Raw genomic sequence first — 57,671 nt, forward strand, 5'->3', positions numbered from 1 at the left:
CGTCGCGTGCATATACATAAGCTCATTGTCTTTCTTATCGTCGAAATAGAGCTCATTCGCTAATCCACTTAGCTTAGTGCTGATCCCTGTTTTAGTTGAGTTGGCTTCTTTGTAAGGGGGCGCGTTTTTACTGTTATAGACACTGCCTGTGATAATCGGTTGGTCTGGGTCGCCATCAATAAAGCTAACCAGTACTTCTTGTCCCACTCTCGGAATGAATTGAGCACCATAGCCACTACCTGCCATCATTTGAGCGACTCGCACAAAGCAACTTGTCTTGTCTCCGGATGCTTCGGTATCCCAATGGAACTGAATACGAACTCGACCTTGGTCATCTTGATTGATTTCACCGGCCGTACTACCCGCGACAATTGCGCTTTGTAGACCCTGTATTCTGGCTTTATCTCGCGGTGTCGGATAATTAGGAATTGAGGTATCAAGTAGGGTGAGGCGAGTATCACAGTGGTTCTCGGTGTTGTATCGAATATGAAGCTCAGTGACGAGGTAGTCGCCTAGTTGAGCTTTGTCTAAATGGGAGGCTAATGAAAACCACGTGCCTAATTCGAATGAGTCGTGCTGAGCTTCTGCGTCTACGGTTTGATAGTTTTGCTCGAGTTGCTCAATACGTCGCTTAACTAGATTGCTGGCGAGATCTTCCATCCCACCTGTGATGCCAAGGTTTGGGTAAAAATGTTTGGTTAACTTGGTGTTGTTAGCAATCGTATGACTGGATTTCTTCTCTTTACTGCTCACTAATTTGGTTTGTGAGTAGTCATAACTGGTTAGTTCGATGCTGGCACCATGAAACTGACCTTGAGGCATCCATTTATCGATCAATGGATTACTGCCGGAGGGGACTTCAATCATGTCGAATTTACTGGCATCTGATTTTTGGAAAGGGCTCTGTGCATCTTGAAGCATCATCAGATGGTCTGAATCGCTGTGTTGGAAAAAATAATGCACGCCTTCTTCAGCAAGCAAGCGTGTTACAAAATCAAAGTCGCTTTCATTGTATTGAACGCAATATTCGCGTTTCGATGAAGGCATGGTTCCTGCTTTGAAGGAGCCACTGAAACCAGCTTGAGTTAGTACGTCTGAAACAATGTCTTTGGTCGATTGGCTTTGATAAACACGGAACGAGTGAGTGTGCTTTAATAACCAAAACCAGGGTCTTAGAGTGACGCGGTAACTAGAGTACTGCAGATTGCTGTCCATACCCAGTAATTGAACTTGTGTGACTATACCGTTGAATACTCGCGTCGCGGTCAAATTGTCAGTGTCGTTAACAAAGCGGGTAATAGAGAGTTTTTGACCCAGTTGGTCATCGATAACAAAGTTCTTAGAGATAAGAGTGAGTTCGATTTTAAAAGGCTTCGATAAGTACTCAGAAATAGCAAAATCGCTGACTGCATGCTCGTTGCTTTTAGAATCTTTTGCCACAATCGTGCTGGCAGAAGGGGAGAAATTATCCGTCATAGGCTCGCCTGATAATGCTCGAAGATGTTCAGACATACGATTATGTCGATACTAACGAACTGACTTGATGTTAAAAATTTATATCTAAATTTATAGCATAAAGTAAATAATATAATAAGTCTCATAACAAAGGCGTGAGGTGTTTCCATTTTACGAAAACAAATATCATTAATTTAATTAAGGAAATTGCTCATCAATTTATATTGTTAAATATCATTAAAATATAAGGTTATTGCGACGTAGAAGGGAGATATAGGGATAACTTAAACAATATATAGAATAATGTGTTGCTAGAGGCAGTATGCCGTAGTAATAATAGAAATATTGCTAGCATGTTACATTTCTTCGCTAGTGGTTATTCAAGGACAGAATAATGAAAAACACAAAAATCTCATTACGGGTGACCGTTGGAGGGATGTTTTTGCTTGCGACGGTACTGACGGCGATCGTAGCGGTTTCACTTCAATACTATTTCAGCAAAAAAATGGCGACTGAGCACACTTTGTCGAAACTGACGATGGTATCTCAAGATCTCAGTGACTATATCGGTAACATCGATTCTGATGCGATAAACACTGCACGATTGCTCTCCTCTGTACATCGTTCTATCAGCCACCAAATCTCTCGTGAAGAGTCGCGTGGGATCCTTTCTGAAGCAATAAAAGACAACCCTCTGTTTTACAGCATCTACATTGGTTCATCTAACGAACGCTTCTTCCAAATTATCAATTTAGAGTCTTCTCCTTTTGTTCGAGATAAAATCGGTGCTGATAGCACAGACCGATGGGTTGTAATAGAGATCAGTGATAGGGAAGCAGGCCGTATCCGAACGACAAAATACTATGACCTTGAATTTAATCTTCGGGATTCAAAAACAGAGCCGAGTAATTACTTTCCCACGACAAGGCCTTGGTACGTAACAGCGAATACAGAGACTGTTGAAAAGACGCAGCCTTATCTTTTTCAACATCTTCAAATCACCGGTCAAACCTACTCTTTAGCTTTTGAATCAAAAGCCGTAAGCAACACACAACACGTGATAGGCATTGATATCGTTCTCTCTTCGTTAGCAAGTAAGTTATCCGCCAGTGCATTGGACTTGGATGAAGAAAGCCAGGTTGAGTCCTTTTTGTATTCTAAATCAGGAAACATTATTGCTTCAAACCGCGACGTCGATACGACACACGAGCTTCCACAATCCGATCAAATCAATTGGTCGCCTAAGCAGCAAGCCATAATAGAAGCTACGCCGCCTTTGTTGTTCTCGAATCAAACGGATTGGGGTCCAATGGATTTCTCTGTTTCGGGACAACCTAATGGCTACGCGATTGATCTTCTAAATATGGTCGGGGAGACGAGTGGAATACAGTTTGAATTTGTAAACGGATTTTCTTGGAAAGAGCTGACAGACAAGTTTCATGAAGGAAGCATCGATGGCCTTCATTCCATTCAGAATTATGAGAGTAATGGTGTCAAAGGTTTATATACCGATGCTATTTACGATTTACCGTTCTCGGTAGTGACTCGCAGTGATGTTCAAACTGTATCAAGCTATGGCGAGCTGAGTGGTAAAAAGGTCGCAATTCTGTCTGGATGGTCTATTACACCTCAGTTAATACAGGATTTTCCAAACATTGATCTTGTTGAAGTTCCTAATATTGAGTCTGCGCTTGATGCCGTAGACAACGGTGAATACTTTGCGGTACTGGATGCCAAGCCAGTCCTCGCTTTTTCTCTGGATAAGTTCTTTCATGCAAACTTGAAGGTGAATGACGCGTTGTCTGACCTAAAAGCAAACTATCCAAATCAGTTCCATATTGTGTTGCAGAATAAACATCAGCAGCTCTTGCCGATCATCAACCAAGCGATCGGCGCACTGACTGTCGAACAGAAAGAAGCGCTAGCGCAAAAGTGGTTTCATCATCAGGCGCTAAATACTGGAACCACCATTCCTTACACTGAACTCTACGAGAAAACCGCGACAGCGACGACTGAAGGCGAAATGGTCGAGATGGTGCTCAATGGAGAGACTAAGCACCTTTATCTGAAAAAAATTGAGACGGGTGAGCATTATTCAGAATACTTTGCTGTGGCGATACCTGAAGCGGAAATTTACAGCGCGGTAAACAAGCGTGTGGCGACTTCGATTGGCGTGACTGTGCTGCTTATGAGCCTAACATTGCCTGTGGCTTGGATCTTTGGTGCGCCGATTGTTCGACCTATACGTCAGCTTAAAGCTGAAACAAATAAGATTAAACAACGTGATTACGACAGTGTGAATGTGCTTGATACTCGTATTAAAGAAGTATGGGAGTTGTCTGTCGCCGTTAAAGATATGTCTGCTGAGATTAAGCAACATGAGCAAACTCAAGAGGCGTTTGTTGAGTCGTTTATTAAGCTTATTGCTCAAGCGATCGATGATAAGTCTGCCTATACAGCAGGGCACTGTAATCGTGTTCCGGAACTTGGCTTGATGCTGGCAGAGGCGGCGGAAAAATCACAATCTGACCATTTCAAAGACTTTAAATTTGAGAACGACGATGAGCGTCGTGAATTTAGAATTGCAGCTTGGCTTCATGATTGTGGCAAGATCACGACGCCTGAACACATCGTTGATAAAGGCTCGAAGCTAGAAGCCAACTACAACCGAATTCACGAAGTAAGAACACGATTTGAGGTGCTTTGGCGTGATGCAGAGATCGCAGCTTTGAGAAAACAATTGGAAGGCACACTACCAACGCAACAAATCGCCGACGAACTTGCAGCGACCAAGCAACAGCTACAAGATGACTTTGCGTTCATCGCCACATCAAACGTTGGTGGTGAGTTCATGAGCGGTGATAAAGTCGCACGTATTCGTTCTATCGCTGAAACGACCTGGACACGGAATTTTGATGATCAACTTGGCCTATCACCAATTGAAGCGTTGAATAGGACACCAAGCTCAACCTTACCTGCGACAGAACCACTTCTGAGTGATAAGCCAGAGCACATAGTGAAAAGGGACCGACCGCTAGAGTTTGACCCAAAACACAAGATCAAAATGGACGTTCCTGAGCACTTATACAACTTAGGTGAAGTTTATAACTTGAGTATCGCTCGCGGCACCTTGACCGAAGAAGATCGATTCAAGATAAATGAGCATATGCTTGGCACCATTAAGATGCTGGAGAACTTACCATTCCCTAAAGAGTTAAGTCGTGTACCTCGTTATGCCTCGACCCACCATGAAACGCTCAAAGGTACCGGTTATCCAAGGAAGCTGACTGCTGAAGAACTTTCTATTCCAGAGCGTATTCTGGTGATATCCGATATTTTTGAGGCGTTAACCGCTGCCGATAGACCGTACAAGAAAGCGAAGCCAATCAGTGTCGCCGTCGACATCATGCACAAGATGGCGTTGGACGAACATATCGATATCGAGCTGTTCAGGCTGTTCTTAACCAGCGGGACGCATGTTCGTTATGCAGATGAGTATTTGAAACCAGAACAAATCGACTTTGTGGATATCAATAAATACCTCGAAGTCACTCGTCAGATTGCTTAACCACCGGATGTTTCGTTAAGGCGAATACGGCCCCATCCTAAATTACGTTTAACACAAGGCGCACATGAGTGCGCCTTTTTTGTGCCTATTGTCGTTGAACTTACTGACAAATATAGGTGAAGCGGTGTTTGGCAACTTAACTTAGCTAGTTGTCGACACATTATTTTGATCGGCTTTAAGGTAAGTAAGGGTTTAGTGAGGTGTGAATTTATTAGATTGATTAATTAACAAATACTTAGTTTGATTTTATGCTTGATTTGACCATGTTCAAACTGGTTAAGGAAAATACTACCTTAGTCTAAATTGTCGACAATTGTCTTGATTGTCGACAATTTAATCGTGTATTTTGTATTCATGTTATGGAATTGTTGACAATTGACGTTCAGCAATCAGAAGTGAGCAGCGTGAATATGAATACTGCGATAAAAGATCTCACCTTAAGTACAAATACGAAAACTCGTGTGAGCGATAAAGAAAACACCAAGTCAGAAAACCTGACCGAATACCTCGTTGAGGCGATTGTTAACGGTGAATTACCTCCGGGCAGTAAGATATCGGAGCCCGAGCTGGCTAAACGCTTTGAGGTCAGTCGTGGTCCTTTGCGTGAAGCGATTATGCGTGTCGAAGGGTTAGGGCTTATTGAGCGAATTCCTCATGTTGGCGCTCGAGTGATTACCTTTTCTGCTGACAAGCTACTTGAGCTTTACGCGGTGCGAGAAGCATTAGAAGGTATGGCTGCGCGACTCGCAGCAAGACATATCACACAAGAAGAGCTTATCGGGCTTGAAGCATTATTGTCGACACACTCTCAGCATATCGATGAAGTAGAAGGTTCTTCCTATTTCCACCAACACGGCGATTTCGATTTCCACTATCGAATCATTAAAGCCAGCCGCAACAGCAAACTCATTTCTCTGTTGTGTGATGAGCTTTATCACTTATTACGCATGTATCGCTACCAATCGCCTAGAGCGCAGTCTCGACCAAAAGAGGCGCTTGATGAACACAAATATATCCTACAAGCAATCCGCAATCGTGATGAAGAGCTAGCAGAAATGCTGATGCGACGACATATCTCCGGTAGTCGACTGCTTATCGAACAACAAATTCAATCCAAAGATATGGATTAACAGGCTTACAAATAAACAATTAACAGGGAGCGTCATTATGAAGTTATCAGCGGGAGCAAAGTTCCGACAAGCTGTGCAAGACAACGATCCACTGCAGATCGTCGGCACGGTGAATCCGTACTGCGCGATGATGGCAAAAAACTTGGGTCATCAAGCTATCTATTTGTCTGGTGGAGGTATCGCCAATGCGTCTTACGGTCTACCTGATCTGGGTATCACTACATTGAACGATGTGCTGGTGGATGTGGAACGCATTACCAACGCGTGTGATTTACCTTTGCTGGTGGATATCGATACAGGATTTGGCGGCGCATTTAATATTGCACGAACCATTCGAGCAATGGAAAAAGCGGGCGCTGCTGCCATTCATATGGAAGACCAAGTGGCTCAGAAGCGATGTGGTCATCGACCAAACAAAGCGATTGTTAGTCAGCAGGAAATGGTCGATCGAGTCAAAGCGGCAACCGATGCAAGAACTGATGAGAGTTTTGTGATTATGGCTCGTACCGACGCACTGGCCGTAGAAGGCATAGACAGTGCGATTGAACGCGCGATTGCGTGTGTTGAAGCCGGTGCGGACATGATTTTCCCAGAGGCGATGAATCAACTCGATCAGTACGTGAAGTTCTCGGCGGCGCTGAAATCAGCAACCGGTAAGCATGTGCCAATCTTGGCTAATATCACCGAATTTGGACAAACCCCACTCTACAACTGCAAAGAGCTGGCGCAATCTAATGTCGACATGGTGCTTTATCCACTCAGTGCATTCCGCGCAATGAACAAAGCGGCAGAGAATGTTTACAAACACTTGTTAGTTGAAGGTAATCAAGAAGCGCTGTTGGATTCAATGCAAACTCGTAAAGAGCTTTATGAACACCTGAATTACCACGACTACGAGAACAAGCTTGATCAATTGTTTTCGAGTGAAGAATAAAACCAGTTTCAAATATTAAAACATTAACTTAATCCAATAACGTGAATGGTTAGTCAGCCACATCGGGTCCGTGAAATCGAGTGAGATAGTCGTGGTCATCGAATACAAATAGTCAGCACCAAAGAGTGCAGGGCGGCTAACCCAGAGAAGGAGTTCATCATGTCTGTATCTTTGAGTGATAAAGCAACTGTCGATAATGCTTCAACAGTAAACCAACAAGAGAGTGCCAAATCGTCTAGCGCACCAGCGATTGGCGGTGCTGGTCTGCGAGGACAAAGTGCTGGGTCTACTGCGCTGTGTACGGTAGGGAAATCAGGAACGGGTTTAACTTACCGTGGTTATGACATAACTGACCTTGCGAATCATGCTCAATTTGAAGAAGTGGCTCACCTGCTATTGAGAGGCCATTTACCAAGCGAAAAAGAACTAGATGATTACAAAACATTGTTGGTTGGCTTACGTGGCTTGCCTGAGCCGTTGAAAACAGCATTAGAGCTTATTCCTGCTGAAGCTCACCCTATGGATGTGATGAGAACGGGCTGCTCAATGTTGGGTAACTTAGAGCAAGAATCTGACTTCTCTGAACAACTATCGGCAACAGAACGTATGCTTGCGCTTTTCCCTGCCATTATCTGCTATTGGTACCGCTTCAGTCACGATGGTGTGCGAATTGATACACAAGACCAAAGCGAAGCATGTCTGGGTGGCTACTTCTTGAAGATGCTAACGGACAAAGCTCCGAGTGAACTGCATAAGAAGGTAATGCATTGTTCGCTAACGCTTTACGCAGAGCATGAGTTCAATGCCTCTACCTTTGCGGCTCGTGTTTGCGCATCAACACTGTCGGATATCCATTCGTGTGTGACAGCAGCAATTGGCACACTAAGAGGCCCTCTACATGGCGGCGCGAATGAAGCGGCAATGGAAATGATCCAAGACTGGAAAACCGCCGATGAAGCTGAAGCGAACATCATGAAGATGCTTGCTAATAAAGATAAAATCATGGGATTTGGTCATGCTATTTATCGTGAGAGCGACCCACGCAACGCCCTAATTAAACGCTGGTCAAAAGAGTTGGCTCAAGAAGTTGACGATGAGCAGCTTTACGCGGTATCTGAACGTGTTGAAGCGGTAATGAAGCGTGAGAAAGGCCTGTTCTGTAATGCGGACTTCTTCCATGCTTCTGCCTATCACTTCATGGATATCCCTACCAAACTGTTCACGCCTATCTTTGTGATGAGTCGCCTTACCGGTTGGACAGCGCATGTGTTCGAGCAAAGAGAAAACAATCGCATCATTCGACCAAGTGCAGACTACACCGGGCCAGAGCATCAAGACTGGCTACCTATTCATTTACGTTAATCCTTCTGTCTCAAGGCGACTCATATATCGAGTTGTCCTTGAGAGCCAATGAATAGAATTTTAGATAATGGTGGATGTATGTCTGATGTGAAAATTGAGAAAAACTCGAGCCTTGATCAAAATATAGGCGTAGAAAATAGCCAATACAGAAAGGCTCTATCGGGAACGGGCTTAGAATATTTCGATGCTCGTGAAGCGGTAGACGCGATATCCCCGGGCAGCTATAAAACCTTGCCTTATACGTCGAGAGTATTGGCGGAGCAATTGGTAAGGCGCTGTGATCCTGCTGCTCTAGAAGATAGCTTAAAACAGATCATTGAGCGTAAGAGCGACTTAGATTTTCCTTGGTATCCCGCGCGTGTCGTGTGCCATGACATTCTAGGTCAAACCGCTTTGGTTGATTTGGCGGGTTTACGAGATGCGATTGCTGATCAAGGCGGAGACCCTTCTAAGGTTAATCCAGTGGTCGAAACCCAACTGATTGTTGATCACTCTTTAGCTGTGGAGCATGCAGGGTTTGATAGCCAAGCGTTTGATAAAAACCGTGCGATTGAAGAGCGCCGAAACGAAGATCGTTTTCATTTTATTGAATGGTGTAAAACGGCGTTTCAAAACGTTAGTGTGATTCCTGCAGGGAACGGGATTATGCACCAGATTAACTTGGAGAAAATGTCTCCGGTCATTCAATCTAAACAAGGTATTGCGTTCCCAGATACCTGTGTTGGTACCGACAGTCACACCCCTCACGTTGATGCGTTGGGCGTTATTGCCATTGGTGTCGGTGGTTTGGAAGCCGAGACGGTAATGCTAGGTCGTCCGTCGATGATGCGTTTGCCAGATATCGTGGGCGTTAAACTAACCGGTCAGCGACAGGAAGGGATAACCGCAACGGATATTGTGCTCGCGATTACAGAGTTCCTTCGCAGTGAAAGGGTTGTTTCAAGCTACTTAGAATTCTTCGGTGAAGGCGCACGTGCACTGACTATTGGTGATCGTGCGACTATCTCAAACATGACACCAGAATATGGTGCGACGGCGGGTATGTTCTATATTGATGAGCAGACCATTCAATACCTCAAGCTGACAGGTCGAGCTCCTGAGCAGGTTGAGTTAGTCGAACTTTACGCTAAGCAAACAGGACTATGGGCGGATGATCTCGATTCGGCTCACTATGAGCGTGTACTCGAGTTTGATTTATCAAAAGTTGAGCGAAACCTTGCAGGGCCTTCTAATCCTCATCGCCGCTTGCCAACCAGTGAACTTGCCGAGCAAGGCATCAGCCAAGCTTCTTGGAAAGCTCAACACGCGGAACAATATAGCGAAGAACAAATGCCAGATGGCGCGGTAATTATCGCTGCCATTACCTCATGTACCAATACCAGTAACCCAAGAAACGTGGTAGCAGCGGGACTAGTGGCGAAAAAAGCCAATCAACTTGGTTTGGTTCGCAAGCCATGGGTGAAAACGTCATTTGCTCCGGGTTCTAAGGTAGCCAAACTTTATCTTGAATCAGCAGGTTTGCTTCCTGAACTTGAACAGTTGGGTTTCGGCATTGTTGGCTATGCATGTACGACTTGTAACGGTATGAGCGGGGCATTGGATCCTCAAATTCAGCAAGAGATCATTGACCGCGACCTCTATTCCACAGCGGTGTTATCGGGCAACCGAAACTTTGATGGTCGAATCCATCCCTATGCAAAACAAGCCTTTCTAGCCTCACCGCCATTGGTGGTTGCTTATGCCTTAGCGGGTACGATTCGCTTTGATATTGAGAAAGACAGCTTAGGTACAGACAACAACGGTAAGCGAATCTACCTAAGTGACTTATGGCCAAGCGATGCAGAAATCGATGCGGTGGTTGGCGAGCATGTTAAACCACAACAGTTCCAACAAATTTACGTGAAAATGTTCCAGCCAGATGAAGAGCAGCTAAGCAGTGAGCCGCTGTACGATTGGCGACCTAAGAGTACTTATATTCGTAGACCACCTTATTGGGAAGGTGCGTTGGCGGGTGAGCGAAGCCTTTCTGGTATGAGACCTTTAGCGATCTTAGGTGACAACATAACCACCGATCATCTCTCACCATCAAATGCGATTCTAGCCTCAAGTGCGGCAGGTGAATACCTCACCAAAATGGATGTACCAGAAGAGGACTTTAACTCTTACGCGACTCACCGAGGGGATCACTTAACGGCACAAAGAGCTACCTTCGCCAATCCTAAACTGTTCAATGAAATGGTCAAGGAATCAGGAAGCGTGGTACAGGGTTCATTGGCACGAGTTGAGCCAGAGGGACAAGTAACTCGCATGTGGGAAGCGATAGAAACCTACATGAACCGTAAACAGCCTTTGATTGTTGTTGCAGGCGCAGACTATGGACAAGGTTCATCACGCGACTGGGCGGCTAAAGGAGTGCGTTTAGCGGGTGTTGAAGTGATTGTTGCTGAAGGCTTTGAGCGAATCCACCGAACCAACTTAGTGGGGATGGGCGTTTTGCCTTTGCAATTCAAAGAGGGGACGGATCGAAATACTTTAGAACTGGACGGTACCGAGCTTTACGATGTGTATGGTGACATCCAGGCGGGAGCGGATTTAGCGTTAGTCATTACTCGTAAAGATGGTCAAAAGCTTGATGTGCCAGTGACCTGTAGATTGGATACGGCAGACGAAGTGAATGTGTATAGCGCTGGTGGCGTATTACAACGCTTCGCCAAAGACTTTCTCGCGCAATAGGAGCTTGTGATGAACATTAAACAGATAAAAGTCCCAGCAACTTATATGCGTGGAGGAACCAGTAAAGGTGTTTTCTTCTGCTTGAATGACTTACCAGAAGTGGCGCAAGTTGCGGGAAAAGCGAGAGATGAGTTCCTTCTTCGTGTGATTGGCAGCCCAGATCCTTATGGTAAGCAAACCGATGGCATGGGCGGTGCGACATCCAGCACCAGCAAAACCGTCATCGTGTCGAAGAGTGGTAAAGTTGGTCACGATGTTGATTATCTCTTTGGCCAGGTAGCCATTGATAAGCCATTTGTCGATTGGAGCGGTAACTGCGGCAACTTGTCTGCGGCAATTGGTCCGTTCGCCATTCACAGTGGTTTGGTCGATTCAAGTCGTATTCCGGAAAACGGAGTCGTCGAAGTGCGAGTATGGCAAGTGAACATAGAGAAAACCATTATTGTTCATGTGCCTATCGTGGATGGTGAAGTCCAAGAGTTGGGAGATTTTGAGCTCGACGGTGTTACTTTCCCTGCAGCTGAAATCCAAGTTGATTTTCTGGACCCGGCAGACGCGAGTGGATCGATGTTTCCGACGGGAAATGTGGTCGATTTCTTAGATGTCCCGGAGTTAGGTTGCCTCAAAGCGACTTACATCAATGCTGGGATACCGACCATTTTTGTTGATGCTGAATCGGTTGGATATCAAGGCACTGAGCTTCAATCAGATATCAATAGTGATCCAAACGCCTTGGCATTGTTTGAGTCTATCCGAGCGCATGGCGCAGTTGCGATGGGGCTTATTGATTCGCTAGAACAAGCGGAATCACGCCAGCACACCCCAAAGGTCGCCTTTGTGGGCAAGCCTCAAGCGTATCAAGCTTCAAGTGGCAAGGCAGTTGCTGTCGCTGATACCAATCTGTTGGTCCGTGCTTTGTCTATGGGGCAGCTGCATCACGCCATGATGGGCACAGCTGCGGTTGCGATTGCTTCAGCGGCGAGTGTGCCGGGTACGCTAGTGAATTTAGCGGCGGGGGGAGGCTCTCGTGACTTTGTGACCTTTGGTCATCCATCAGGAACCTTGAAGGTTGGTGCTAAAGCGCATCAGGCCGAGAATGGATGGAAAATTGAGAGGGCGATTATGAGTCGTAGTGCCCGAGTGATCATGGAAGGTGCCATTCGTGTGCCTTTTCCCAAATAAAGCGATTGTCGTGAACGGTTAAATGTTCCGAAAGCAACGCTGAGAAAAGAGTGCAACCAAGCGCTACTGCTAAAGGCTAGCCGCTTGAAAATGGATAAATCATGGAGGAGGCACTATGTCTGCTACAAATCGAATGACTAGAAAAACGGATTACATCACCGAGTATCAATGGGCGAGGGAAGATCCAAATTCGTTCTGGGAAACACAATCACAAGCCATTGATTGGTATGAGTCTCCAAAAACGACATTACAAACGGACGATAACGGTATTGAACGCTGGTTCCCTGATGGGGTGATGAATACTTGTTGGTTGGCTTTGGATTATCATTGTGAACATGGCCGTGGTGATAAGGTCGCACTGATTTACGATTCGCCAGTCACGGGTATCAAGTCGTCTTACACCTACAATGAGCTTCGCGAGCAAGTGGAGAAGACCGCTGGTATGTTGGCAGAACAGGGCGTCACCAAAGGCGATCGTGTAGTCATCTACATGCCCATGATTCCTGAAGCAGCTATGGCAATGTTAGCCTGTGCTCGGTTAGGAGCGGTGCACTCTGTGGTGTTCGGCGGGTTTGCCCCGCACGAGCTTGCAGTTCGAATTGAAGATGCTGAACCTAAAGTACTGATCACCGCCTCATGCGGCATCGAAATCAACAAGGTTCTACCGTATAAACCAATGGTTGACCGCGCAATCATGGATAGCCGTTGGAAGCCAGAGAAGGTCGTGGTCTTCCAGAGAGAGCAATGCCTTGCAGAGTTAAACAACGAGCGTGACTTGCATTGGCAACAAGCTGTTGCTGGCGCTGAGCCTCATGAGTGTGTACCTGTTTTGGCAACCGACCCGTTATATATTTTGTATACCTCAGGTACGACAGGCAAACCTAAAGGCGTAGTCCGTGATAATGGCGGCCATGCGGTCGCGATGAAATACTCGATGAGTACCATCTACGATATGCCACAAGACGGTGTATTTTGGGCGGCTTCCGATGTGGGGTGGGTAGTTGGGCATTCCTATATTGTCTATGCACCACTGATTCATGGCTGCACTACGATTCTGTTTGAAGGTAAGCCAGTGCGGACACCTGATCCGGGCGCATTCTGGCGCGTGTGTGAAGAATATAAAGTCGATGTTCTATTCTCGGCGCCAACTGCATTCAGAGCGATAAAGAAGGAAGACCCAGAAGGTGAGTTGCTGACCAAGTATGACTTGTCATCACTCAAGTCGATCTTCATGGCCGGCGAGCGTTTAGACCCGCCAACATTGGATTGGGTTGAATCTCATACGAGCAAACCAGTTATCGACCATTGGTGGCAGACCGAGACGGGTTGGGCTATCTCAGCTAACCCGACAGGACTTGAGTCTCTACCTGTGAAAGCAGGCTCTTCAACCAAACCTGTACCGGGTTATCAAGTGGAGATCCTCAATGAGTTGGGCGAGCCTGCACTCGCTAACCAACAAGGTTTCGTGGCACTCAAACGACCACTTCCACCTGGCTGTTTGCCGACGGTATGGCGCAACCATGATAGGTTTGAATCGGGTTATTTAAGCCAATTTCCAGGTTATTACGTCTCGGGCGATGGTGGTTATCTCGATGAAGATGGTTACCTATTTATCATGGGACGCATTGATGACGTGATAAATGTCGCAGGGCATCGTTTGTCTACTGGTGAAATGGAAGAGATCGTTGGTGGCCACCCTGCCATCGCAGAATGTGCCGTGGTCGGTATTCACGATGATCTAAAAGGTCAGCTTCCTCTTGGGTTCGTTGTTCTGAAAGATGGTGTGAAAGTTGATGGCGAAGATCTTCAAGCTGAGCTAGTGGGTAAGGTTCGAAATGAGATCGGTGCTGTCGCATGTTTTAAGCAAGCCTTGGTAGTCGAGAGGTTGCCTAAGACGCGTTCCGGCAAAATCTTACGCAGAACTATCCGACAGATAGCCGAAGGTGAGCAATACGTGGTGCCTTCAACTATTGATGACCCAACAAGCTTAACGGAAATTGCAGAAAAGCTCGGCAAATAAAGGCTAGGTTGAATCTGAGTTGTGGCTTGGTTCTTTAAATAACACTTAGTTTGATGAAGTATAACTAGGCGTGATGCTTTATCTAAACTCTGCTTTATTCATCTCCCAATGCATCGCATTTACTATGACCTCATTATGAAATACAAATAATGAGGTCTTTTTATGCGAGCTTACTTCTTTTTGATTACTTTACTTGTTAGTGGTGCTGCGAGCGCCGGTATTTCAAAGGATGAAGCGAGTAGAGCGCTGCTGGAGCCTTTAAGCCACCCTAAGATATTTAAATGTGTCTCCAAGACGGGTGTCGACTTGTATCAAGCCGTGTTTGATATTGGTGTTGGCTACGAGGCAGATCCCATAAACTCCAAGATGATTGTGAATTCAAGAAAAGGACGCTACGAATATCAAATTTTAGGCGCAGTGAAATCACAAAGAGCAGGTGAAACCGTTGTGCTGACTCGTCATGTCGGTGACGGTGTTCAAGTTGCGGCCATGATTGATGAGGAAAATGGTAAGATACTTGGGATAGGCGATAAACATCATTATCGAGATTGTGGTGTACGCCCGCCTGCTAGCGTAGCGACTATGCAGAATTTTTGGTCGCGCGGCTAAAAGCTACATCGGAATCTGAACTGTTATAAATAAGAATTATCGAGGCGACCTGAATGGTCGCTTTTTTGTTTTTGATGTATCAAATCTTATCCAAGGTATATGTAAGATTTCAACTATGTGTTGGTTGAATGATACATAGCTGAACATTATGTATCGTCTAAACTTGGCTTTATTTATCTCGATAACGCTTCAATTTAAGATGGCTTCATTCCAAACGAAGAACTAAGCGAGACTCCTATGAAATTCACAAAACCTTTCCTTTTAGCGACACTGATTGTGACTCTTTCTGGTTGTGCATCACCGGCAATGGATAACGAAAATGAAAACGCAGCACGTAACCGTGGCGCTGTTGGTGGTGCTTTATTAGGAGCGACAGCTGGCGCTTTGACTGGAGACGCGAGTTTAGCCGTGAAGGGCGCAGCGTTAGGTGGTGTGACCGGTGGTGTTGCGGGTTCTATGAAAGATACCGACGACGCGCGAAATGCTCAACGAACTCAAGTGACAGCAGACGGCCTAGCACAAGACAATCGTACTGACGCTGAAAAGCGAGTTGCAGAAGTCGAAGCAGAAATTAAGCTTATTGAACTGGAGCAGCAGCTTGCTGACCTCAAAGAAGAGAAAGATGACAACGGTGCATAACGTCAGCTCTCTGATTCACGCTTAATCAATTCAATCTAAATCAAAAATGGTCACTTTATGTGGCCATTTCTGTATTTAAAACACTCAGTTCAAACAACGAATTAATTCAATAGCTTGTATAGATACTCACTGCAAGTAAACTAGACTCTGTTTAGATATTAATTGGGTTTAAGAAGCGTACTTGTCATGAACGTCACTTTAAGGGCTGCAAAGCATAACGATCTCGAACAACTTAACGAGTTAATGTTCGATCTTCACCACCACCATCACATTGCCTGTCCTGAGCATTTTAAAACAGCAGAAGAGATAGAGCAGGAGAAGAGTATTGCAAGATACTTAGATGACCCTGAATGCTTGGTGTATGTAGCGTTAAGAGGTGAACTGATTGTTGGTTTCATTTCGGGACATTTTTGCGAGCTGATTTCTACTGTGAGCAAACCGGTTCAAATGGGCAGTGTCGATGAGCTTTTTGTTTTGCCAGAATACCGAAAAGCAGAAGTCGCCCAGATGCTGTTTAATCGTGTAGAGTCTACTTTTGAAGACTACGGAGTGACTCAGGTTTTTGTTGAGGTTTGGGATTTTAATTCACCTGCCAAGGACTTCTATCAAAAAATGGGGTTCACACCTCACATTCAATGGATGAGGAAGGCTTTGAATAAAACATAGACAGCGATTTTATGTGGGTTTGATTACAATAGGGTCTGTTGACCTTCCGCGCTGATTTTTGCAGCACTTTGTGGGGAATTCATACAAGGCAGAGGCTTTGACATATAGCTAGCCTAGATGAAAACCGATAATGTATTAGAAATGAACCACAAATGCTGCCCGAAGGGTTCGGCTAAAACCGTTTTATTCTTTGTTGAAGACTATTTGCTTAGAATGACTAGGCTACATACTCTTCGCCGCGCCTAAAACGATTTTATCTCGAACAAAATTTCACCACAAAAGATCAGCAGACCCTAGGCTCGAGCATTAGCAGTCTTTATTTTTTTCTATTATTTTTAGGTAAATTCGTTGGTTATTCGATATTTATTAGTTCTTATTATTTCTCTTTTGAGTACTACTTCCGCTTGGGCGAGCAACACCTTGCCTGATCATATTGCGGGCGCCTTATGTGTAGTGCGTGCTGATAACCAAATTGTGTTGGTTGATGAACTGATCACGGGTCAATTATCTTTGCCGGGTGGCACGGTTGTTTCTGGTGAGCCGCCAGCGATTGCAGCGCAACGTGAAACTTGGGAAGAGGCCGGTTTGTCCGTCACCGTTGGTGATGTGTTGGGTTACACCGATAGCGCCGTTGTGTTTGACTGTGTCTCTGATTCTGAAGTGATCAGCTATCAAGCTCGAAATGAGCTAGGTGGTTTTGAACTTCCTATCTGGTTTGCTCCTCACTATGGAGTAGAGGTCAGCAGAGCGATGTTACTTCCTCCTACTGAGTTGGAAGCAAACCAATACCGCTACCCAGAACAGTGGTCTGAGATTAACGAACTGTTTCTTTCCGCGACGGATCAGCCAGTGACTTATGTGACTGAGCTGGTGGGCGCTGCGCCGAAAGTTCATCAAGTTGAATTGAGCTGGATTGTTTCACTTCAAAACACGTTCGATAATTTACCGAGTGTGTTTTCTTATACGGTACTTCTGACTGACTTACTCGCAAAGCCTTGGGTTTTCATCATTATCCTGCCGTTGATTGCTTGGCATTTTGGCCGTAATTTTGCGTTGAAGTTTGGTTTTACGTTGATATCAGTAACGCTGCTTACGCTAATTGCTCACCAAGGCTTTGGCTTTCCACGTCCGCACGCTTATCTTCCAACACTGAAATTAGTGATGAGTAGTGGCTATAGTTTTCCAAGCCAACTAGCGGCTTTATGGGTTAGTTTAACTTTGTTGGTGCTTTGGAAGCTTAAACGCCTGTTTGAGCAAAAATCCTTGTTGATTGTGCTAGCCGGTCTGCTTTGGATAATGTTGTTTAAGTCTTACTCAGGCAGTGCTTTCTTTAGCGATGTCTTGATGGGAGGCATATTAGGTGCGTTAACAACGTGGCATATCGTGAGGTTAGACACCAAGCCTGATGTTGATATCAGTGTGTTATTGAGTTCTAAAGGCGTTTGGTGGGGGCTGTGCCTACTATCAATTGTTCTAACCGTTATCTGGCCACTGCCAACCTTCTCATTCTGGGTGGCTATTTTGATGACGATTGCTTGTTTGGTGACGTTAACGGATTCAAAGCCTTTGGCCGGTCAGTTCTCATTTAAGGTCGTAGTTGGGGTTATTGCGATGTTACTTGCCGGTAACCTGTTGATCAGTTGGGCAGGGAGCTTCGTCTCTTTTAGTGGCATCGCTTCATTTATTGTCGAAACGTTACGTTTTCCAATATTGATTCTATTTGGTGTTGTCGCATTCCGTCTGCCTTGGGCTAGGAAATAGTTAAACCACTCGTGTTAAATAAAAGAAGGCTGTGCACTGCACAGCCTTCTTTGTTTCAACGATACGATTCGAATGCTTACGAGTTGAAGATAAACTTTTCAATCGCAACAGCAACACCGTGGTCGTCATTGCTTGCTGTAATGTAGTCAGCTAGCTTCTTGGTTTCTTCCATTGCGTTATCCATTGCAATACCAAGGCCCGCGTATTCGAGCATATGGTGGTCGTTTTCAGCGTCTCCCATACAGATCACTTCTTCGGCTTTAATACCTAAGTGCTTAGCAATCGCTTCAATACCGACACCCTTGTTTGAATTTGGGTTTAAGAACTCTAAGAAGAAGGGTGCACTTTGCACGATGGTAAACTGAGTCTTAAGTTCTTGTGGCAACTTGCTGATGATTTCGGTCAACTTGCTTGGCTCAGCAACAATCATGGTTTTGATGATTTCGTGATCGTCTTCTAGTTGAGAAAAGTCGAACTCGGTAATTTCTAAACCATTAATGCGTGCTTCAATGCCAGTGTATTCGTTGTTCTCTGGCGTAATTAAACCATGAACCTTGCTGAATGCATGAACGTAACCACCTAGCTGTGTAGCAAGTGCTGCGATTTCTTTCGCGGCTTTACCATTGCTGATCTCGCTGTGAATGATCTCTTTTGTCGACACATTCTGAACCATAGAGCCGTTGTAGAAGAGCACAAAGTCATCTTCGCCGTTGATTGATAGCTCATCTAGCTTACTCTGCATGCCTTCTAAAGGGCGACCAGAAGCCAGAACCACTTTCACACCTGCAGCACGAGCTTTAGCAATCGCATCTTTGTTCTCTTGAGAAATCACTTTTTCACTGTTAAGCAGTGTGCCATCCATATCAAGAGCAATCAGTTTGTACATGTTGTTCCTTACTAAAAAATTAAAAGCTAACGAAATCTAATGGGCGAAAGGATAAGGGAACTTGAAACTTCAGGCTAGGGCTTTGATCAACTGATTTATCAGTACTCATTTGTTTGACCAAAAGAGGTAAGTGCTTTAAGGTCTGCGGTTGATTAATTTCATCAAATGATTGAGCTGAGGGAAAGTTGTACAAGATTAATGAAATGTTTGAAACCATCCAAGGCGAGGGCGTGTTTACTGGCGTTCCTGCTATTTTTGTTCGTCTGCAAATTTGCCCTGTTGGCTGTTCTTGGTGCGACACCAAACAGACTTGGGAAGCATTACCAGAAGATGAAACTAGCCTTGGCGATATCATGGTTAAGACAGAGGATTCACCCACTTGGTCAGCCATTGATGCCCAAGGAATCGTCAATGAATACATCAAGCAAGGTTACACGGCTAAGCACATTGTAATTACTGGTGGTGAGCCGTGCATTTATGATCTTGTCCCTCTTACTGAAGCGTTTGAGCAACACGGTTGTCGTTGTCAGATTGAGACTAGCGGTACATCAGAAGTTAAAGCAACAAGCAATACGTGGGTTACGGTGTCACCAAAAGTAGCAATGAAAGCGAAACTGGAAATCTTAGACAGTGCCTTACGACGCGCTAACGAGATTAAACATCCAGTAGGAACCGGAAAAGACATCGAACAGCTAGATGGTTTACTAGAGCGAGCGGCTGTTTCGAGCGACACTGTGATCGCATTGCAACCGATTAGCCAAAAAGATCGCGCGACACAGCTTTGTATTGATACCTGCATTGAGCGCAATTGGCGTTTATCAATCCAAACTCACAAGTATTTGAGCATCGCGTAGTAGGTTAGATCGCATAGTCGGTTAGATTGTAGATAGCTCGTCAGTTTTAGGTAGGAATGAAAATGAAAAAAGCAGTTGTAGTATTCAGTGGTGGTCAAGACTCAACAACATGTCTTGTTCAAGCATTAAAAGAGTATGACGAGGTTCATGCAATTACATTTGATTATGGTCAGCGCCACCGACTAGAGATTGAAGTGGCTGAGTCATTGTCAAAAGAGCTTGGTGTGAAAGCACATAAAGTGATGGATGTGACTCTGTTGAATGAGCTAGCGATCAGCTCTCTAACGCGTGACGATATTCCAGTATCACACGAGCTACAAGAGAACGGATTACCGAACTCATTCGTTCCTGGTCGTAATATTCTTTTCTTAACGCTGGCAGGTATCTACGCGTACCAGATCGGCGCTGAAACTGTAATTACTGGTGTGTGTGAGACTGACTTCTCTGGCTACCCAGATTGCCGCAATGATTTCGTAAAAGCGATGAACTCTGCGTTAGTGCAAGGCATGGACAAGCAGCTTGATATCAAAACACCACTGATGTGGCTGAACAAGGCTGAGACATGGGCGTTGGCCGACCAATACTCAGCACTTGAGCTTGTTCACAACAAAACCCTGACTTGCTACAACGGCATTATCGGTGATGGTTGTGGCGATTGCCCTGCGTGTGAATTACGTAAAGTAGGCCTTAATGATTACCTCGGTGACCGTGAAAGCATCATGGCTGAGTTGGTTCGCAAACAGGCTGAGAATAAATAACATCAGGTAAGTCTATTGGGTCGTTATAGGCATCGATGATGCAGTTTCGGCCATTACTCTTCGCTTGATAAAGTGCTTGGTCAAGAACTGAGTACAAGTCATCAAAGTCACTTAATGCGTTTGAGGTTGCTAGGTAAGCAAAGCTCGCGGTCACATTAAGTGGCTTTTTGCTTTCTGATAAGAAGACAGTGCTTGATATAGCGTAGTGCAACTCCTCAACGCGCTCCCGTACTTCAGAAGGCTTTGTATCGGTCAGCATGATGACAAACTCTTCGCCGCCTAAACGGCCAAACAATTCACCGTTCATTAAGTGTTTTCTTATTTGCTGACTAACATGAACCAGCGCTTTGTCGCCAGTAGGGTGGCCATGTTGGTCATTTATCTTTTTAAACTTATCTAAGTCCAGCAAAACAAGAACGTGTTGCTTGTCCTTTTCTGGACAACGTTTTATTCGCTTAATTCTTCGTATTATTTCGGTGCGGCCATATGCTTTGGTCATTGCGTCAATGGCTGCTTTAGCTCGAACGGTTCTGTTTACCAATACCGTAAAGCTTGCAGCACACAGCAATAGAATCACAATGATGTTGTACATCCACCTTTGATGTTCCATCTTTTCAATTTGAAGGCGGTCGAGCTTCGTCTGATGTGTTAGAAAAGAGTTTTCCAACTCTTGCTCATATTGAGCGTGAGTTAGGTCTAATGCTTCGAAGGCTAATCGATTATCAATGTCTCGTGCTTCCATCTGTATGGACGAGTAGCGTTGGTAGAAGTAAAACGCTTGCTGGTAATCGGCCAGTGATTGATGAATATCAGAAAGCTGAAGAAGGGCCCCTGCGATGTATTTATGTCTAGCAACTTGCTCAGCTAACTCTAACGCTTGTTGTGCATAATTGAGCGCTTCTTCCATTAGTTTTTGCTCTTCGAACATATCGCTGATTGCCAAGTAAGCGTTGATTCGAATGACATCGTTGTTGAGCTCGCTGGAAGCTGAAAGAGAGTCGACTAAATAGCTTCTCGCTAGATCATAGTCATTGGTTTGTGTGTAAGCCTTACCCAAACCAAGATTGGTTAGAGCGATGCCGTAGCTATGAGATGATGCACTCAGTAACACTTTAGCTTGCTTAAAATGGGTAATCGCTAAATCATTTTTCCTTTGATTTAGGTAAAGGTCAGCTAAGCTATGATGCACTTGAGCTTTCATTAAGTCAGAAGCATCAGCCCTGAGTACCAGCGCTTCTTCTAAGTACTGCGCCGATTTATCGTATTGCTTGAGTTCTTTGAGTAAATTGCCCACATCATTGTATATTCCTGAAATATCATGCCCTTGTGGGAATACATTGATCAATGCGAGGTAGGTGCTTAGCGCTGCTTGATAGTCACTACGGAAATGGTGATTGTTGGCGATGACTCGATAAGTTCCAAATTTAGGCAAGACTGGATCTGCGATGTCATGTAGATCGGATTGAAGAGCGGAGCAGTAGTAGTTCGCTTGATGATATTTCGCTTGCTCGTTAAGGGAGCGGCATAGTTGGTATTTCAGTAGCGCTCTTCCCGTTAAATCGCTGCGTGATTGCATCTTCGCCAGCAAAGTCAAAAAGCCTTGTTGTGCCTCTTCATATTGACCTTTGCCGTCTTTCATCAGAGCAGAAATAAACGCTTCTTCAATTGCTTGATATTCGCTGTCATTCGAAGCTATGCCATAGAATGGTTGATCGCGATGGCTCATGTATTGATACAAAAGAGACGATAGGTAAAGCTTATCTCCGTAAACCGTTGAGCTCGTATAACGTGTCTGCAGCATGTTTAACGCACGTTCAGGAGAGTGGTTCAAAGTCGAGAGGTAAAGCGCATTCCAATCAGCGTTGGGAGTGGTGTTAGCGTCTAAATTGGAAGAATAATTGGATGACTTGTGGTCACGATCTGAAGTCGATACTTGGCTATAAGAATTAAAACTAATGAAAAGAAGAAAGGTAACGAAAGCAGAGTGAATCACAAGAAAGTATCAGTTAGATAAAGAGCGATATTCTATGATTAATTTGATATTGCTTCAATTTTTGGGTGATGTATGTAGGAGGTTGTGCGAGGAGGTTCTCGAATTTAACGAGTATTATCAGAGGTATATCGGCCGTACGTATTCGCACGGCCGATATTGGAAATTAGATGTATAATTTCGCTAGGTCAGAAGGCTCAAGCTCTTTGCCTTCTAGTGTCGCATTCCAGTTAATACCAACAAGAACGCCGTCTTCAGCAAGAGTCAGTAACCAATCTTCTACAAAGATATCTAGTGGAATTTCTAGTACTTCAAAGTCAGCCCACTCTTCAACGTTGTGAGTTTGAGCGTCTTCTTTTGAAGACCAGAAAGGCATCACTTCGCTGTTTTCGAATTCACTTGAGTCACATGCTAGCCAACCTTCTTCATTGCGAAGGCCCCATACCAGTTTGGTTTCTTGTGTTTCAGAAACGAAAAGTTCTAGATTTGCTTGAGTATCAGCTGTTAGTTTGCTCATGGATTAATTCTCTATGTTGATAACGAGGCAAGATTAACATTATAGACGGCTTAGGTATATGCTATTCAAGGAATTATCACCATACTGAAACGTTAACTTAAGAGAACGTTTCAGTATGGTAAAAGTAGTACTGAAGCTACTTTTTAATTTTAGTGAAGATATGCCACTCTTCTTTGATGTTACCTTTGAATCCAGCCACAGAAGCCACCACTTTTCGGTGAAGTGCATGGTTGATTTCGGTGTCATCACTACTGAACTCAACATCACCATGGCCAACGATGTTGACTCTCGAAGGCTGAATGCCGTTACTGATCAGTGCGCGCCTTACATTCGATGCTCGTTGTTTAGATAGCTTCAAGTTGTGTGCGGCATTACCCACCTTGCTGGCATAACCTTGTAACTCGATGGTCGTACTTTCATAGCGCTTCAAAAATGCAGCCATCTGGCGTATCTGGGTAAGGAAAGCCGGGTTAATTTCCGTAGAGTTATTGGCGAAGAGTATGTGGAGCTCTTTCTTCTCTGATGATTCGAAATATGAACCACAACCGTCGTTATCTATCTCGGCACCAATTTGCGTATCTGGGCATAAATCACGTGCATTGATTACGCCATCGTTGTCATCATCTTGCAGGTCGTAAATTTGAGTGACGGGCGGGAGAGCGCGATATTCAAATTCGTCTTCATTGTTTTCAGCTAAAGCATGGGCAGATACAACCATGAAGCAAAGCGATAATACTGTGTTTGTAAGCTTCATTAATATTCCACCTTCTCATTCCATTCTTCAGGGATTTCAACTCGCAAACCAATCAATAGGTTACCAGTTGCGTTCATTACGCGATATTTTGCGTATTGCTCGTCATACTTAGCATCCAAATAGCCTTTACGAGCTTCAAACAGCTCATTCTCAGTGTTAAGTAAATCGAGAAGGGTTCGCTTACCGATTCGGTATTGTTTCTCATACGAGATAACTGTATCTGATGCCGAGTCTACGTGGTCAGATAGGAACTCTTTCTGTTGAACGGTCAAATCCAGTGCACTCCATGAAAGGCGTAGGCTCTCTTCTACATTGCGGTAAGTGCTCTCGCGAAGGTCTTTGGCTTTGTTGAGTTGGTAAGCGGCACTTTCAGCACGGTCTTGATCAGATCCGCCATTATAAAGGTTGTACCTTAAACGAACCATGGCTGAGAATTCATCACTGCTGCCTTCCGTGCCGCCAGCATCATCACGCCAGGTTTGCGCTGCTTCAAAAGAAACAGTCGGGTAGTTGGTACTCTTCGACTGTTTGTATTGAAACTTCGCAGAGTCCACATCTGCTTGTGCAATTTTAATCACGGGGTGTTGGTTAAAGGCTTTGGCAAGTGCTCCATCGACCGTGTATGGAATAGCTCCGGCATCAGCGCGAGGGAAGGTTAGTCCTAGCGGAGATTGCCCAACAAGTCTCTTGAATTGAGTGTGGGTATCAAACAGGTTGTTTTGAGCTGCGAGTAGGTTGCCGTGTGCTTTTGCAATACGAGCCTCAACTTGAGACATATCTGCTGTTGAACCAATGCCTGATTCAACGCGTTTACGGATATCGCTGTATATCTCTTTGTGTGTCGCTAGGTTGTTCTCAGAAAGCGAAAGCACTTCGTATGCTTTGACTGCATCGAGGTAAACTTTAGTCACTTCTAATGCGATATCTTGCGCATTAGACAGTAATTGATAGCGCACAGATTCTGCATCGGCTGCGGTACGATCTATATCATTTGACGTATTAGCACCATCCCAAATGAGTTGAGTGAGCGTGATTGTTGCTTCTTTCCTAGTCAGATCGGTAGTGTCTTGGTTGGTTGCAAGATCAGTATGTTCATAACCAATCCCACCATCTAAGTCTATACTTGGTCGATAAGCACCACCAGAAGCGTCGTTAAGATAACGCTTGCTGATATATTCGTTATAAGCACTTTTGATTTCAGGATTGCTTTCTAAAGTAAACGCAACGGCTTGCTCTAGGGTTTGTGCTGCTGTTGGCAAACTTAGCGCTATAGCTAACCCTAATGTTGTCGTTTGAATGTAGTTCAATTTCCATTTCTCCAAATTGGACAGCACCTAAACCTACGCTTTTTGATGTGCGAGATACGAAATTCAGATGGACCGCCAAAAAAATAACGTTCGCTAGAAAAGCGTCCGTAAATGGTTGTAAAATTGTTAACCGATCGTCGTGCGTTTTATGTTGTTTTTGAGCACTTAAATCATTCATTAATGTTCGTATTATTTTCTGCATGCACAATAACTTATATCGATGTTTTAAGCACCTAATTTGTTACTTAGTGTGATGACAGTCATTAAGCTAAACTAGAGGTTGTTAAATTATGTATCTATAACTATGAATTATGTGACTTTAGATGTTATATTCTAACTAATATTATAAAAATGATGTCACTATTTTGACGTTAATGACAAGAGATGGGTTTTAGGGGTTTATATGGACATGACGACATTGAATTTGGGCGGAGCTTTAGCACTTGGCCAGCGCATTGTTATCTCGGTAGATGGTACGATTAAAATCTTAGAAGAAGGTGCACCGCTCCAGGCGGGTGATGTCGTTCTTGAATCCTCAAATGAACCCAATAATCCTCAGGTATCAGTGAAACGCTTTTCACCAGAAGAAGGTGGGGAAGTTGAACTTGACCAAGATATCGCAAATATTTTTGCTGCCTTAGAAGAAGGCGAAGACCCAACAGAACTCGGTGAAGAGTTCGCGACCGCTGCTGGTCAGAATGGTTCTAGCTTGAGTACCAGCGGAACCATTGAACGTGATGGCGAAGAAACTATTCCAGGTACCGAATTTGTAACCACAGGTTTTGAAGCGCTAGGTATGTCTCGCACTCAAAGCCTCAGTCTCCTCGATGCCTTCCGTTCGTTTGAACAACCTAATAATGAACCTACTTTTGCTGATAATAATAATTCACCAGTAGGTGACACTGTCTCTTTTACAACAAATGAAGACACGCCAATAAACGGAACCCTTTCAGCCTCAGACGAAGACGGTGACTCTCTATCTTTCACCAAAGCGACAGACCCATCAAATGGCTCTGTCGTCGTCGACGAGAGTGGTAACTGGACTTACACACCAAACGAAAATTACAACGGCGATGACAGTTTTACTGTTGTTGTTTCCGACGGCCAAGGCGGCACCGATACAATCACAGTTAATATTGGTGTAGCTCCTGTCAATGATGCTCCTGTTGGCAATGACGTTTCAGTAACCACCGACGAAGACACACCAATAAGCGGAACGCTAAACGCAACAGATACGGATGGTGACTCGCTAATATTCACAAAAGGCATAGATCCGTCAAACGGCTCTGTAGTCGTCGATGAAAATGGTAACTGGACTTACACGCCAGACGAAAACTACAACGGCTCTGATAGTTTTACAGTCGTTATCAGTGATGGTGAAGGTGGTACGGATATTATTGCTGTTGATGTTGGGGTTACGCCTGTCCCATATGTGAGAATCACAGAAACCGTGAGCGTTAGTGAAGGCTCCAATGCTGAGTTCACCGTGAGCCTAGATAAGGCGGCGGACACGGCAGTGACGGTGAACCTGACGAGCTCAACGGCAGGCGCTAATACAGCGGAATCGGACGACATCGGTAACATGGTAGTGACGTTGGCAGATGGTGTGACGGTCGTGACACCGAACGATGACGGCAGCTACACAATCCCAGCGGGTCAGACCGAGCTGAAAGTGAGCGTGGCGACGACAGGCGATGACGTGTATGAAGGCGACGAGACGTTCAGCGTGAGCGTTGAGGGCGACTCTGGCGCGACAGGCAAAGGCACAGGCACGGCGACCATCACCGATGGTGGTGAGAACGGTGGCAACGACGATCGTCCAACCGTGTCGATTATCAACAGCACCAAAGTGGTCGAAGGCGACGCACTGGCGTTCGACGTGACCCTAAGCAATACGGCCGACACGGCACAAACGTACGCGTTCAGCCTGACGGACGGCACGACCGATAGCAGTGACTACGGCGATGTGACGTTCAGCGACGGCGTGTACACAACGACGGCACCATCACGGTCCCAGCGAATACGGCGAGCTTCACGGTGACGGTAGCGGGAGCGGAAGATACGGTTCTGGAAAGCGATGAAACGTTCACGCTGACCGTGGGTGATCAGACCGCGACGGGCACCATCGAAAACGATGATGCGAAACCGACGATCAATGACATCGCGGATGTGAGCGAGGAAGAAGGCGACGCACTGGCGTTCGACGTGACCCTAAGCAATACGGCCGACACGGCACAAACGTACGCGTTCAGCCTGACGGACGGCACGACCGATAGCAGTGACTACGGCGATGTGACGTTCAGCGACGGCGTGTACCTGAACAACGACGGCACCATCACGGTCCCAGCGAATACGGCGAGCTTCACGGTGACGGTAGCGGGAGCGGAAGATACGGTTCTGGAAAGCGATGAAACGTTCACGCTGACCGTGGGTGATCAGACCGCGACGGGCACCATCGAAAACGATGATCACAACGACGGCACCATCACGGTCCCAGCGAATACGGCGAGCTTCACGGTGACGGTAGCGGGAGCGGAAGATACGGTTCTGGAAAGCGATGAAACGTTCACGCTGACCGTGGGTGATCAGACCGCGACGGGCACCATCGAAAACGATGATAATCCACCAACAGCCGAAGATTTTACTGTAGGTTTAGACAACAATGAAGAGGCATTCTTTACATTTGATGGTGGCCAATCGGGAAGCCAAGATAATGTTAGCGACGTTGAAGATGACGCTTCTGGCACACCTGTTGATGTGAAGATTCTTGAGGAGCCACTATTCGGGGACCTTTACGATGTAAGTGGCGGTGGCAAAGTACTAATTAATGCTGGAGATATCATCAGCAGTGATGCTCAAATCGAGTATGAGCAGGATCAGAATGCTATCGATAATTTAGACTTCGTTGCAAGTACTTTCCAAAATCAAGTTGGTAATGGTATGAATAGCGTTAGCTACTTGCGGAGTAGTGTGGTTATTAGTGCTGGTTTATACGATGGTTCGGCACCGACGGAAGATAACATTGACAATACGCCGTCGTACCTTGTCTACGATAGCAATAACCAAGAAGACGGTTTCGGTGTATCGAAGAGCGCAACAGCGACCAGTGGCGAACTTGATGTAATTAGTAGTGGTTCACAAGAGTACATCTCAATTGATTACTCTGCGACGGGTGCTTCTATTACTGAAGCTAATATCGATTTTGGTAGTGTTTACGGTAATTACAATGCCAATAACAACGCCGGTGGTCGAATTGAAGTTATCGCTCTTGATGAAGCAGGTAATGTTGTCGGGACGTTCTTCTTCGATAGCGATGAATCAGGTGAGAACGGACTGTCCATCGATAACAATGGTAATGTCACCGTTAATGTTCAAGTCGACGGTGGGTTCTCAGAGCTTAGAGTATTTACGACTCAAGACGGCTCTGACGATCCGAATAAAAATTCAAACATTACGCTGAAAGGTGTTGACGTAGTCAGTGCTGAATTATCAGAAGAAATTGACTATCAGTCGGTGGATTCTAGTGGTTTAGTTAGTGACGAAGTTGCTCAACTTACTGTTACATCAAATACGACTAGCGCTAATCCAGTTGCTCAAGATGACACGGTGTCTGTATTTGATGGCTTATCTGGTTACTATTACAGTTCTAATGACACTGTTAATGGCAACATCGACTCGGTTCAAGATGCATTGGATGTTATTGCCAGCAAAGATGCTGACCTTACATTTGAAGCAAAAGATATCAACTATACGTTAAACGGAAATAACGACGGCTTAAGTTCTCAAACTCAATTTGAAGACTTCCTAAATAATGACTCTACCTCTGTTGTGGGTACAGTAGGCGATCACACTGATGGTGTTGTTCAAATGAGTGGCTCGGTTTACCTAGAAGCTGGCGATTACGCCTTCAAAGTCACAGCTGACGATGGTTACACGATATTAGTTGATGGCGTAGCAGTTGCTACGGTTGATCAAAACCAATCCTCTACGACTACTTTGCATAGTTCATTTGCCGTTGACAGCGATGGTTACCATTCAATTGAAATCGTTTATTGGGACCAAGGTGGAGCTGCTAATCTAGATATCAACCTGGGTACAGTGGATGGCAATGGTAATTACAACAACGGGGAACATGACTTAAACGATTTCCCATTGATTGGTGATGTGTTGTCTGTTCAAGAAGGACAGTCGTTAACCGTAAATTCATCGTTACTTCTAGCTAACGATTATGACCCGAATACAGGCGACACCTTTACCCTTGTCTCTGATGGGTTTAGCTCTAGTGAAGGGGCGGTTGTGTATGATGCCAATACGGGAGAGATATCGTTCACACCAAATTCTGGTGTTACGGGCACTGCTTCCTTTAGCTACACGATCATTGATAACGATGGTTTGACTGATACAGCAACTGTAACGACAACAGTAACTCCTGTTAGCAATGGATTAACCGTTAGCGCAGATTTAGCAACGGCAAGTGGTGATATTGCAGACTCTATTGTTTCAAGCATCGAATCTAGCTTGGCGAACAAGGCAGTAGACCCAACTGCTGATGGCGACGACAACCATCTTCAGACTACAAGTGGTGCTTGGCTAGATGCCCTTGGTGGCAATGATACTGTTGTATACAGCAGTGGCGATCATATGCAGGTACTTGGTCGAGAAGGCGATGACATTATTGTCGGAAATGATGGTACATCTACGGTCTTAACTGAAAACCTACAAGGCGGTGACGGTAGTGACATTTTGGTTGGCGGTATAGATGCATCAACAAGTATTAACCTGTTGGGTGATGATACTGGAGAATCTGGCGATGATGTTCTTATTTCACGTAGCCCAACAACGAGTACAGCATACTATGGCGGTTCAGGTAATGATGTGGCATACCTAGCTGGCGAAAGTACTAACTACACCTTTAGTACAGTTGAGGCTCCAGATTTCCGCTTAACTCATACTGGAACAGGTAACGCCAATCATGATTTCTATAGTATCGAAGCGTTGTACTTCTCAGATGGTAAGTTTGAAGTTCAAAACGGTAACCTAGTCAAAGTGGCAGAAGTTTACGAGCTAAATATCGATGTCGACCTAAACGACAATGATGGTAGTGAAGAAGTGAGCTCTCTGGTGGTTAGTGATGTTCCATCAGATGTGACACTCGTTGTTGGTACTAAACAAGCTGATGGAACTTGGTCTATTGACCCGAACGAACTTGATGATGAAGGTAAGCTTACAGTGATCGTCGAAGCACCTGTAAATACGACACCAGTACTAACTGTTACAGCAGGCGCTCAAGAGGTTGATAGCCAAGGCCAACCATTAGATTCTGAGATTTTCGCCGATACTCAAACTGGCACGATCGTTACGCCAAGTCTTGATATGAATGCAGCAAACACGATCATTGGCTTTGACGGTGATGATGTGCTGTTAGGTGATAGTGGTGGCGTACAAGATAATTCAGTCGCACCAACTAACTACAATATTGCTTTGGTGGTTGATACATCTGGAAGTATGAAAGATGCATTGAACAGTAATAGCAACCAATCCAAGTTAGACGTGGTGAAAGCATCACTTATTGCTATGTTGGCGGATATTGCATCTCATCCGGGTATTATAAATCTGGCGTTGATTGGTTTTGAGGCTAGTGCGAGCATACAAATAGACTTGCAAAACTTGGATGAATCAGACTTGGATCAGACGGTAAATTCCGCGATAAATGCTTTAAGTGCGGATGGTGCAACCAACTATGAAGCAGCATTCGATTCTGCTAAAGATTGGTTTGAAGATGATGATCAACCATCGAGCTATGAAAACTTAACCTTCTTCTTAACCGATGGTAAACCAACAGTCTCAAACAACTCTAGTAGTGGTGGCTCTACCACAGAGTTTGATGAGTTTGCTGACTCGATTTCTGCTTTTGACGAATTGGCTGACGTTTCAAAAGTAAGAACCATCGGTATTGGTGATGGAATTGACTCTGAAATACTTGAGCATTTTGCCAATGAGAATGGTTCTACATACACCTATTCTTCAACCACAACGCAACTAGCAAACTTTAGTTCAAGTACAGGTGAAACCTGGAGCTTAAGTAACTTTACGGTTTCTGGCGGCACTGCGGAGCTGACGAATTCAAGGGTCTTACTGACAGATTCTGGTGACACTTCCAGTTCGGCATCCATGACAAGCCCTGAATTTGTTGTAGCTGACGGTGAAGTTTCGGTACTGACATTTGAAGCGTCACAAGGTGATGACTTTGGTGGTGGTGATGTATTCAGTTGGAGCGTCCAGAAATATGATGTGCAAACTCAATCATGGATAAGTGTTTCATCGGGAAGTAACACCGGGTCGATAGAAACAGAGCTTTTACATGAAGGTAAATACCAGCTTGTACTTTCTGTCTACGAAGATCAAAGTGGTCTTATTGCAGATGTTTATTTGGACAATTTTGCCATTGAGACGGTATCTAGTACAACAGGTAACGTCGAGATCGTTCAGTCCAGTCAAGGTCTAGATGCAGCACTTGAGGAAGGTAGTAACGAAATCACGCTATTGCCTGTGGGGAATGATGATCTGAGCGGTGATGCTGGAGACGACATCTTGTTTGCTGATGTTATCAATACTGATAACTTACCATGGGATGAGAAGGGCTTAACTCGCCCAGATTCATTGCCGGATGGCTCTGGCATGGAGGCATTAACGACGTTCTTGCAGATGTCAAACGGTACAGAACCGACAGACATGGAAGTGTATGAGTACATCAAGAGTAACCATGAACTGTTTAACGCTGATAGCGATACCCGTGGTGGAGATGATACCGTTGTCGGTGGTCTAGGTGAAGATATCCTCTATGGCCAAGGTGGTGAAGATACGCTTATCGGTGGTCTTGGTGATGATATTTTAACGGGTGGTGACGGTGACGATCTATTCAAGTGGGTTGATCAACCGTTCCAAGATGATGTCGATACGATAACCGACTTTGCTCTAGGGGAAGACCATCTTGATATCTCTGAGTTGTTACCAAACGAAAGTTCAATGTTTGATCTTCTTGAACATATTACAATTGAAAAGGTAGATAACGGCAGTGGTGATAAAGACCTTGTCATTACCATCTCAGAAAACACAGATAATACAGGTCAAACTCAAAAGATTGTTCTTGATAATGTAGGCGATCAGTTCGACTCAGTTAATAGTGCAGTAGATGGTTCTATTACGAATAGTGATTTGACCAATTTGGTGAGTCAGTTGTTCGTTAACTTACCGGATCAACTTTAATAAAAAAGGGCCGAAAGGCCCTTTTTTATTATCTAGTGATTTAAAGCTTTATCTTCTACAGGACCTTACAAGCAAAGCCTTTTAGGTAGAAACCTTCTGGGTAGGCTGTGTCTGTTAGGTGGTCGGCTGCTTGTTCGAAGCGTTCTACGAATTTAACAGTGCGGCCTGCGTCTAGAGCTGCATCGGCGATGATTTTTTGGAACAAATCTGTGCCCATTAAGCCAGAGCAAGAGTAGGTGAGTAGCGTTCCGCCTGGTTTCAGGATTTGCATTGCAAGCATGTTAACGTCTTTATAGCCGTTTGCGCCTGAAGTTAGGTTGTTCTTGCTTGAAACAAACTTTGGTGGGTCCATGATCACTACGTCAAACTTAGTACCTTGGTCGCGGTATTCACGAAGCAGCTTGAAGACGTCGGCATTAAGGAACACCGCGCGCTTTTTAGAGATATCAAACTCATTCAGTTCAGCGTTCAACTTCGCAGTATCAAGAGCAAGTTGAGATACATCAGCGTTAATCACACGCTTAGCATCGCCTTTCAGGGCGTATAGGCCAAAACCACCTGTGTATGAGAAGCAGTTAAGAACATCTTTGTTTTTAACGTACTTCATCGACTCTTTACGGCTATCACGTTGGTCCATGTAGAAGCCCGTTTTGTGGCCTTCCATAATGTTCACACTGATTTTAACGCCATTCTCTTCAATCACGATTGATTTAGGTGGCTCTTCACCATGAAGTACACCGACAACTTGTTCTAGGCCTTCTTTCTTACGAACCGCTACGTCTGAACGCTCATAAATATTACAGTTCGGGAAGCACTCGATTAGGGCTTCAATCAATACGCTTTTGTTATATTCAGCGCCTGCACTTAGCAGTTGGCAAACTAGAAAGTCTTGATACTTATCGATAGTGATGCCAGGCAAGCCGTCAGACTCTGCGGCTGTTAGACGGTAACCCGTTAGACCGTCACGTTCGATAATGTCTTCACGTAAAGACTGTGCATCTTCAATTCGTTTTACGAAGAACGCCTTGTTGATTTCTTCTTTTTCAAATGTCCAAACACGAGCTCGAATTTGAGAAGCTGGAGAGTAAGCTGCTTTTGCAAGCCACTGACCATTTTGAGCATATACGTCTACAGTTTCACCTTGTTGTGGCTCGCCTTCGACCTTATCGATACCGCGTGAAAATACCCAAGGGTGTTTGCGGCGTAGTGATTTATCTCGGCCTTTAGCTAGATGAATTGAAGGAGTCATAATTTACTCTGTTTGTTGAATTTGAAGGAGGGGTATTGTCGGGGAAGTACAGGTGAAAAGCAAATAAGAAAGGGCTGCAGAAGCAGCCCTAGTAACGATATTTCAAGGATTAAGCGTTGAGACCTGTTAATAAGCCTTCCATTGTGTCGCTTTGCTTACGAAGCTGATCAACGTTGGCATTACTCTTACTGATCATTTCACAGATGCTGTCTGATTGATGACGAATCTCTTCGACACTCTGTGCAATGTTGTCAGCTACAACACCTTGCTCTTCAGCTGCGGTAGCTATCTGAGTGCTACTGTCCGAAATCGATTGATTCTTTTCAGCAAGAGAGCCGATTTCAACGTTCACTTCAGACATTAATGTTTGTCCTTCGTTTGCGTTGTTAACCGTCACTTCCATCAGTTTTGTTAGCGATTGGCTGTTACGTTGTAATGATTCAATCATGCTTTGGATTTCAACCGTTGCTTGCTGTGTTCTTCCTGCAAGAGCACGAACCTCATCTGCAACGACAGCAAAACCTCGTCCTTGTTCACCAGCACGAGCTGCTTCAATAGCGGCGTTGAGAGCAAGAAGGTTAGTCTGTTCTGAAATACCATTGATGGTTGTGACTACTTCATCGATCTGTGCAGCGTTCGCATCAAGCTCTTCTACCGCCTGAGAGGCTGATTGAATCTCTTGAGATAGGCTAGAGATAGATTGCAGAGTATTCGAAACCTTCACTTGGCCACTTTGAGCAACACCGCGAGCATCCATCGTTTGAGAGCTAGAATCGTGTGCAAGGGTGGCCACTTCACGAATCGTTGCTGCCATTTGTTCGGTAGCACTTGCTAGGCTATTCAGGTGTTCTTGTTGATTACCTGAAATGTCTGAGCTTTGCTGTGTTGATTGGTTCAAGTCCGAACTGATTTGCTGCATAAGTGCCACAGATTCTTGTATAGAAAGAACCATGTTTTGTTCACGCTCGGCTACCTTATCGATAGTGATGGCAATTTCACTGAATTCATCACGAACCAAGAAGTAGTTCATACGACAAGTTAAGTCACCATTCGCAAGTGTGTTTAGCGCTTTGTTCATCGAGAACATGGCACCGCCAATGAAGGTCATGATGTAGTAAACACCCAATGCGATCAGCGTTAGTGTTACCGCGATGATAGATACTTGAGTTGTAGAGAGTGCAGACCAAAGGTTTTGATCGTGGTTTGCTACTAAACTAAATGCGCCATTCATGACTGAAACAGAACCTGCACCATAGCCTAAAGAGATGCTATCAGAATTACTAACGAGTTGAGCAACTTGCTCTTTCGTGAGTTGACCCGCCTCAATAAGCCCTTTCATCAAGAGCATTTCTTCTTGATAAAGGTGAGCCAGTAATGAATCCGCTGCACTATCTAAAACGAGCGTTAATATAACCAGAGCGAGAAGAGGTAATAAGAAGAGTAGATAGAACTTTTCTTGGATTTTTAGGTGAATGAGATATTTGTCAATCCAACGAAATGGGATTTCTTTCATAATCGTTATACTCGAAGTAAGTCCACCAATAAGCGGTGAATGAATAGAAGTTTAACTATATCATTCATATAATTTATGAGGCAACGTTATGGAAAGTTCCCAATTTATTTTTGTCGTGTCAGGCGTAGTTCAGTGTGTTGGTTTTCGTTATCACACCAGCAGACAAGCGCAAGCTTTGAGTATTTCCGGTTATGCTAAGAACCTAAATGATGGCCGAGTTGAAGTATTAGCGGTTGGAGAGGCTGGGCAAATTGAGAAGCTATACGAATGGCTAAAAATCGGCCCTAAGAGTGCGGTAGTTGATGGTGTAGTAAAACATCAAGTTGGAGAGAAAGAACGACAAAAGGTGCGTGTCGGGGAATTTAAAATACTGTAGCTCGTCACTACAGTATTTATATTCGGGAATGTTCTAAAGCAGGTTAGTCTTTACAAGCACTTCGCTGGTTTAGGTAGGCCTGCGAGTTTGGTCGCTTGCTTAGCGGGGCCTTTCTTGAATAACTTGAATAGATACTTACTGTTGCCTTTTTCTGGGCCGTGAGCCTTTTCCATCGCTTTAACTAGCATGCGAACTGCTGGAGAGGTGTTGAACTCTTCGTAAAAGCTCCTTACAAAATGTACGACTTCTAAGTGCGCATCCGTAAGTTCAATAGCTTCATCTTGAGCAAGAATTTCAATCATACCTTCTTCCCATTGTGTGTAGTCCAACAGGTAGCCTTGAGCATCGGTTTCGATTTGCTTGCCGTTATATTCGAACATGTTTAATCCAGAATCCAGTTAACTATCCAGATAGGGTAATGACCAAGTTTACTTTTCTCAACAGATTTATAGCGATCTCAAGAAATATTTTAGCTATCAAAAGAATTCTGGTGCGGATAGATATAAAAAAGCCCAAGAGCGAGGCTCTTGGGCTAGATATTCTTCAGTTATGGGAGTGATTAGTCGTCGCTACCCATGATGCCTAGAATGCTTAGTAGGCTGATGAAGATGTTGTAGATTGATACGTACAAGCTGATCGTTGCTGAGATGTAGTTAGTTTCACCGCCACGAATGATGTTTTGCGTTGTAAGCAAGATAACACCAGTCGAGAATAGGATGAACATACCGCTCATTGCCAATGATAGTAGAGGCATTTGTAGGAAGATGTTTGCAACCATACCTACAAGCAGTACAACGAAACCAGCTAGTAGCATGCCGTTAAGGAATGACAGGTCACGCTTAGTAGTAAGAGCGTAAGCTGAAGCACCCATAAATGCTAATGCGGTACCGCCAAGTGCAGTTAGGATGACATCACCCATACCTGCGCCAACATACATATTAAGGATTGGACCGATGGTGTAGCCTAAGAAACCAGTAAATAGGAATGTGAAGACTAGACCCATGCTGTTGTCACGGTTCTTTTCAGTAAGGAAAAGTAGGCCGTAGAAGCCAACTAGCATGATGATAAGACCAGGGCGAGGAAGGTTCATCGCCATAGATACGCCTGCTACAACAGCAGACCAAAGTAGTGTCATAGACAGTAGAGCATAGGTATTACGCAACACTTTATTGGTTTGCAGAGCACTTTCTTGAGATGCTGTGCGTGAAAACATAGGGCTGTTCATAATCTTCCTCGTAAGGTGACTTCAATAGTTATTAGTACATTTATGGGGGTGAAAGTTCGAAAAATCAAGTCTTTCATTCCTCTTGTATACGTAAAATAATAATCAAAATAGTCGGTTAAGTGTTTCTGAAGGTGTAACAAAGTATTTCTTTAGGCTGTAATCGAGTATAGCTAAGATACGATGGTCAACTTTAGGTCGATCTATTCAGTTGCTTAAAACTTTAAAAACTAACTATAACTTTGAAAAATAAAGAGGCGACCTAAGCCGCCTCTATCGTTTATGCATCATAACACATTAATGGTGTAAGATTTGGCTTAAGAAGTTCTGCGTTCTGTCCGACTGTGGGTTTTCAAAGAAGTCGACAGGGTTGTTCTCTTCGATGATTTCGCCAGCGTCCATGAAGATAACGCGATCCGCGACCTCTTTAGCAAAGCCCATTTCGTGCGTCACACACAACATGGTCATGCCTTCTTCTGCAAGCTCTACCATTACATCTAACACCTCACGAACCATTTCTGGATCGAGTGCCGATGTTGGCTCATCAAACAGCATTACTTGAGGGTTCATACACAAAGAGCGGGCGATAGCTACACGTTGTTGCTGACCACCTGAAAGCTGACCTGGGAATTTATCCGCTTGCTCAGGGATTTTTACACGCTCTAGGTATTTCATCGCAATCGCTTCAGCTTCTTCCTTCGGCATCTTTTTGACCCAGATAGGCGCCAGAGTACAGTTTTCTAATACCGTAAGATGTGGGAACAGGTTGAAGTGCTGGAAACACATACCTACATCTCTACGCACGGCTTCGATGTTCTTTAGGTCTTCTGTCAGTTCATTTCCTGAAACGAAGATATGACCTTTTTGGTGCTCTTCCAGTCGGTTGATACAGCGAATCATCGTAGATTTTCCTGAGCCAGAAGGGCCACAGATAACGATTTTCTCGCCTTTCTTAACTTCTAGGTTGATGTTCTTAAGCACGTGGAACTCACCGTACCACTTGTTCATGTCTTTAAGTTCAATCATCAACTCTTGCGATTCTGGGTTTAGTTGTTGCGTCATAATACGTCCTTGATCTTATTAACTATCGTTTGTGACCGGTGTGAAGTCTGTTTTCTAGCCATATCGAGTACCTCGACATGCCAAAACAGAACACCCAGAACACTAACGCGACAAATACATAACTTTCTGTTGCGAAGCCTAACCACTCAGGGTCGGTATTCGCTGCTTGGCCAATACCCAACACATCAAACATACCGATGATAAGTACCAGACTGGTGTCTTTAAATAGGCCAATGAATGTGTTCACAATTGATGGAATAGTGATTTTCAACGCTTGAGGAAGAATAATCAGTCCCATCTTTTTCCAATAGGTTAGACCAAGTGCATCTGCTGCTTCGTATTGGCCTTTAGGAATCGCTTGTAGACCACCACGAATAACCTCTGCCATATAAGCTGCACTAAACAACACCACACCAACAAGAGCACGGATAAGCTTATCGGTTTCAGAACCTGCGGCTAAGAATAGAGGCAGCATTACCGACGCCATGAACAGCACGGTAATAAGAGGAACACCACGCCAGATTTCGATGTACACAGTACAGATACTGCGAATGATCGGCATCTCTGAACGACGCCCAAGGGCTAGTGCAACACCGATAGGAAGCGAAACCACAATACCAACTAACGCGATGATCAATGTTACCAGTAGGCCGCCCCATTTATGGGTATCAACAACTTCTAGTCCAAATACACCACCGTATAACAAGCCAGCGATTAGAAATGGGTAGATGTTTACGAAGAACAACCAAATCCACGTGCGCTTAGGTGTTTTTTCATAAGCCAATAAAGCCACAAAAATAGCTAACGTTGCGTAGAAAAGGCGAGGGCGCCACAGTTCAGCCTCAGGATAGAAGCCATACATGAACTGATCCCAACGAACACTGATGAATACCCAGCATGCGCCGTCACTCGTACATGCATCGCGAGTCGTACCAACCCAGTCTGCATTTAAGAATGCCCAGTCAAAGGTTGCCCAAAGTAATGAGAATGCGATGTAACCTAAAACCAGTGTCACTACGCTGTTAATAGGGCCGTTAAAGAGATTTTTCCTTAACCAGCCAACCATACCAACCGTGTTAGCGGGAGGCGGAAGATCAGGTTGAAATTGATGTGTGCTCATATTATCTCTCCACCAATGCGACTTTACGGTTATAGATATTCATTAACGCGGAGGTCAATAAGCTCAGAGTTAGGTAGACGCCCATGGTCATTGCAATTATTTCAATCGCTTGACCCGTCTGGTTAAGCGTTGTACCTGCGAATACAGAAACTAGGTCAGGGTAACCAATCGCCATTGCTAGCGAAGAGTTCTTGGTTAAGTTTAAATATTGACTAGTAAGCGGTGGAATAATGATACGTAAAGCTTGCGGGATGATAACCAGCTTAAGTGTACGAGAACGTGGTAGTCCCAAAGACATTGCAGCCTCTGTTTGACCATGGTTCACAGCATTAATACCCGAACGAACGATCTCTGCAATGAAAGATGCCGTATAGATACTGAGAGCTAACACAAGGGCTGCAAGCTCAGGAATGATGCTTATACCACCTTTAAAGTTAAAGCCTTTTAATGCAGGGTATTCAGCTGAAATAGGCATACCCATCACAAAGTAAACAACCAGAGGTAAACCAACGATTAAACTCGCTGCGATGCGAAACATCGGTGTTTGTTGCCCGGTCAGTTTCTGTTTGTTGTTAGCCCAAATATTGATTATCACAGTAGCGATAATACCGATGACCAGTGCAGCAATAACGAAGTTGCTTCCTTGCTCTAAAACAGGCGCCGGGAAATATAAGCCACGAACATTCAAGAAGATGGCTTCACCCAAGCTCAGACTTTGGCGAGCTGATGGTAGAGCTTGAAGAACGGCGAAATACCAAAAGAAAATTTGAAGTAATAGAGGGATATTTCGGAAGATTTCAATGTAAACCGCTGCACATCGGCTAACTAACCAGTTAGAAGATAAACGAGCGATACCCATACTGAAGCCAAGAACGGTGGCTAAAATAATACCTAGCACTGAAACTAGGGCGGTGTTTAACAAGCCGACAACGAACGTTCGACCATAAGAGAAGGTTTCGTCGTATTCGACGAGCGTTAATCCGATACCAAAACCGGCTTCTTGACTTAGAAAATCAAAACCAGTAGCAATGCCTCGGGCATCAAGGTTGGTAAGGGCATTATTTACGATGGTGTAGAAGAAAGTGCCGAGTGCTCCGATGGCAATGATCTGAAAAACAACAGATCGGAAAGTCGGATTGTATAATAGGTTGGCACTTTTTGCTTCAGGTTTTTCCTGGGAAGGAGTAAGAGTGTTGTTAGGTTTCATACTGCAATAACCTCAAATCCATTTAACAGTTAGGGCGGAAAAACCGCCCTAAATCGTGTTACTCAAATATTCATTTTCTGTTTGTTGCTACCACACAAGATGTGCGTGATAGCAACGGTTACGAACAAGTAATCACGTAGGTGCTATTAACGGATTGGTGGAGCGTACATAAAGCCGCCCGCATTCCATAATGCATTTACGCCGCGAGAGATTTGAAGTGGAGAACCTGTACCAACAGTACGTTCAAAACTCTCACCGTAGTTACCAACTTGCTTAATTACTTGGTAACCCCAGTCGTCACGAATGCCAAGGCCTTTACCTTTAGGACCGTCTACACCAAGAATACGTTTGATGTTTGGATCTTTTGACTTAAGCATTTCGTCTGCATTTTTAGAAGAGATGCCGTATTCTTCCGCGTTAATCATCGCAGAAAGTGTCCACTTAGCAACGTTAAACCATTTGTCATCATCTTGACGAACAACAGGACCTAGAGGCTCTTTAGAGATGATTTCAGGAAGTACTTGTGCAGATTTCGGATCAGCTAGGTTTAGGCGAAGTGCGTATAGACCAGATTGGTCTGTTGTTAGCACGTCACAACGACCTGCGTCGAAACCTTTAGAAGTTTGTGCTGCTGTATCAAATACCACTGGCTTGTAAGACATGCCGTTGTTACGGAAGTAATCGGCTAGGTTAAGCTCAGTCGTTGTACCTGATTGAACACATACAGAAGCGCCATCAAGTTCTAGAGCACTTGTAAGACCTAGATCTTTCTTAACCATGAAGCCTTGACCATCGTAGTAGTTAACGCCTACGAAGTTCAGACCCAGAGCGGTGTCACGATGTAATGTCCATGTTGTGTTACGAGATAGTACGTCGATTTCGCCAGATTGAAGCGCAGTAAAACGCTCTTTTGCTGTTAGAGGTACATACTTAACTTTGGTCTTGTCACCGAGTACAGCCGCTGCAAGAGCTTGACAATACTCAACATCAATTCCTTCCCATTCACCTTTTGAGTTAGGGTTAGAGAACCCTGGAAGACCTGTACTTACACCACAAGTTAAGAAGCCTTGAGATGTGACTTTGTCCAGAGTGCTTTCTGCCGCTGATGCCGATGTTGCCATCATCGCAGTTGATGCAGCTACTACTGAAGCAAGAAGTGTTAGTTTATTTGTCATTTGTATCCTTCCTTGTTAACCAGGTGACACCTGATACTCGTGCTCGTTTGAGTTTTTCTATATGTGTTGCGTTTTCTATGACCTTGTTGCCCAAATCAAACGAGTTGCATTTTGCAAATGAAACTGTGTGCGATTTAAACAACTGTTTATAAGGTTAGGAAAGGATCCGTAGTTTCACAAATGTATAATTTAAAAAGAATTTTGAATGAAATCACAAATCCGAACACATTTAGAATGACCAAATGTTAACTGAATGTAAATAGTGCAAGGGTTCACACTGTTGGTGCAACAAGATTTAGATTTTTATATTGATAATCGACTAGATAAATATTCTGAATGAATCTCACACTGATGAAACATTCGCCTTAAAAAAGATTGAAATTTGGTCAATAAATATTTTTATTACACTTGGATAGTTATGAATATGCTCCAAATTTGGTAGCATGGCTGAATAGTTATTGAAGTCGTCTCAAGGAAGAACATGCGTTATTTCCCAATGTTTTTGGATGTAGAGAATAAGCCAATTCTGGTGGTTGGTGGGGGCGAGGTTGCTTGCCGTAAAGTCGACAGCTTGTTACGAGCTGGAGCGAATGTGACTTTGGTTTCTCCCAAGGTAGCGCCTTACTTAAAGCAGCTTGTTGATGAGAACAAACTTCACTGGGTTCAGAACTTTTATTCGTCGCAGATCATATCGAAAGATTACTTGCAGGTTTGGGCTACAACAGACAACCCAAGCCTGAATCACCAAGTGTATAATGATGCGAAAAAACTGGGTATTTTAGTCAATGTAGTTGATGATTTACCTTACTGCGATTTCATCACGCCTTCGATGATAAATCGCGGAAGAATTCAAATTGCGATCTCTAGCGGTGGTGCTTCACCTGTTTTAGTGCGAAATATTAGAGAAAAACTCGAAACAGTACTGCCACAAAATATAGGTTTGATTGCAGACTTCGGTGCATCAAAACGCAATTCAATCAAAGAGTCATTCCCAACAGTCGACGAGCGTCGTAAGTTCTGGGAGCGCTTCTTGTCATCTAGCTTTATTGAGCAGATAACAGACAGAGAGCAGTTAGAGTCTTACTATCAACAAGCGCTAACGCAAGGCATTGATAGTGAAGGGCAGGTAACTTGGATTGAGTTCGAGCAAGATATAGAGCTGTTACCAATGAAAGCTTTACGTTTAATGCAGGAAGCGGAACTGGTTCTTGCTCCGAGTGATTGCCCGTTTGAGTTTATAGACTTATGTCGCCGAGATGCGGAAAGGGAAAGTTATGCGAATAGTGGAGAACTGTCTACTAAGCTCGAGCAAGCAAGAGCAGAGAGCTTACGTGTCTGTGTGTTTATTCCACCAGCGAGTGTTGAGTTCAGTTTACTGGTAGGCAAAGACCTGAAGTTGTCTTCAGCCAAGGTGTTGAGCTAAAAGACAGAGATGCTAGTTGTCTTCAAGCTGACGCCTAATACGCTAGTCACAACGGCCAGATAAATAAAAAGCCACTTCCGATAAAGAAGTGGCTTTTTGCTATGTTAAATGCCGCATTAAACTGATTAGTGAGCAGCGAACAAGAGCCGCTACACGTAGCCAGATTAATTAGTCGCGGAAGTTATCAAACTGGAAAGGTTGACCAAGTTCACCGTTACGAACCAGTGCCATAACCGCTTGTAGGTCATCACGCTTCTTACCTGTAACACGAACTTTTTCGCCTTGGATAGCCGCTTGAACCTTAACTTTGTTGTCTTTGATTAGCTTAACGATTTTCTTAGCAACATCGGTTTCGATGCCTTGCTTGAAGATAACCGTTTGGTGCCAAGTGCGACCTGTTTGGTCTGCAGCCTTCGCTTCCATCGCGTTAGGATCAACATTACGCTTTGTTAGGTTGCTACGAAGGATATCGCGCATTTGCTTCAGTTGGAAATCGTCTTGAGCAGTCAGTTTTACCGACTCATCTTTGTAGTCGAAGCTTGCATCAACGCCGCGGAAATCGAAACGAGTCGATAGTTCACGGTTAGCATTGTCTACAGCGTTGCGTAGCTCTACTGATTCTACTTCAGAGATAATGTCAAATGATGGCATTGTGTTATGTCCTTAAGCTAAGTTTCTATCTTTAATTGCAGTTGCAAGCATGTCTAGCATAGTTGCAGTATCTTCCCAGCTTAGGCATGGGTCAGTAATAGACTTGCCGTATTCTAGGTTGTTGATGTCAGTCATTGGCTGGTTGCCTTCTTTAATGAAGCTTTCTGCCATGATGCCTGCAATTTGATTCTTGTTAGATTTGATCTGGTCACAAATGTCTTGTGCAACTTCTAACTGCTTACGGTGCTGTTTCTGACAGTTAGCGTGGCTAAAGTCTACAACCAAACGTTGAGGCAGATCGAATTCAGCAAGTTGCTTACATGCGATATCTACCGATTCAGCGTCGAAGTTAGGCCCCTTATCACCACCACGTAGAATAACGTGACCGTATGGGTTACCAGAAGTACGGTAAACCGTCATGCGACCGTTCTTGTCTGGAGAGTAGAAGTAGTGTGAAGCATGCGCAGCACGAATAGCATCGATAGCGATCTTGATGTTGCCATTAGTCGCGTTTTTGAAGCCAACTGGGCAAGAAAGAGCAGAAGCCATTTCACGGTGAATCTGAGATTCTGTTGTACGAGCGCCAATTGCGCCCCAAGTGATAAGGTCTGCAATGTACTGACCTGTGATCATATCAAGGAATTCAGTCGCTGTTGCTAGACCAAGCTTATTGATGTCTAGCAGAAGCTTACGCGCTTTGTTCAAGCCCGTTTCAAGTGCGTATGAACCATCAAGGTTTGGATCGGTAATCAGACCTTTCCAACCTACAACCGTACGAGGTTTCTCGAAGTAGGTTCTCATTACCACGAACAATTCGTCTTTGTATTGCTCTTGAATCTGGCTTAAGCGCTCAGCGTAATCAAGTGCCGCTTCTGTGTCATGAACAGAACAAGGGCCAACGATAACTAATAGGCGGTTATCACGACCAGTTAGGATATCTTCGATTTGGCGGCGAGAATTTGCAATACGCTCAGCAACGTCGTCAGTAATAGGGTGTGCATTGCCTAATTCGGCAGGAGTTGGCATAGGACCCAGTGCTTGGGTTCTCAACTCATCAGTTTTTAATGGCATGTGATAGCTTTTTTATTCTATTGCGAAGTGGTTAAGATAACGGAATTGAACAGAGGAATAAACTCTCTTGAGTCAAAGTTATCTCAGTTATTGCTAATATTCTTATTTTTATCAGCAGGCCAGCGTCAAATAAGGGATTTTCACTTGTATTAACAGGCAGCTATCGGTATTTTCGTTTGAACACAACATAAAAATGCTGGAGCAGCAATGACTCAAGAAAATCAAAGCACTTTGCACCCAGAACTTGTCTTAGGTGATGTGCTGCCTTCTTATAACGATAATAATAATTCTACCCACTTGTACGTATCTCTGTCTGAATTGGTTATGGATCGTGTTTTCTACCATCCATCGATTGAAGACCATTTAGATACACTTTCTGATATTGAGAAAACCTCTTTAGATGCCATCCTTGGTGGCAAGAGTGTCGAAGAACATTTTGTTTCAACACTGGTTGTAGCGATTCAAGCTGCAGTCCTACCGAATCATGCCTCAGTGCGCATCGCGTTGAGCAGTGCTGATAGTTACAGCTTCCGCTCGCTGTTAGGCGGTAATTGCGAAGTTGAGGAAGTGAACCCGGCACTAGGCGTTCGTGGTGTAGCTCGCTATGCGACACCAGAATACAGCAAGGCCTTCGCTTTAGAATGTCAGGTGATTAAGGCATTACGTGAGCAAGGCATCAACGTTGAAGTCGTTGTACCTTACGTTCGTGCGTTGAGCGATGCTGCGAAGATCATCGACTTGCTAGCGGAGCAAGGTTTACCACGTGGTCTTAACGGTCTGAAAGTGCTGTTCTCGTGTGATGTTCCGTCTGCTGTGCTACTGAGCGAACGTCTACTGCATTACTTTGATGGTGTCGTTGTGAATGTCGACAGCCTAGCGTCTTTCACTCTTGGCGTAGACAAACAAAATGAAGCGCAGCAACATGCTTTCGACCCGCAAAACGAAGCGGTAATTACTTTACTTGATATGATTGTTAAAGCGACCCTGCATGCGAAGAAGCCAGTATTGTTAGTAACGCAAGGTTTAGTCGATTATCCACGTCTACAAGGTTACATTGCTGACCTTGAAGGTGTTGAAACGGTCGTGACTGCGTAAATCGATTAGCTTGCTTGGTAAGCTGACTTAAAGCGCTAATGCTTTGAGAATGAAAGAGATATCATTGTGCGATGATATCTCTTTTTTGTAACATTTTTTTGACATTCTTATCGCTAGTCGATTAACTGGTCTGATGACTAACTTGGCTAGGTAATTCGAATGTTGACCCCTCTACAAAAAGCAAATTTCTACTTAAGCATGTTTGGCTTTTTCAAAGTCCCACTTATCTGGTTGTGTCGACCAAAACTGCTCGCGTTGGACAACCAACATGTTGAAGTGAAAATCCCGCTTAAAAGGCGTACCAAGAATCACCTTAATAGTATGTACTTTGGCGTTTTGGCTGTGGGTGCAGATGTTGCGGGTGGCTTTCTTGCGATGAGTAAGTCGCAGCAGCAAGGTGAAAAGATTTCGTTGGCTTTTAAAGAGGTGACGGGTAACTTTTTGAAGCGCCCTGAAGGTGATGTGCATTTCACTTGTAACGACGGTGAGCTGATCAACACTATGTTGGCAGAAACCATGTCGACCGGAGAACGAGTCAATCAACCTGTCACCATTATCGCAACATGCCCATCTTTACATGGTGATGAGCCGATGGCCGAGTTCACGCTAACGCTTTCAATTAAGAAAGTGTCATCTAGAAAATAGCCATCAAATAATAGATTTGGCTTAGATGTCATGGGTAACGTTGAAGAGATAAAACAACGGTATGTGAATGGTTTCCACATACCGTTATAGATAACTTTATAACGGCTCTATGACTCTTGGGTGATTTGCTCAATATCAACGATTTTGGAACGGTTCATGACGATCTTCCAACGGTAGTAGGTTGGTTCGTTATCATGGTTGTTCTCTTTAATGATCAGGTTGAGAAGATGACGCTTTTCTACTGACTCGCGACTAACTTGCCCTTCATTCAAACGGTAGATTTTGTTTGAGCCTTTATCCATCAATCGTGTTAGCGCTCTTAGGCTGATCGATAACGTTTCACGAGTTTCCTCGTAGCCACTCATAAAGGTCGATGTCGACATCTCAGTATGAGAGCGGTAATGCAAGATTTGCTCTTCACGTTGTACCACACGCTTCTTACGAATTGATTGAATACGATCTGCAAGCTTCGAAAAGTTTGCGTAGTCCAACCATTCAAGTTTATGACCAACAGACTTATTGGTTGTTGGGTCATAGTAACGGCGCTTCCATTTTGGCTTGCCTTTACGCAGCCAGCGCCAAAGGATGTCTCTCAAGTCATCTTTGAAGATCTCACGCAACGCGTAGATGAAAGACATCGCCACGATGAAAGAGGCGGTAATCTCACCAAGAAAGTCACGAGCCAAGATCACAGTAGTGGTCACGACGACCATTACCAAACCAGTCGCAATGCCTTTCACGGCACGCTTAACGTTCTTACCCATCGATGTGGTCTTTTCTTTAAGAACGATAGGATGTTCAATCAAACGACGCAGCAAACGCATCTTGTTACTTAGACGGGTAACGTCCTCTCGAACTCTTGCTGAGTTGTAGCGGTTCAGTTTACGGTGCGCCGTCTCTTTATCACAAAGCGTTAAGAGTCGTTCTTTAATCGTTGAATACTCACTGCCACGCGGCATGTGCGAAACCAGCGATAAGAACTTTTGCTCGGTGTACCAAGATAGGTAGTTATCGATATTAGCGTAGTAGCGCTTGAGGTTTTCTTCGTAAGGGATGCTTCGGCGTAGCTTCTTCAAGATATCTAAAGCCAATTCAATGACTTCATCTACTTCATCAGCCGTTACGTCGTCACTATCGTTCTTGTTCAAGCTGCTGACAGCTTTGTCCAATGCGATGACATATTGATACGCGAACAAACTCAAACTGACACGGTACTGTGTAATGGACAGTCGACCACGTTTAGCTAAACGGCTGTGCACCAAAGGCAGCAGTGTTTTATCACTGTAATAAGCACGTTTTTGAGTGATCGAGCTGTAGAAAAATGCGCTTTCAGAAAGGACTTCAGGAGTCAGTCCAAGTTCACCGGGAATGAATAGATAAACGTCCATGTCGAGCTTTTTTGTTTTAGCCATGGCATGGTTAATTTTAAGTGTTATCGCATCTTGTTTATCAACGGTGATCAACGATGGCTCCTAGAATGTAAAAATATGAATGAAACTAGCGAAAGCATATCAGAGATCACGTATAATCTCCGCCAAATTTAAAGTAGAGACAATCTTGATGATTAATATTGGTCAAATAAACAACTTAGAAGTAGTAAAACAAGCAGACTTCGGTGTATTCCTTGACGCTAGCGACTATGGAACCGTGTTGCTGCCGAAACGATTTACTCCTGAAGGTGTTGAAATTGGTCAAAAGTTAGATGTTTTCTTATACATTGATTCTGATAACCAGATCGCTGCAACGACTGAAAAACCGATTGCTCAAGTAGGGCAGTTTGGTTTGATGACTGTTGAAGGTGTAAACAGCACAGGTGCATTCATGAGTTGGGGCGTGAAAGGCAAAGACCTACTGGTTCCTTTCAGCGAGCAACGTGGCCGTTTAAACGAAGGTCAGTCAATCTTAGTATATGTATATATTGATAAAGCATCTAGCCGCATTGTAGGTACAACAAAGTTCAACAAGTGGTTAGACAACACACCTGCGACTTATAAGCAAAACGAGCAAGTGGATCTTATCATCGCTGAACGTAGCCAGTTGGGTTACAAGGCAATCGTGAATGGCGAGCACTGGGGCATGATTTTCCCATCTGACATCATCGGTAAGCTGTTCATCGGTAAAACTCTGAAAGGCTACATTAAAAATGTTCGTGAAGAAGACGGTAAAATTGACCTGTCTCTTCAGAAGATTGGCGTAGCTAAGATGGATGATCTAAGCACTAAGATTCTAGACTTGCTTGAAAAGAAAGGTGGCTTCTTGCCATTGAATGACAAGTCTTCACCGGATGCGATTTTCTCTGCATTCAGAACCAGCAAAGGTACGTTCAAAAAGACCATTGGTGGTTTGTACAAGTCTGGCAAAATTTCGATCGACAAAGAAGGGATTCGCTTAACTAAATAAGCGAGTCTTTCGGTCAAAAAGAAGCCCAAACCTTCCTGTTTGGGCTTAGGGGAAAGGGCTCCGAAGAGCCTACGCTAATCGTTTTAATTGTTTATCTAATAGACTGAAGTCTAGTTTAATTTTTCTGATATGCGATTTTTGATAACACAAATAGTGACTTGAATTGATGTTTTTGTAATTAAGTGTTGATTCAACACCCTTTTTATTTTCGTTGACTGAGTTAGTCTCCCCAAAAACAGATTGAATAGAAAAAGTCCAAACAACCTGCGTTGTTTGGGCTTTTTGTTTATTCGTCTACACAGCTCTGTTCAGGGATAGAGCATGAGATAAAAGCTAGAACAGGTTCTTATCGCGCACTAGCTCACGTGGTAAACCGTTCTTAACTCGGTTGCCAACCCATTTACCAAGGCCAATGATCGCACCGTTGTATTTAACCAGTACTTCGCCTTTACCTGATAGACCTTCAGGGCGAACGTCTCGTCCCATGAACCATTCGCGAGCATCTTCGATAGTCAGTTCTACAATGTTGGCTTCGTTGCCTGTCGCGAGCGTAGTCGCTACTTGGTGTTGCCAGCGGTAACCTTTTTTATGGGTTTCTGCGATCTTGATGCCCATGCGAGAGAAACGGAACTCACCAATCATCGGTTCTAATGCTTCAGGGAATAGCCATACATCTTTGTCACGTATCCATACCTGAGTATCACTTGGTAATTCGATATCTAGCGCACTTGAAAGCTGTTCAGCCACTTCTTGTTGTGCTTTCTTCGATGCTTTCTCGAATGGAAACTTACCTAAGCGCTTTTTCACTTCTGGCGGGGTAACCGATGCTAGCTTGCGAATACGTGCAACGAAGAAGCCTTCAGAGTCATAAACCTGAGGGAAGATGTGTAGAAAGCCTTCTTCTGTCGTTGTCGCTTTAGCGTCTTCAAACAATGATTCTAAAGATTCGAATTCAACCGCCTCACCAAAGGTTTCTTTTAAGTGATGACAGACTTGTTGGTTTTCTTCCGTGCTTAACGTACACGTTGAGTAAACCAGAACACCATTAGGCTTAAGGGCGTGAAATGCACTTTCGATGAGGTCTTTTTGGGTGTCTGCGATGTCGACTACAGACTGATAAGTCCAGTTCTTCATTGCATCGGCGTCTTTACGAATTGTACCTTCGCCAGAGCAGGGTGCGTCTAACAATACAGCATCGAATTGTTCTGGTAGCCATCCACCAAAGACACGGCCGTCAAAGTTACTCAGTGCAGCATTACGTACACCACATCGTTCGATGTTGGCGTGAAGTACTTTTACTCGGCTCGCTGCGTATTCATTTGCAACCAGCACGCCACGGTTATTCATGAGTGCTGCAATCTGTGTGGTTTTAGAACCCGGAGCCGCAGCCGTATCTAGCACTGCTTGGTAGTTTTCTTCGCCTTGGAAGAGTGCCGAAGGTGGCATCATTGAACTGGCTTCTTGGATGTAGAATAGGCCAGACATGTGCTCTGCTGTGTTTCCTAGAGGTGCTTCACTTTCGTCCGCTGTAATCCAAAACCCTGTTTCACACCAAGGCACAGGCTCCAGCTCCCAGCCTTTATCTTTTGCACGCACGAGGAAGTTTTCAACACTGATCTTCAGTGTGTTCACTCGAATACTTTTACGAAGTGGCTTTTGACAAGAAGCGACAAACGAAGCCATGTCTAGATGGCTCGGCATGATGCCTTCAATGTGAGTTAGGAATTCTTCTGGGATATATACGTTAGCGTGCAAAAGGGTATCTCGATTTATAGCATTAATGCGCGCAGTTTAAAGCAAAATGAGATTGTCCTAAACCAAATTTGCTTGAAACAATAAAAATGCAGCTCAGTGGCTGCATTTTACAAGTGAATCCTTGGTTATCTGCTAAGAAAGCAGAAGCCAATGCTAGTTGTTTTAAGTATCTAAGTACTTAACTGCTCTAAGGGCGAGGGATTGCGGTTCTCCACGATTTCCACTCGTCTTCGGCTTTCGGATATAAGTAGAAAGACTGGTCTTCTTTTGCCAACGGTTGCAGTTCATTGGTTGGTGGCGTTGAGAAGGTAATGCCGCCTCGAATTAGGCTATCGACAGTACCTGCTTTAATGTTCGCGCCAGACAAGCCGATAGACACATCCACACCAGACACATTCCAGAACACGCTGTTTGAGCGAATCAGGTAAGCGAACTCTGGCTTTATCTGAATCGTTGAGATAATACGGTCTGCAAATTCTCCTAGCTGTACATCAATCACAGAGCCAATCTCTAACTCTCGGAACAGGATAGGTGTGCCTTCAGACACTGAACCACGACTTTCACTTTGTAGGGTGAATATCTTGCCTTCAGGTTGTACTGGGCCGCTGCTCAACTTGAATGCCGTGGTTTTATTTCCGTTCCCCGGTTCAACTTTAATGTGCTTAGAAATTAGCGATGAAACATTCTTAATCCCGTTCAAACCAATTTCTGGTTCGGCTACCCAGAAGTGGCTATCCGCGACGGCAATTTTCTCAACATATTCCGGCAGAATACGAGCTGTAATTTCAATGCCGCCCTTGTTAAAGATAGGAATAACCAAAGTGACTTCACCCACTGCCACACCTTGATATTTTATCGGCATGCCTTTGCTGACTTCTTGATCGCCAGAAGAGGTGATAGTGATCGCACGACCGAATTTACGAGCTGATTTCGAATCGTTATAAAGCTTCCATACATCGCCAAGTTTGTTGTCGATACCCGGCAGTGAATCAAACGCAATACCACCTTGAATCAGTGTTTTAACAGGCGCCGCTTTGATGCTGATTCCTGATAGCGACGCATCAACTTCAACACCTGAACGGTTCCAGAAAACTGTGTGCTTATTGATTAAGTGTGTGTAGCGGTTTTCAATCGTGACTTTAATTCTTACGCCACCATCAGCTAGTTGGAAATCTGAAATGCTACCCACTTGAAGGTTGCGGTAGAGTAGTGGACTGCCTTTAGAGATCGAAGGTAATTCACTTGCAAACAACGACAGCGTTTTAGAACCCGATTGGTTGAATTTCGCTATCTCTGCCAGTGATTTACTTTGGAACAGTTGGTAGTTGCCCCTTGCTTGATCTTTACCTTCACTTACAAAGCTAATCGAGCCTGTTAGAAGCTGTTTAGCAGGTGGAACGGTTACACTCAAACCTGACTCGGTTAATTCAGCGGTCGCGCTGCCAGTAACGAAGAATCGGTTGTTGCTTTTGATAAGGTGCGCGTATTCGTTATCGATCAACGCATCCATGAAGACTTCGTGTTTCTCGCTGCCCGTACCGACGCCATCAACCAAACCCACTTTGATGATTGAGCCGACCGCAATGCCTTTGTAAAGCAGTTGGGTACCAACATCCAAGCCGAATGAATTGTTTGAAGTTAGGCGAATCGCGACTGATTTCTCTTGTTCTTGGCTGTATTCGGTTTGACGAATCGCAGTAAAGCGACGTGCTTTTTCACCTTCACCAGGTACTAAAGTTAAGAAGTTACCTGTTACCAAGTTGGCGATGTTCTTCATACCCGTCAGTGATAGTTCGGCTTCTTCAAGAACGAACTTACTGCCACTGTTTAAGAAGTCACTGAATGCAGGTTGGATTGCCGCTGAAGCAACCACGTGCTCACGACCTTCGCTTAACGATAAATCGGTAATTTGACCGATTTCGATACCGCGGTACATGATTGGAGCACCCGTCGCGCTGATCTTATTGTCATCGGGCACGGCGATCTTAATTGAAATACCACGACCCGCTGTTTTCAGATCAGGGTAGAGCTTGAACTTGGTATTCATTTCTACTGGCTGACCATCTCCTGGCGAATCCACGGCGATAGAACCACCTAAGAGGGCACTAAGACTTTCTAAGCGAACATCAACCCCCGAGAATCCGATACTTGCGCCTAAACCACTCACATTCCAAAAACGGCTTTGGTCAGTGATGATATGGCTGTATTCGTCTTTAATCGCCGCCTGAATCGTCACTGACTTACCATTTTCGTTGAGCTGGTAGTTGTAGACTTCCCCAATTGGAATTTTGCGATAAACGATTTGCGAGCCAACTGATACGCCACCTAAGTCTTTGGTCGTCAGTGAGATATTCAGACCTTCAGAAGCGAGTAAGTCAGAAGGGGATGATTCCAAGGCTTGGAAAACCGTTTCTGGCTCTTGTTTCGTTTCACTTGGATGAATAGCAATGTAATTACCTGAAACCAGCGCATCTAAACCAGAGATGCCTGATAAGCTTGCTGTCGGTTTAACCAACCAAAAGCGTGTACCTTTTGAAAGTAGCTTTTTCGCTTCAGGGTAGATATCAGCATCAACGTAAATATTGGACAGGTCTTTGGACAGTGTAATGTCACGAACCATACCTACCTCTAAGCCTTGGTAGCGAATGGTGGTGCGTCCTGCGATTAACCCTGCCGCATCCGAGAAGTAAATCTGCACACGTTGCCCGGCATCGTGAACCGACTTCATTACCAACCAACCGGCGAGAGCGACGGTAAGTATTGGCAGAATCCACAAAGGTGAGATGCCTTTGTTTTTCCTTACTTCTGGTGAATATGACGTTTGTGATTGGTTATTGTTGTTCATTCACTGACTCATCTTTAGAGGTATAGTTATCCCAAATTAGCCTAGGATCTAAGCTTTCCGCGGCCAGCATTGTTAGAACAACAACAACGCCGAAAGCGACTGCACCATAACCTGGTGTGAAGTTTAAAATTTGTCCACGGTCGACCAATGTCATCATGATCGAAATAACGAACAGATCCATCACAGACCATTTTCCTACCCATTTCACGATGAAATAGACGGTCATTCGTTGTCTGTGGTAGAGCGCTCGCTTCATCTGAATACAAATCAAGATGTAAGCAAGCCCAAGGATTTTGGCTACTGGGACGACAATACTCGCCACGAAGATTATTATCGCAATACCATACATATCGCTGTTAATCAGCGACGCAACGCCGGAGATAATCGTATCTTCGAGTCTTTGCCCGTTAGTAATAAGAATCGAAATAGGAATAACGTTGGCTGGCACAATGGCTACTGACGCGGCAAACAACAATGCCCATGTCTTTTGAATCGAGTAAGGCTTGCGGTGATAGAGGTCGTGATGACAGCGAACGCAACTATCGCCTTCCGGTTGAGATAGGTGACAGTTATGGCAATGAACGTTCTTGGTTTCGGCAAACACGTAATCAGATTCTTTAGCCCATGCTTCCCAGTAACGCCTTACACTAATACGGCTAACTAATAGCACGCTAAATAGCTGAAGTAGAATCAGTCCAATCAAACCGGGGCCAACAAAGATGTCTGAATAGTCTTGTAGCTTAAAGCACGAGATGGCGACGCTCACTAAGAACACATCCAACATCATCCAGTGCTTTAGGGTTTGGATAATGGCTAACGAATAGCGAAATGGAGTAAAGAGTCCGAAGCGAAGTGATAGGTGGCTGATAAGTACAGAACTGCAAACCAGCAAGGGTGCGATGGAACTACAGAATAAGATTAACAAACCAAGTAGCGGGAAGCCTTCACCCATTAAGGTAAAAACACCAGATGGCAGAGTTGCAGGTATCATCACCCCAATTAGGCGGATGCTAATGAAATCGAAAAAGTGAGAAGGGATAAATAGCAACAAACAAGTGACGGCGATTGCTAGGTTCCCAGACAGGCTAGGTGTGCCACCTCTATAAAGCTGAGTGCCGCATCTTGGGCAATAAGCGGATTTCCCTAAAGGAATGTCCATTTTATCGACGGGAAGTTCGCAGCCCTGACAAAGGCGCACTGAGCTGCTAACGCATTGATGCTTAGTTGATAAAGGGTTAGTAACGGATGGGGAGGTCACGCGACCTCCCAAGTTGAAACGTTAGTTAGGCTCGATGCCCGACTTAAAGACTCAGAACCACAAACATCAGGCGTGCGATTGCACACTGCCGTAGAGTGTTTGATAAAGTCCTTGTTGTTCAACCAATTCACCATGTGTTCCCGTCTGTGTGACTTGCCCATCTTCTAAAACATAGATTAGATCGGCTTGTTTCACCGCTGATAATCGATGAGCCACTATCAAAGTTGTGCGATCTTTCAAAAACTCGCTTAGAGCTTTGTGCAGAGCCGACTCTGTGGCTGTATCCAGTGCGGAGGTCGCTTCATCAAGAATAACAAACTTAGGATTGCTCAGCACCATGCGGGCTATTGCTAAACGTTGTCGTTGACCACCAGACAGTCGAACCCCGTTCCTACCAATTTGTGTATCCAAGCCATTACTCAGCTGCTTAATAACATCTTGCATTTGAGAGACTTCAAGCGCACGCCATAGCGACATTTCATCGTATTCAGCGCCAAGGGTCAGATTATGCCTCAATGTGTCGTTAAAGAGTATAGGTTGTTGTAAAACAACGGCAATTTCATTGCGAATAATATCAAAACTGATGTCGTCAGTCTTTTCTCCGTTATAGCGTATACAACCTGAGTCGGCTTGATAAACCCCAATCAGCAATTGGATTAATGTCGACTTACCGCCACCACTCGCACCCACCAAAGCGACCTTTTTCCCAGCAGGGATGTGCAGTGATAGGCTATTTAAAACAGTGTTTTCTAATGTGTAAGAGAATGTAACGTTTTCTATGTCTACTGTCACTTCTTGGTTTTCATTGAAAGGGTTCACCTTACTCACCGGACGATGCTCTTCTTCTAACTTCAGAAGATCATTGATTCGTTGTAGTGCCGCTTTCGCGCTATACCAAGAGAATTGAATCCCTAGCAGCTCTTGAACCGGGCCCAACATAAACCACAAGTAACCGAACACCGCGAAGATTTGACCGATGGTTAAGTCACTAAATAGCACCATTAACATCGCGACAGCGCGGAAAAGTTCAAAGCCCAACAGAAAGAGCAGAAACGACACGCGCCCGGCAGCTTCCGATTGCCATGCGTATTTATCGGCATCGATTCTTACTTGGTTCGCTTGAACCTTCAATTCATCTAGGAAGATTCGTTCTTTATTGGCAGCACGTAGCTGATAAATGCCATCTAAGGTTTCAACCAAGCGATTCTGAAAGCGTTCGAAAGATTGGTTCTCGTATTTTTTAAGGTGTTTAACCTTGCTGCCTAGTTTACGAGAGAAATAAATAACAACAGGATTGACCAGTAGAATGAACAATCCTAAACGCCACTCTAACCATAACAACACGATCGCAGTGCCGAACACTGTTAAAAAGCTGATGAGAAACTTAGAAAGCGTTGAGCCAATGAACTTATCGATTGTCTCTATGTCTGTTATTAGGTGAGCATTAATGCCGCCGCTGCCTTTGGTCTCGTATTGTCTAATACTAATGCGACCAAGCTTATCTATCATCTTGCTACGCATTTGGTAGGTGATTGTTTTGGAGACGAGTGTAAATTGACGCCCTTGTAGAATGTTCAACGCTTGGCTAACGGTACGCATGATAATGACTAACAGCAAAGTCAGTGCAATATAGCCAGTGGGTGTCTGCAACGATGTTGGAAGTAGGTGGTTCATCATATCTAAGCCAGAAGCCGGCTTATCAAGTAATACTTCATCAACCATTAATGGCATGAGCAACGGGATAGGGACACTGATGAGAGTTGCAAGTATGGCAATAATGTTAGCAAACAGTAATTTGGACTTGTGTTTTTTTACTTGAGTTATTAACCAAGAACGGCTAATAGTGTCTTCTGAATTGTTCATTGTAATGAGAATAAGTCCTATTTAGTTTGATGGCCGCATTCTACTGCGTTCTCTTGATAATGGAAGTCTCAATTTAATTGGAAGTTAATATGAAAATAGAACATTACCAACGCTTAACCAAACAAGCCGTTGCATTAATTGAATCAGAAACCGATCTAACTGCTAATCTTGCTAATATCAGTTCTTTATTATTCATGGAATTGGATGATTTGAATTGGGCGGGTTTCTATTTAATGAAGCAGGATCAAGCTAAGGAAAAAGACGAACTTGTACTGGGTCCTTTCCAAGGTCAACCTGCTTGTGTGCGAATTCCGGTAGGGCGTGGAGTGTGTGGAACTGCGGTTGCGACGAATACAGTTCAACGCATTCATGATGTTCATGAGTTCGAAGGTCACATCGCTTGTGACGCTGCAAGTAACTCAGAAATCGTAATTCCGTTCTCTATTGGTGGAAAAATAGCGGGTGTTCTTGATATCGATAGCCCAAATGTTGGCCGATTTTCTCAAATTGACGAGGACGGATTGACATTTTTCATGGCAGAAGTGGAAAAGCTGCTTAATTCGCACGCGAACAAGGCATAAATTATTCTCTTACTGTGGTTTTTCCCAAGCATCTCTCTATAATACGTAAAAATATTTTCTTAATGCTCGCGGAAAACCGCAAAAACCAGGAACCCACATGGAAAACACTGAAAAGTTAAAAAACAGCAAAGAAGTTATCGCATATATTGCTGAATGTTTCCCTAAATGCTTTACTCTAGAAGGTGAAGCGAAGCCACTTAAAATTGGTATTTTTCAAGATCTTGCTGAACGTCTAAATGAAGACGAAAAAGTAAGTAAGACTCAGCTTCGTGCAGCGTTAAGACAGTACACATCATCATGGCGTTACCTGCACGGCGTAAAAGCTGGCGCAGAACGTGTTGACCTAGACGGCAACGCGTGTGGCACACTAGAAGAAGAGCACGTTGAACACGCTAAAGCTACACTTGCTGAAAGCAAAGCGAAAGTTCAGGCTCGTCGTAAAGAACAAGCACAAAAAGCTCGTGAAGAAGGCAAAGCGAAACCTAAGGCGAAGAAAGCTCAACAGCCTCGTCGTCAAGCGCCTAAAGCACCAAAAGTAGAAAAGCCTGTAGAAACACGCGCTTTGAACGCTGACGAATTCATCGCTGGCAAAGAAGTAAATGTGAACATGGGTAAAGGAAACATGGCTGCGACCATTGTTGAAATCAATAAGGAAGATGTGCGTGTTCAGTTAGCAAACGGCCTACAAATGGTTGTTAAAGCGGAGCACTTGCGCGCTTAAAGGAGATACTCCTACGCATGAAATGCCGTTCAAAATTGACACTGATTG

The 57,671-nt window shown here is 44.3% G+C and carries 44 protein-coding genes (2 of these 44 cut by a window edge); 23 read left to right on the top strand and 21 right to left on the bottom strand.

The features are described from left to right. Positions 1-1,476: the 5' portion of a type VI secretion system tip protein TssI/VgrG gene (gene tssI, locus L1D37_RS13245; RefSeq protein ID WP_239848186.1), read on the bottom strand. Its footprint begins 507 nt before the window's first position; the window shows 1,476 of its 1,983 coding nt (coding positions 1-1,476); it begins with the start codon at positions 1,474-1,476; the stop codon falls past the left edge of the window. A gap of 373 nt (positions 1,477-1,849) precedes the next feature. On the opposite strand from tssI, the gene L1D37_RS13250 reads away from it, so the two are divergent. The 11 genes from L1D37_RS13250 (at position 1,850) to L1D37_RS13300 (ending at position 18,059) form a co-directional block, all read left to right on the top strand. Next, complete coding sequence (locus L1D37_RS13250) at positions 1,850-5,023, top strand: HD domain-containing phosphohydrolase (RefSeq protein ID WP_239848187.1); 3,174 nt, start codon at positions 1,850-1,852, stop codon at positions 5,021-5,023. A 410-nt stretch (positions 5,024-5,433) separates the two neighbouring features. Beyond that, positions 5,434-6,153, top strand: a complete 720-nt coding sequence (locus L1D37_RS13255; RefSeq protein ID WP_176681949.1) for a GntR family transcriptional regulator — start codon at positions 5,434-5,436, stop codon at positions 6,151-6,153. A 37-nt stretch (positions 6,154-6,190) separates the two neighbouring features. Continuing rightward, complete coding sequence (gene prpB / locus L1D37_RS13260) at positions 6,191-7,087, top strand: methylisocitrate lyase (RefSeq protein ID WP_239848188.1); 897 nt, start codon at positions 6,191-6,193, stop codon at positions 7,085-7,087. Between the two features lie 159 nt (positions 7,088-7,246). Beyond that, positions 7,247-8,449, top strand: a complete 1,203-nt coding sequence (gene prpC, locus L1D37_RS13265; RefSeq protein ID WP_239848189.1) for a 2-methylcitrate synthase — start codon at positions 7,247-7,249, stop codon at positions 8,447-8,449. A gap of 78 nt (positions 8,450-8,527) precedes the next feature. Then, positions 8,528-11,182: a Fe/S-dependent 2-methylisocitrate dehydratase AcnD gene (gene acnD / locus L1D37_RS13270; RefSeq protein ID WP_239848190.1), complete on the top strand. Its 2,655-nt coding sequence runs from the start codon at positions 8,528-8,530 to the stop codon at positions 11,180-11,182. 9 nt (positions 11,183-11,191) lie between these two features. Next, positions 11,192-12,364, top strand: coding sequence for a 2-methylaconitate cis-trans isomerase PrpF (gene prpF / locus L1D37_RS13275; protein ID WP_239848191.1), 1,173 nt, complete (start codon positions 11,192-11,194; stop codon positions 12,362-12,364). Positions 12,365-12,479: 115 nt separating this feature from the next. Then, on the top strand, positions 12,480-14,384 hold the full coding sequence (locus tag L1D37_RS13280) for a propionyl-CoA synthetase (protein WP_239848192.1): 1,905 nt from the start codon (positions 12,480-12,482) through the stop codon (positions 14,382-14,384). A 162-nt stretch (positions 14,385-14,546) separates the two neighbouring features. Continuing rightward, positions 14,547-14,993: a hypothetical protein gene (locus L1D37_RS13285; protein ID WP_239848193.1), complete on the top strand. Its 447-nt coding sequence runs from the start codon at positions 14,547-14,549 to the stop codon at positions 14,991-14,993. Positions 14,994-15,230: 237 nt separating this feature from the next. After that, entirely contained in the window at positions 15,231-15,632 is a 402-nt protein-coding gene (locus L1D37_RS13290) for a glycine zipper domain-containing protein (protein WP_017631231.1), read from the top strand. 186 nt (positions 15,633-15,818) lie between these two features. After that, entirely contained in the window at positions 15,819-16,298 is a 480-nt protein-coding gene (locus L1D37_RS13295) for a GNAT family N-acetyltransferase (RefSeq protein ID WP_239848194.1), read from the top strand. A gap of 348 nt (positions 16,299-16,646) precedes the next feature. Continuing rightward, a complete protein-coding gene (locus L1D37_RS13300) occupies positions 16,647-18,059 on the top strand; it encodes a phosphatase PAP2 family protein (RefSeq protein ID WP_239848195.1) in 1,413 nt (470 codons plus the stop codon). Between the two features lie 76 nt (positions 18,060-18,135). On the opposite strand, the gene L1D37_RS13305 is transcribed toward L1D37_RS13300, so the two are convergent. Beyond that, the gene (locus L1D37_RS13305; RefSeq protein WP_239848196.1) at positions 18,136-18,945 is read right to left on the bottom strand and encodes a Cof-type HAD-IIB family hydrolase; all 810 of its coding nucleotides are present in this window, start codon (positions 18,943-18,945) and stop codon (positions 18,136-18,138) included. A 185-nt stretch (positions 18,946-19,130) separates the two neighbouring features. On the opposite strand from L1D37_RS13305, the gene queE reads away from it, so the two are divergent. Together queE and queC are read left to right on the top strand one after the other, a co-directional pair. Next, entirely contained in the window at positions 19,131-19,799 is a 669-nt protein-coding gene (queE, locus tag L1D37_RS13310; protein ID WP_345779439.1) for a 7-carboxy-7-deazaguanine synthase QueE, read from the top strand. 62 nt (positions 19,800-19,861) lie between these two features. Then, complete coding sequence (queC, locus tag L1D37_RS13315; RefSeq protein ID WP_239848198.1) at positions 19,862-20,557, top strand: 7-cyano-7-deazaguanine synthase QueC; 696 nt, start codon at positions 19,862-19,864, stop codon at positions 20,555-20,557. Here queC and L1D37_RS13320 read toward each other — a convergent pair. From L1D37_RS13320 to L1D37_RS13335, 4 genes are all read right to left on the bottom strand, one after another. After that, a complete protein-coding gene (locus L1D37_RS13320; protein ID WP_239848199.1) occupies positions 20,517-22,550 on the bottom strand; it encodes a diguanylate cyclase in 2,034 nt (677 codons plus the stop codon). The genes queC and L1D37_RS13320 overlap by 41 nt on opposite strands. 163 nt (positions 22,551-22,713) lie before the next feature. After that, the gene (locus L1D37_RS13325; RefSeq protein ID WP_012603863.1) at positions 22,714-23,064 is read right to left on the bottom strand and encodes a DUF2750 domain-containing protein; all 351 of its coding nucleotides are present in this window, start codon (positions 23,062-23,064) and stop codon (positions 22,714-22,716) included. A gap of 136 nt (positions 23,065-23,200) precedes the next feature. Continuing rightward, positions 23,201-23,818 (bottom strand): OmpA family protein, encoded by a 618-nt coding sequence (locus L1D37_RS13330; RefSeq protein ID WP_239848200.1) that lies wholly within the window; start codon positions 23,816-23,818, stop codon positions 23,201-23,203. Then, on the bottom strand, positions 23,818-25,125 hold the full coding sequence (locus L1D37_RS13335) for a TolC family outer membrane protein (RefSeq protein ID WP_176681950.1): 1,308 nt from the start codon (positions 25,123-25,125) through the stop codon (positions 23,818-23,820). The genes L1D37_RS13330 and L1D37_RS13335 overlap by 1 nt, the downstream gene beginning before the upstream one ends. 403 nt (positions 25,126-25,528) lie before the next feature. Here L1D37_RS13335 and L1D37_RS13340 point away from each other — a divergent pair, with 403 nt between their 5' ends. Together L1D37_RS13340 and L1D37_RS13345 are read left to right on the top strand one after the other, a co-directional pair. Continuing rightward, positions 25,529-27,166, top strand: a complete 1,638-nt coding sequence (locus tag L1D37_RS13340; protein WP_239848201.1) for an Ig-like domain-containing protein — start codon at positions 25,529-25,531, stop codon at positions 27,164-27,166. Then, a complete protein-coding gene (locus L1D37_RS13345) occupies positions 27,163-32,391 on the top strand; it encodes a cadherin-like domain-containing protein (protein WP_239848202.1) in 5,229 nt (1,742 codons plus the stop codon). The genes L1D37_RS13340 and L1D37_RS13345 overlap by 4 nt, the downstream gene beginning before the upstream one ends. A 55-nt stretch (positions 32,392-32,446) precedes the next feature. Here the strand turns inward: L1D37_RS13345 and L1D37_RS13350 are convergent, their stop codons facing one another. Together L1D37_RS13350 and L1D37_RS13355 are read right to left on the bottom strand one after the other, a co-directional pair. Beyond that, complete coding sequence (locus L1D37_RS13350) at positions 32,447-33,640, bottom strand: class I SAM-dependent methyltransferase (RefSeq protein WP_239848203.1); 1,194 nt, start codon at positions 33,638-33,640, stop codon at positions 32,447-32,449. A 109-nt stretch (positions 33,641-33,749) separates the two neighbouring features. After that, the gene (locus tag L1D37_RS13355; protein ID WP_239848204.1) at positions 33,750-35,153 is read right to left on the bottom strand and encodes a methyl-accepting chemotaxis protein; all 1,404 of its coding nucleotides are present in this window, start codon (positions 35,151-35,153) and stop codon (positions 33,750-33,752) included. 88 nt (positions 35,154-35,241) lie between these two features. Between L1D37_RS13355 and yccX the strand changes: the two genes are divergently transcribed. Beyond that, on the top strand, positions 35,242-35,529 hold the full coding sequence (yccX, locus tag L1D37_RS13360) for an acylphosphatase (protein WP_239848205.1): 288 nt from the start codon (positions 35,242-35,244) through the stop codon (positions 35,527-35,529). Between the two features lie 50 nt (positions 35,530-35,579). Here the strand turns inward: yccX and L1D37_RS13365 are convergent, their stop codons facing one another. The 6 genes from L1D37_RS13365 to L1D37_RS13390 form a co-directional block, all read right to left on the bottom strand. After that, on the bottom strand, positions 35,580-35,909 hold the full coding sequence (locus L1D37_RS13365; RefSeq protein WP_017057205.1) for a TusE/DsrC/DsvC family sulfur relay protein: 330 nt from the start codon (positions 35,907-35,909) through the stop codon (positions 35,580-35,582). A 179-nt stretch (positions 35,910-36,088) separates the two neighbouring features. Then, the gene (locus tag L1D37_RS13370) at positions 36,089-36,754 is read right to left on the bottom strand and encodes a Bax inhibitor-1/YccA family protein (RefSeq protein ID WP_017057206.1); all 666 of its coding nucleotides are present in this window, start codon (positions 36,752-36,754) and stop codon (positions 36,089-36,091) included. A gap of 294 nt (positions 36,755-37,048) precedes the next feature. After that, positions 37,049-37,813, bottom strand: a complete 765-nt coding sequence (locus tag L1D37_RS13375; protein WP_004742336.1) for an amino acid ABC transporter ATP-binding protein — start codon at positions 37,811-37,813, stop codon at positions 37,049-37,051. A gap of 22 nt (positions 37,814-37,835) precedes the next feature. After that, positions 37,836-38,933: an amino acid ABC transporter permease gene (locus L1D37_RS13380; protein ID WP_239829742.1), complete on the bottom strand. Its 1,098-nt coding sequence runs from the start codon at positions 38,931-38,933 to the stop codon at positions 37,836-37,838. A 1-nt stretch (position 38,934) separates the two neighbouring features. Further along, complete coding sequence (locus L1D37_RS13385; protein WP_239848206.1) at positions 38,935-40,140, bottom strand: amino acid ABC transporter permease; 1,206 nt, start codon at positions 40,138-40,140, stop codon at positions 38,935-38,937. 146 nt (positions 40,141-40,286) lie between these two features. Beyond that, complete coding sequence (locus L1D37_RS13390) at positions 40,287-41,315, bottom strand: amino acid ABC transporter substrate-binding protein (protein ID WP_017630037.1); 1,029 nt, start codon at positions 41,313-41,315, stop codon at positions 40,287-40,289. A 481-nt stretch (positions 41,316-41,796) separates the two neighbouring features. Between L1D37_RS13390 and L1D37_RS13395 the strand changes: the two genes are divergently transcribed. Beyond that, positions 41,797-42,738 carry a bifunctional precorrin-2 dehydrogenase/sirohydrochlorin ferrochelatase gene (locus L1D37_RS13395; protein ID WP_239848207.1) on the top strand — a complete coding sequence of 314 codons (942 nt, stop codon included), beginning with the start codon at positions 41,797-41,799 and terminating at the stop codon, positions 42,736-42,738. 168 nt (positions 42,739-42,906) lie between these two features. Here the strand turns inward: L1D37_RS13395 and L1D37_RS13400 are convergent, their stop codons facing one another. Then, the gene (locus tag L1D37_RS13400; protein ID WP_017630035.1) at positions 42,907-43,389 is read right to left on the bottom strand and encodes a YajQ family cyclic di-GMP-binding protein; all 483 of its coding nucleotides are present in this window, start codon (positions 43,387-43,389) and stop codon (positions 42,907-42,909) included. Between the two features lie 12 nt (positions 43,390-43,401). After that, entirely contained in the window at positions 43,402-44,460 is a 1,059-nt protein-coding gene (locus L1D37_RS13405; RefSeq protein ID WP_176681133.1) for a 3-deoxy-7-phosphoheptulonate synthase, read from the bottom strand. Positions 44,461-44,667: 207 nt separating this feature from the next. Here L1D37_RS13405 and L1D37_RS13410 point away from each other — a divergent pair, with 207 nt between their 5' ends. Together L1D37_RS13410 and L1D37_RS13415 are read left to right on the top strand one after the other, a co-directional pair. Next, positions 44,668-45,555, top strand: coding sequence for a putative PEP-binding protein (locus L1D37_RS13410; protein ID WP_239848208.1), 888 nt, complete (start codon positions 44,668-44,670; stop codon positions 45,553-45,555). A 159-nt stretch (positions 45,556-45,714) separates the two neighbouring features. After that, positions 45,715-46,200: a DUF4442 domain-containing protein gene (locus L1D37_RS13415; protein WP_239848209.1), complete on the top strand. Its 486-nt coding sequence runs from the start codon at positions 45,715-45,717 to the stop codon at positions 46,198-46,200. A 107-nt stretch (positions 46,201-46,307) separates the two neighbouring features. On the opposite strand, the gene L1D37_RS13420 is transcribed toward L1D37_RS13415, so the two are convergent. Beyond that, positions 46,308-47,663 carry a hypothetical protein gene (locus tag L1D37_RS13420; RefSeq protein WP_176681136.1) on the bottom strand — a complete coding sequence of 452 codons (1,356 nt, stop codon included), beginning with the start codon at positions 47,661-47,663 and terminating at the stop codon, positions 46,308-46,310. Between the two features lie 28 nt (positions 47,664-47,691). On the opposite strand from L1D37_RS13420, the gene L1D37_RS13425 reads away from it, so the two are divergent. Beyond that, entirely contained in the window at positions 47,692-48,600 is a 909-nt protein-coding gene (locus L1D37_RS13425) for a S1-like domain-containing RNA-binding protein (RefSeq protein WP_080967362.1), read from the top strand. 333 nt (positions 48,601-48,933) lie between these two features. Here the strand turns inward: L1D37_RS13425 and rsmF are convergent, their stop codons facing one another. The 4 genes from rsmF to L1D37_RS13445 all read right to left on the bottom strand — a co-directional run bounded on the left by rsmF (position 48,934) and on the right by L1D37_RS13445 (position 56,321). Continuing rightward, entirely contained in the window at positions 48,934-50,355 is a 1,422-nt protein-coding gene (gene rsmF / locus L1D37_RS13430; protein WP_239848210.1) for a 16S rRNA (cytosine(1407)-C(5))-methyltransferase RsmF, read from the bottom strand. A gap of 187 nt (positions 50,356-50,542) precedes the next feature. After that, positions 50,543-53,200, bottom strand: a complete 2,658-nt coding sequence (locus tag L1D37_RS13435; RefSeq protein WP_239848211.1) for an MlaD family protein — start codon at positions 53,198-53,200, stop codon at positions 50,543-50,545. Continuing rightward, on the bottom strand, positions 53,187-54,470 hold the full coding sequence (locus tag L1D37_RS13440) for a paraquat-inducible protein A (protein WP_239848212.1): 1,284 nt from the start codon (positions 54,468-54,470) through the stop codon (positions 53,187-53,189). Before L1D37_RS13440 ends, L1D37_RS13435 begins: the two co-directional genes overlap by 14 nt. Before the next feature lie 54 nt (positions 54,471-54,524). Continuing rightward, complete coding sequence (locus tag L1D37_RS13445; RefSeq protein WP_239848213.1) at positions 54,525-56,321, bottom strand: ABC transporter ATP-binding protein; 1,797 nt, start codon at positions 56,319-56,321, stop codon at positions 54,525-54,527. An 89-nt stretch (positions 56,322-56,410) separates the two neighbouring features. Between L1D37_RS13445 and L1D37_RS13450 the strand changes: the two genes are divergently transcribed. The 3 genes from L1D37_RS13450 to prc form a co-directional block, all read left to right on the top strand. Next, positions 56,411-56,902: a GAF domain-containing protein gene (locus L1D37_RS13450; protein ID WP_017630025.1), complete on the top strand. Its 492-nt coding sequence runs from the start codon at positions 56,411-56,413 to the stop codon at positions 56,900-56,902. Between the two features lie 97 nt (positions 56,903-56,999). Then, complete coding sequence (gene proQ / locus L1D37_RS13455) at positions 57,000-57,623, top strand: RNA chaperone ProQ (RefSeq protein WP_017057223.1); 624 nt, start codon at positions 57,000-57,002, stop codon at positions 57,621-57,623. A gap of 17 nt (positions 57,624-57,640) precedes the next feature. After that, on the top strand, positions 57,641-57,671 hold the 5' portion of the coding sequence (gene prc, locus L1D37_RS13460; RefSeq protein ID WP_239848214.1) for a carboxy terminal-processing peptidase. Its footprint extends 1,964 nt past the window's final position; only the first 31 of its 1,995 coding nucleotides appear in the window; it begins with the start codon at positions 57,641-57,643; its stop codon lies beyond the right edge, outside the window.

Origin of the sequence: Vibrio sp. Isolate33 (assembly GCF_022397895.1) — a bacterium.
Taxonomy (GTDB): Bacteria; Pseudomonadota; Gammaproteobacteria; order Enterobacterales; family Vibrionaceae; genus Vibrio; species Vibrio pomeroyi.

Excerpts from the sequence above, each read along its gene's own strand:
- L1D37_RS13250 (WP_239848187.1), top strand. The coding sequence starts at position 1,850 with ATGAAAAACACAAAAATCTCATTACGGGTGACCGTTGGAGGGATGTTT.
- L1D37_RS13255 (WP_176681949.1), top strand. The coding sequence starts at position 5,434 with ATGAATACTGCGATAAAAGATCTCACCTTAAGTACAAATACGAAAACT.
- prpB (WP_239848188.1), top strand. The coding sequence starts at position 6,191 with ATGAAGTTATCAGCGGGAGCAAAGTTCCGACAAGCTGTGCAAGACAAC.
- prpC (WP_239848189.1), top strand. The coding sequence starts at position 7,247 with ATGTCTGTATCTTTGAGTGATAAAGCAACTGTCGATAATGCTTCAACA.
- acnD (WP_239848190.1), top strand. The coding sequence starts at position 8,528 with ATGTCTGATGTGAAAATTGAGAAAAACTCGAGCCTTGATCAAAATATA.
- prpF (WP_239848191.1), top strand. The coding sequence starts at position 11,192 with ATGAACATTAAACAGATAAAAGTCCCAGCAACTTATATGCGTGGAGGA.
- L1D37_RS13280 (WP_239848192.1), top strand. The coding sequence starts at position 12,480 with ATGTCTGCTACAAATCGAATGACTAGAAAAACGGATTACATCACCGAG.
- L1D37_RS13285 (WP_239848193.1), top strand. The coding sequence starts at position 14,547 with ATGCGAGCTTACTTCTTTTTGATTACTTTACTTGTTAGTGGTGCTGCG.
- L1D37_RS13290 (WP_017631231.1), top strand. The coding sequence starts at position 15,231 with ATGAAATTCACAAAACCTTTCCTTTTAGCGACACTGATTGTGACTCTT.
- L1D37_RS13295 (WP_239848194.1), top strand. The coding sequence starts at position 15,819 with ATGAACGTCACTTTAAGGGCTGCAAAGCATAACGATCTCGAACAACTT.
- L1D37_RS13305 (WP_239848196.1), bottom strand. The coding sequence starts at position 18,945 with ATGTACAAACTGATTGCTCTTGATATGGATGGCACACTGCTTAACAGT.
- queC (WP_239848198.1), top strand. The coding sequence starts at position 19,862 with ATGAAAAAAGCAGTTGTAGTATTCAGTGGTGGTCAAGACTCAACAACA.
- L1D37_RS13325 (WP_012603863.1), bottom strand. The coding sequence starts at position 23,064 with ATGAGCAAACTAACAGCTGATACTCAAGCAAATCTAGAACTTTTCGTT.
- L1D37_RS13330 (WP_239848200.1), bottom strand. The coding sequence starts at position 23,818 with ATGAAGCTTACAAACACAGTATTATCGCTTTGCTTCATGGTTGTATCT.
- L1D37_RS13340 (WP_239848201.1), top strand. The coding sequence starts at position 25,529 with ATGGACATGACGACATTGAATTTGGGCGGAGCTTTAGCACTTGGCCAG.
- L1D37_RS13350 (WP_239848203.1), bottom strand. The coding sequence starts at position 33,640 with ATGACTCCTTCAATTCATCTAGCTAAAGGCCGAGATAAATCACTACGC.
- L1D37_RS13355 (WP_239848204.1), bottom strand. The coding sequence starts at position 35,153 with ATGAAAGAAATCCCATTTCGTTGGATTGACAAATATCTCATTCACCTA.
- yccX (WP_239848205.1), top strand. The coding sequence starts at position 35,242 with ATGGAAAGTTCCCAATTTATTTTTGTCGTGTCAGGCGTAGTTCAGTGT.
- L1D37_RS13365 (WP_017057205.1), bottom strand. The coding sequence starts at position 35,909 with ATGTTCGAATATAACGGCAAGCAAATCGAAACCGATGCTCAAGGCTAC.
- L1D37_RS13370 (WP_017057206.1), bottom strand. The coding sequence starts at position 36,754 with ATGAACAGCCCTATGTTTTCACGCACAGCATCTCAAGAAAGTGCTCTG.
- L1D37_RS13375 (WP_004742336.1), bottom strand. The coding sequence starts at position 37,813 with ATGACGCAACAACTAAACCCAGAATCGCAAGAGTTGATGATTGAACTT.
- L1D37_RS13380 (WP_239829742.1), bottom strand. The coding sequence starts at position 38,933 with ATGAGCACACATCAATTTCAACCTGATCTTCCGCCTCCCGCTAACACG.
- L1D37_RS13385 (WP_239848206.1), bottom strand. The coding sequence starts at position 40,140 with ATGAAACCTAACAACACTCTTACTCCTTCCCAGGAAAAACCTGAAGCA.
- L1D37_RS13390 (WP_017630037.1), bottom strand. The coding sequence starts at position 41,315 with ATGACAAATAAACTAACACTTCTTGCTTCAGTAGTAGCTGCATCAACT.
- L1D37_RS13395 (WP_239848207.1), top strand. The coding sequence starts at position 41,797 with ATGCGTTATTTCCCAATGTTTTTGGATGTAGAGAATAAGCCAATTCTG.
- L1D37_RS13400 (WP_017630035.1), bottom strand. The coding sequence starts at position 43,389 with ATGCCATCATTTGACATTATCTCTGAAGTAGAATCAGTAGAGCTACGC.
- L1D37_RS13405 (WP_176681133.1), bottom strand. The coding sequence starts at position 44,460 with ATGCCATTAAAAACTGATGAGTTGAGAACCCAAGCACTGGGTCCTATG.
- L1D37_RS13410 (WP_239848208.1), top strand. The coding sequence starts at position 44,668 with ATGACTCAAGAAAATCAAAGCACTTTGCACCCAGAACTTGTCTTAGGT.
- L1D37_RS13415 (WP_239848209.1), top strand. The coding sequence starts at position 45,715 with ATGTTGACCCCTCTACAAAAAGCAAATTTCTACTTAAGCATGTTTGGC.
- L1D37_RS13425 (WP_080967362.1), top strand. The coding sequence starts at position 47,692 with ATGAAACTAGCGAAAGCATATCAGAGATCACGTATAATCTCCGCCAAA.
- L1D37_RS13435 (WP_239848211.1), bottom strand. The coding sequence starts at position 53,200 with ATGAACAACAATAACCAATCACAAACGTCATATTCACCAGAAGTAAGG.
- L1D37_RS13445 (WP_239848213.1), bottom strand. The coding sequence starts at position 56,321 with ATGAACAATTCAGAAGACACTATTAGCCGTTCTTGGTTAATAACTCAA.
- L1D37_RS13450 (WP_017630025.1), top strand. The coding sequence starts at position 56,411 with ATGAAAATAGAACATTACCAACGCTTAACCAAACAAGCCGTTGCATTA.
- proQ (WP_017057223.1), top strand. The coding sequence starts at position 57,000 with ATGGAAAACACTGAAAAGTTAAAAAACAGCAAAGAAGTTATCGCATAT.